The sequence below is a fragment of the Ectobacillus panaciterrae DSM 19096 genome (assembly GCF_000430785.1).
In the GTDB taxonomy this organism is placed as follows: domain Bacteria; phylum Bacillota; class Bacilli; order Bacillales; family Bacillaceae_G; genus Ectobacillus; species Ectobacillus panaciterrae.
Window position 1 is genome coordinate 57,672 of record NZ_AUMR01000013.1, and the last position, 53,635, is coordinate 111,306.

At 43.0% G+C, this 53,635-nt stretch carries 55 protein-coding genes, 2 pseudogenes and 1 other annotated feature; of the genes and pseudogenes, 43 read left to right on the forward strand and 14 right to left on the reverse strand.

Annotated elements, in window-relative coordinates; genetic code table 11:
* Positions 1 to 100: 100 nt before the first annotated feature.
* Genes H540_RS29040 through H540_RS0105275 form a run of 5 tightly spaced genes read left to right on the forward strand, consistent with a single transcriptional unit; the run spans position 101 to position 4,687 of the window.
* Positions 101 to 1,258, forward strand: coding sequence for an MFS transporter (locus H540_RS29040; protein WP_081415021.1), 1,158 nt, complete (start codon positions 101 to 103; stop codon positions 1,256 to 1,258).
* Between the two features lie 10 nt (positions 1,259 to 1,268).
* Complete coding sequence (gene fdhF, locus H540_RS0105260) at positions 1,269 to 3,392, forward strand: formate dehydrogenase subunit alpha (RefSeq protein WP_028399734.1); 2,124 nt, start codon at positions 1,269 to 1,271, stop codon at positions 3,390 to 3,392.
* Positions 3,393 to 3,406: 14 nt separating this feature from the next.
* Entirely contained in the window at positions 3,407 to 3,949 is a 543-nt protein-coding gene (locus tag H540_RS0105265; RefSeq protein WP_028399735.1) for a 4Fe-4S dicluster domain-containing protein, read from the forward strand.
* A gap of 26 nt (positions 3,950 to 3,975) precedes the next feature.
* Complete coding sequence (locus tag H540_RS0105270; RefSeq protein WP_028399736.1) at positions 3,976 to 4,500, forward strand: Rieske 2Fe-2S domain-containing protein; 525 nt, start codon at positions 3,976 to 3,978, stop codon at positions 4,498 to 4,500.
* Positions 4,493 to 4,687: a hypothetical protein gene (locus H540_RS0105275; RefSeq protein ID WP_028399737.1), complete on the forward strand. Its 195-nt coding sequence runs from the start codon at positions 4,493 to 4,495 to the stop codon at positions 4,685 to 4,687. The genes H540_RS0105270 and H540_RS0105275 overlap by 8 nt, the downstream gene beginning before the upstream one ends.
* Before the next feature lie 102 nt (positions 4,688 to 4,789).
* Here H540_RS0105275 and H540_RS0105280 read toward each other — a convergent pair whose 3' ends face one another.
* From H540_RS0105280 to H540_RS0105305, 5 genes are all read right to left on the reverse strand, one after another.
* The gene (locus tag H540_RS0105280) at positions 4,790 to 5,233 is read right to left on the reverse strand and encodes a PH domain-containing protein (RefSeq protein ID WP_028399738.1); all 444 of its coding nucleotides are present in this window, start codon (positions 5,231 to 5,233) and stop codon (positions 4,790 to 4,792) included.
* Between the two features lie 345 nt (positions 5,234 to 5,578).
* Positions 5,579 to 5,791, reverse strand: coding sequence for a hypothetical protein (locus H540_RS0105290; protein ID WP_028399740.1), 213 nt, complete (start codon positions 5,789 to 5,791; stop codon positions 5,579 to 5,581).
* Between the two features lie 131 nt (positions 5,792 to 5,922).
* The gene (locus H540_RS0105295) at positions 5,923 to 7,065 is read right to left on the reverse strand and encodes a glycosyltransferase family 4 protein (protein ID WP_028399741.1); all 1,143 of its coding nucleotides are present in this window, start codon (positions 7,063 to 7,065) and stop codon (positions 5,923 to 5,925) included.
* Between the two features lie 17 nt (positions 7,066 to 7,082).
* Positions 7,083 to 7,622, reverse strand: coding sequence for a phosphatase PAP2 family protein (locus tag H540_RS0105300; protein WP_028399742.1), 540 nt, complete (start codon positions 7,620 to 7,622; stop codon positions 7,083 to 7,085).
* A 142-nt stretch (positions 7,623 to 7,764) separates the two neighbouring features.
* A complete protein-coding gene (locus H540_RS0105305; RefSeq protein WP_028399743.1) occupies positions 7,765 to 8,283 on the reverse strand; it encodes a gamma carbonic anhydrase in 519 nt (172 codons plus the stop codon).
* Positions 8,284 to 8,353: 70 nt separating this feature from the next.
* Between H540_RS0105305 and H540_RS0105310 the strand changes: the two genes are divergently transcribed.
* Together H540_RS0105310 and H540_RS0105315 are read left to right on the forward strand one after the other, a co-directional pair.
* Positions 8,354 to 9,142, forward strand: a complete 789-nt coding sequence (locus tag H540_RS0105310; RefSeq protein WP_028399744.1) for an alpha/beta hydrolase — start codon at positions 8,354 to 8,356, stop codon at positions 9,140 to 9,142.
* 5 nt (positions 9,143 to 9,147) lie between these two features.
* Complete coding sequence (locus tag H540_RS0105315; protein ID WP_028399745.1) at positions 9,148 to 10,203, forward strand: tetraprenyl-beta-curcumene synthase family protein; 1,056 nt, start codon at positions 9,148 to 9,150, stop codon at positions 10,201 to 10,203.
* Positions 10,204 to 10,227: 24 nt separating this feature from the next.
* Here the strand turns inward: H540_RS0105315 and mnmM are convergent, their stop codons facing one another.
* Both mnmM and mnmL read right to left on the reverse strand, forming a co-directional pair.
* Positions 10,228 to 10,800, reverse strand: a complete 573-nt coding sequence (gene mnmM / locus H540_RS0105320) for a tRNA 5-(aminomethyl)-2-thiouridylate-methyltransferase MnmM (protein WP_028399746.1) — start codon at positions 10,798 to 10,800, stop codon at positions 10,228 to 10,230.
* Positions 10,797 to 11,750, reverse strand: a complete 954-nt coding sequence (gene mnmL / locus H540_RS0105325) for a tRNA modification radical SAM protein MnmL/YtqA (RefSeq protein WP_028399747.1) — start codon at positions 11,748 to 11,750, stop codon at positions 10,797 to 10,799. Before mnmL ends, mnmM begins: the two co-directional genes overlap by 4 nt.
* Before the next feature lie 143 nt (positions 11,751 to 11,893).
* Here mnmL and H540_RS0105330 point away from each other — a divergent pair, with 143 nt between their 5' ends.
* From H540_RS0105330 to leuS, 4 genes are all read left to right on the forward strand, one after another.
* A complete protein-coding gene (locus H540_RS0105330; RefSeq protein WP_028399748.1) occupies positions 11,894 to 12,157 on the forward strand; it encodes a DUF2524 family protein in 264 nt (87 codons plus the stop codon).
* 18 nt (positions 12,158 to 12,175) lie between these two features.
* Positions 12,176 to 12,328, forward strand: coding sequence for a hypothetical protein (locus H540_RS0105335; protein WP_028399749.1), 153 nt, complete (start codon positions 12,176 to 12,178; stop codon positions 12,326 to 12,328).
* 162 nt (positions 12,329 to 12,490) lie between these two features.
* Complete coding sequence (locus H540_RS0105340; RefSeq protein WP_028399750.1) at positions 12,491 to 13,681, forward strand: MDR family MFS transporter; 1,191 nt, start codon at positions 12,491 to 12,493, stop codon at positions 13,679 to 13,681.
* Positions 13,682 to 13,749: 68 nt separating this feature from the next.
* Positions 13,750 to 13,965: a binding site (T-box leader), on the forward strand.
* 61 nt (positions 13,966 to 14,026) lie between these two features.
* Positions 14,027 to 16,441 (forward strand): leucine--tRNA ligase, encoded by a 2,415-nt coding sequence (gene leuS, locus H540_RS0105345; protein ID WP_028399751.1) that lies wholly within the window; start codon positions 14,027 to 14,029, stop codon positions 16,439 to 16,441.
* Between the two features lie 417 nt (positions 16,442 to 16,858).
* Here the strand turns inward: leuS and H540_RS0105355 are convergent, their stop codons facing one another.
* Positions 16,859 to 17,500 carry a hypothetical protein gene (locus tag H540_RS0105355; protein ID WP_028399752.1) on the reverse strand — a complete coding sequence of 214 codons (642 nt, stop codon included), beginning with the start codon at positions 17,498 to 17,500 and terminating at the stop codon, positions 16,859 to 16,861.
* Positions 17,501 to 17,693: 193 nt separating this feature from the next.
* On the opposite strand from H540_RS0105355, the gene H540_RS0105360 reads away from it, so the two are divergent.
* From H540_RS0105360 to H540_RS0105380, 5 genes are all read left to right on the forward strand, one after another.
* Complete coding sequence (locus H540_RS0105360; RefSeq protein ID WP_028399753.1) at positions 17,694 to 18,002, forward strand: rhodanese-like domain-containing protein; 309 nt, start codon at positions 17,694 to 17,696, stop codon at positions 18,000 to 18,002.
* A gap of 76 nt (positions 18,003 to 18,078) precedes the next feature.
* Positions 18,079 to 18,288, forward strand: a complete 210-nt coding sequence (locus H540_RS0105365) for a hypothetical protein (RefSeq protein WP_028399754.1) — start codon at positions 18,079 to 18,081, stop codon at positions 18,286 to 18,288.
* A gap of 93 nt (positions 18,289 to 18,381) precedes the next feature.
* Positions 18,382 to 18,627 carry a hypothetical protein gene (locus tag H540_RS0105370; RefSeq protein WP_028399755.1) on the forward strand — a complete coding sequence of 82 codons (246 nt, stop codon included), beginning with the start codon at positions 18,382 to 18,384 and terminating at the stop codon, positions 18,625 to 18,627.
* Between the two features lie 274 nt (positions 18,628 to 18,901).
* Complete coding sequence (locus H540_RS0105375; protein WP_028399756.1) at positions 18,902 to 19,138, forward strand: DUF2553 family protein; 237 nt, start codon at positions 18,902 to 18,904, stop codon at positions 19,136 to 19,138.
* 1 nt (position 19,139) lies between these two features.
* Positions 19,140 to 19,322, forward strand: coding sequence for a sporulation protein Cse60 (locus H540_RS0105380; protein WP_028399757.1), 183 nt, complete (start codon positions 19,140 to 19,142; stop codon positions 19,320 to 19,322).
* A 28-nt stretch (positions 19,323 to 19,350) separates the two neighbouring features.
* Here the strand turns inward: H540_RS0105380 and H540_RS0105385 are convergent, their stop codons facing one another.
* Positions 19,351 to 20,610 carry a BaiN/RdsA family NAD(P)/FAD-dependent oxidoreductase gene (locus tag H540_RS0105385; RefSeq protein ID WP_028399758.1) on the reverse strand — a complete coding sequence of 420 codons (1,260 nt, stop codon included), beginning with the start codon at positions 20,608 to 20,610 and terminating at the stop codon, positions 19,351 to 19,353.
* Between the two features lie 251 nt (positions 20,611 to 20,861).
* On the opposite strand from H540_RS0105385, the gene H540_RS0105390 reads away from it, so the two are divergent.
* A complete protein-coding gene (locus H540_RS0105390; RefSeq protein ID WP_028399759.1) occupies positions 20,862 to 22,511 on the forward strand; it encodes a putative polysaccharide biosynthesis protein in 1,650 nt (549 codons plus the stop codon).
* 39 nt (positions 22,512 to 22,550) lie between these two features.
* Positions 22,551 to 23,258: a pseudouridine synthase gene (locus tag H540_RS0105395; protein WP_028399760.1), complete on the forward strand. Its 708-nt coding sequence runs from the start codon at positions 22,551 to 22,553 to the stop codon at positions 23,256 to 23,258.
* A gap of 66 nt (positions 23,259 to 23,324) precedes the next feature.
* Here the strand turns inward: H540_RS0105395 and H540_RS0105400 are convergent, their stop codons facing one another.
* Positions 23,325 to 23,546, reverse strand: a complete 222-nt coding sequence (locus H540_RS0105400; RefSeq protein WP_028399761.1) for a DeoR family transcriptional regulator — start codon at positions 23,544 to 23,546, stop codon at positions 23,325 to 23,327.
* 382 nt (positions 23,547 to 23,928) lie between these two features.
* On the opposite strand from H540_RS0105400, the gene pepV reads away from it, so the two are divergent.
* The 5 genes and pseudogenes from pepV to H540_RS0105425 all read left to right on the forward strand — a co-directional run bounded on the left by pepV (position 23,929) and on the right by H540_RS0105425 (position 29,644).
* On the forward strand, positions 23,929 to 25,326 hold the full coding sequence (pepV, locus tag H540_RS0105405) for a dipeptidase PepV (RefSeq protein WP_028399762.1): 1,398 nt from the start codon (positions 23,929 to 23,931) through the stop codon (positions 25,324 to 25,326).
* A gap of 151 nt (positions 25,327 to 25,477) precedes the next feature.
* A pseudogene (locus H540_RS32970) lies at positions 25,478 to 25,867 on the forward strand (hypothetical protein); the annotation flags it as partial.
* Positions 25,867 to 26,400 (forward strand): RNA 2',3'-cyclic phosphodiesterase, encoded by a 534-nt coding sequence (gene thpR / locus H540_RS0105415; RefSeq protein ID WP_028399764.1) that lies wholly within the window; start codon positions 25,867 to 25,869, stop codon positions 26,398 to 26,400. The pseudogene H540_RS32970 and the gene thpR, both read left to right, overlap by 1 nt.
* 91 nt (positions 26,401 to 26,491) lie before the next feature.
* Positions 26,492 to 28,639, forward strand: a complete 2,148-nt coding sequence (gene pulA / locus H540_RS0105420; RefSeq protein WP_028399765.1) for a type I pullulanase — start codon at positions 26,492 to 26,494, stop codon at positions 28,637 to 28,639.
* A 222-nt stretch (positions 28,640 to 28,861) separates the two neighbouring features.
* The gene (locus H540_RS0105425; protein WP_028399766.1) at positions 28,862 to 29,644 is read left to right on the forward strand and encodes a phosphotransferase family protein; all 783 of its coding nucleotides are present in this window, start codon (positions 28,862 to 28,864) and stop codon (positions 29,642 to 29,644) included.
* Between the two features lie 2 nt (positions 29,645 to 29,646).
* Here the strand turns inward: H540_RS0105425 and H540_RS0105430 are convergent, their stop codons facing one another.
* Positions 29,647 to 29,925 carry a YtzH-like family protein gene (locus tag H540_RS0105430; RefSeq protein ID WP_028399767.1) on the reverse strand — a complete coding sequence of 93 codons (279 nt, stop codon included), beginning with the start codon at positions 29,923 to 29,925 and terminating at the stop codon, positions 29,647 to 29,649.
* A gap of 126 nt (positions 29,926 to 30,051) precedes the next feature.
* Between H540_RS0105430 and trmB the strand changes: the two genes are divergently transcribed.
* Both trmB and H540_RS0105440 read left to right on the forward strand, forming a co-directional pair.
* Positions 30,052 to 30,705, forward strand: a complete 654-nt coding sequence (trmB, locus tag H540_RS0105435) for a tRNA (guanosine(46)-N7)-methyltransferase TrmB (protein ID WP_028399768.1) — start codon at positions 30,052 to 30,054, stop codon at positions 30,703 to 30,705.
* A 221-nt stretch (positions 30,706 to 30,926) separates the two neighbouring features.
* A complete protein-coding gene (locus tag H540_RS0105440; protein ID WP_028399769.1) occupies positions 30,927 to 31,784 on the forward strand; it encodes a YtnP family quorum-quenching lactonase in 858 nt (285 codons plus the stop codon).
* A 226-nt stretch (positions 31,785 to 32,010) separates the two neighbouring features.
* On the opposite strand, the gene H540_RS0105445 is transcribed toward H540_RS0105440, so the two are convergent.
* Positions 32,011 to 32,322, reverse strand: coding sequence for a PepSY domain-containing protein (locus H540_RS0105445; RefSeq protein WP_028399770.1), 312 nt, complete (start codon positions 32,320 to 32,322; stop codon positions 32,011 to 32,013).
* A 158-nt stretch (positions 32,323 to 32,480) separates the two neighbouring features.
* Here H540_RS0105445 and H540_RS0105450 point away from each other — a divergent pair, with 158 nt between their 5' ends.
* The 8 genes and pseudogenes from H540_RS0105450 to murC all read left to right on the forward strand — a co-directional run bounded on the left by H540_RS0105450 (position 32,481) and on the right by murC (position 41,928).
* Positions 32,481 to 33,554 (forward strand): M42 family metallopeptidase, encoded by a 1,074-nt coding sequence (locus tag H540_RS0105450; RefSeq protein WP_028399771.1) that lies wholly within the window; start codon positions 32,481 to 32,483, stop codon positions 33,552 to 33,554.
* 243 nt (positions 33,555 to 33,797) lie between these two features.
* Positions 33,798 to 34,301, forward strand: a complete 504-nt coding sequence (locus H540_RS0105455; RefSeq protein ID WP_028399772.1) for a DUF84 family protein — start codon at positions 33,798 to 33,800, stop codon at positions 34,299 to 34,301.
* Between the two features lie 66 nt (positions 34,302 to 34,367).
* On the forward strand, positions 34,368 to 34,682 hold the full coding sequence (locus tag H540_RS0105460; RefSeq protein ID WP_028399773.1) for a thioredoxin family protein: 315 nt from the start codon (positions 34,368 to 34,370) through the stop codon (positions 34,680 to 34,682).
* A 27-nt stretch (positions 34,683 to 34,709) separates the two neighbouring features.
* The gene (locus H540_RS0105465) at positions 34,710 to 35,516 is read left to right on the forward strand and encodes a DUF1444 domain-containing protein (protein WP_028399774.1); all 807 of its coding nucleotides are present in this window, start codon (positions 34,710 to 34,712) and stop codon (positions 35,514 to 35,516) included.
* A 5-nt stretch (positions 35,517 to 35,521) separates the two neighbouring features.
* Positions 35,522 to 36,136 carry a YtpR family tRNA-binding protein gene (ytpR, locus tag H540_RS0105470; RefSeq protein ID WP_028399775.1) on the forward strand — a complete coding sequence of 205 codons (615 nt, stop codon included), beginning with the start codon at positions 35,522 to 35,524 and terminating at the stop codon, positions 36,134 to 36,136.
* 1,598 nt (positions 36,137 to 37,734) lie between these two features.
* Positions 37,735 to 39,159 (forward strand): annotated as a pseudogene (locus H540_RS35470) (DNA translocase FtsK); the annotation flags it as partial.
* A gap of 120 nt (positions 39,160 to 39,279) precedes the next feature.
* Entirely contained in the window at positions 39,280 to 40,398 is a 1,119-nt protein-coding gene (locus H540_RS0105485; protein ID WP_028399778.1) for a nicotinate phosphoribosyltransferase, read from the forward strand.
* 225 nt (positions 40,399 to 40,623) lie between these two features.
* Positions 40,624 to 41,928 (forward strand): UDP-N-acetylmuramate--L-alanine ligase, encoded by a 1,305-nt coding sequence (gene murC / locus H540_RS0105490; RefSeq protein ID WP_028399779.1) that lies wholly within the window; start codon positions 40,624 to 40,626, stop codon positions 41,926 to 41,928.
* Positions 41,929 to 41,993: 65 nt separating this feature from the next.
* Here murC and H540_RS31800 read toward each other — a convergent pair whose 3' ends face one another.
* Positions 41,994 to 42,149, reverse strand: a complete 156-nt coding sequence (locus tag H540_RS31800) for a DUF1540 domain-containing protein (protein ID WP_081415024.1) — start codon at positions 42,147 to 42,149, stop codon at positions 41,994 to 41,996.
* Between the two features lie 151 nt (positions 42,150 to 42,300).
* Complete coding sequence (locus H540_RS0105500; RefSeq protein ID WP_028399780.1) at positions 42,301 to 43,416, reverse strand: aminopeptidase; 1,116 nt, start codon at positions 43,414 to 43,416, stop codon at positions 42,301 to 42,303.
* Between the two features lie 375 nt (positions 43,417 to 43,791).
* On the opposite strand from H540_RS0105500, the gene H540_RS0105505 reads away from it, so the two are divergent.
* The 10 genes from H540_RS0105505 to H540_RS31810 all read left to right on the forward strand — a co-directional run.
* Positions 43,792 to 44,265: a DUF948 domain-containing protein gene (locus H540_RS0105505; RefSeq protein ID WP_028399781.1), complete on the forward strand. Its 474-nt coding sequence runs from the start codon at positions 43,792 to 43,794 to the stop codon at positions 44,263 to 44,265.
* 1 nt (position 44,266) lies between these two features.
* Positions 44,267 to 44,590 (forward strand): bacillithiol system redox-active protein YtxJ, encoded by a 324-nt coding sequence (ytxJ, locus tag H540_RS0105510; RefSeq protein ID WP_034670409.1) that lies wholly within the window; start codon positions 44,267 to 44,269, stop codon positions 44,588 to 44,590.
* A gap of 415 nt (positions 44,591 to 45,005) precedes the next feature.
* A complete protein-coding gene (locus tag H540_RS0105515) occupies positions 45,006 to 46,082 on the forward strand; it encodes a bifunctional 3-deoxy-7-phosphoheptulonate synthase/chorismate mutase (protein ID WP_028399783.1) in 1,077 nt (358 codons plus the stop codon).
* Between the two features lie 310 nt (positions 46,083 to 46,392).
* Complete coding sequence (gene ccpA, locus H540_RS0105520; protein WP_028399784.1) at positions 46,393 to 47,394, forward strand: catabolite control protein A; 1,002 nt, start codon at positions 46,393 to 46,395, stop codon at positions 47,392 to 47,394.
* Between the two features lie 229 nt (positions 47,395 to 47,623).
* Positions 47,624 to 48,454: a MerR family transcriptional regulator gene (locus tag H540_RS0105525; RefSeq protein ID WP_028399785.1), complete on the forward strand. Its 831-nt coding sequence runs from the start codon at positions 47,624 to 47,626 to the stop codon at positions 48,452 to 48,454.
* Positions 48,455 to 48,547: 93 nt separating this feature from the next.
* A complete protein-coding gene (locus tag H540_RS0105530; protein ID WP_028399786.1) occupies positions 48,548 to 49,174 on the forward strand; it encodes a LysE family translocator in 627 nt (208 codons plus the stop codon).
* Positions 49,175 to 49,815: 641 nt separating this feature from the next.
* On the forward strand, positions 49,816 to 51,363 hold the full coding sequence (pruA, locus tag H540_RS0105540) for an L-glutamate gamma-semialdehyde dehydrogenase (protein ID WP_028399787.1): 1,548 nt from the start codon (positions 49,816 to 49,818) through the stop codon (positions 51,361 to 51,363).
* 338 nt (positions 51,364 to 51,701) lie between these two features.
* Complete coding sequence (locus H540_RS0105545) at positions 51,702 to 52,967, forward strand: Glu/Leu/Phe/Val family dehydrogenase (protein ID WP_028399788.1); 1,266 nt, start codon at positions 51,702 to 51,704, stop codon at positions 52,965 to 52,967.
* 113 nt (positions 52,968 to 53,080) lie between these two features.
* Entirely contained in the window at positions 53,081 to 53,236 is a 156-nt protein-coding gene (locus H540_RS33990) for a hypothetical protein (RefSeq protein WP_169729568.1), read from the forward strand.
* A gap of 127 nt (positions 53,237 to 53,363) precedes the next feature.
* Positions 53,364 to 53,635: acyl-CoA thioesterase (locus tag H540_RS31810; protein ID WP_281172462.1), on the forward strand; the 272-nt coding region annotated here is incomplete at its 3' end.

The window sequence follows — 53,635 nt, forward strand, 5'->3', positions numbered from 1 at the left end:
TCATAACATTGTCAAATGTATTTGTGATGTGCGTCACACTTAATTTTTGAACCTGATTTTATAATGAAGACAGTGAAGAGTTAGAGAAGGAGGGAACGTAATGGATATGATAGAGCGCAGGTTTTATTCAAAAGCGCGCTTTTATTCGTTTCTCATCACAATTGTTCTTGTATGTACTGTTTGGTATTCGACAGATCGGTTCGTCCATATTGATTTGGCTACACTCGGTTATCTGCTGTCATCTCTTGTATTTGCCGTTGGCATGACCATCCGCGTCTGCTTTTGGTTTGCCAGACCGGCAACGCATCAAGTGATGAAACGAAGCTTAGAAAATTTAAAGGATACGAAACGCACGAAGCGAAATATCGCTTCTATTTTGAAAACTTTTGTGAATAACATCTTGTTGCAGAAATTTATATTCAAACGCGGTGTATACCGTGGCCTGCAGCATTTTTTAATTGCTTGGGGATGTATTGGTTCTTTTGCTTTCACGTTCGGCTTAACGTTCGGATTGTTTCGGTTCAGCTTAATCGATTCCAACACGTACGGCGTTATTTTCATGAATCATCAGGTGGCGAGAATTCAGGCGCATGGCATTATCGCAGAGTTTATGTACAACTCTTTGAACATCTTTGCCATGATGCTTCTAATTGGGGCGACAATGGCGCTCATCAGACGGACGATTAACAAGGATGTTCGGGTAACGCAGCGTTTCGAGTTTGATATCTTACCGCTGCTTTTATTGCTCGGAGCGGCTGTAACAGGCCTCACCTTAACAGTTTCATATGTATTGCTAGGCGGATTTCTTCATCATTACTTAACCCTTGTTCATCAAGTTTCTGTTGTTATCTTTCTCGTATATTTCCCATTCGGCAAGCTGTTCCACGTGCCGATTCGTCCGCTGGCGACAGCGGTTCCGATGAATTATCAGGAAGTGGTGAAGGTGGATACGAGAGCATGTAAAGGCTGCAAGAATGCGTACAGCAACGATGCTCAAATTTCGGATGTAAAAGAAATACTTGCGGTGCAGCAATTCGATTTGCAGCTAGCGGACGGTTCCTACTTGGCTGATTATTGTCCATCATGCCGAAGACGCATGCGTGTTATGAAGCAATTGAATATGGAGGGGCCAAAGGGGAATCCATACGATCCAATTCAAACTATGAACGGCATTCATATTCCTGGATTCGGTCAAAAGCGCTCCGACGATTTTTATGAAGCAAAAAAAGAAGAGCAGTTAGTAACGACAAGAGGATGAGGTGAAAACGATGAGTCAGTTTATAACGAAAGAAGGAGTCAAAAATTTGCATAAGCCCGGTGAAAAGCTTGTTACTACACATTGTTGCTATTGCGGGATGCAGTGTGGGATGCACATCCGGGTAGAAGAAAAAACAGGCAGAATTGCAGGTGTGGAGCCACGTTACGATTGGCCTGTGACAAAAGGGAAGATGTGCCCGAAAGGTGTAACAGCATACCAAACAATTGAGCATCCCGACCGAATTTTAAAGCCTTTAATTAAAAGAAACGGACAATTTCATGAAGCTTCTTGGGATGAAGCATTAAGCTATATTGCGGAAAACTTTCAGCGTATTCAGCGTGATTATGGAAAGGATGCTGTTGGCGTATTCGGCGGTGTGTCCATGACGAATGAAAAATGCTATCTCGTAGGCAAATATGCGCGTGTGGGACTAGGAACGCGCTATATCGACTATAACGGACGTTTTTGTATGAGTTCAGCTGCAGGGGGCATGCTCAAAACGTTCGGTATTGACCGCGGTATGACACTTCCAGTTCCAGATCTTGAGCATACGGATTGTTTTTTCCTTGCAGGTTCGAATTCTGCGGAATGCCATCCGACAAGCACACAATGGTTCTGGAAGGCAAAGGATAAAGGCGCAAAGCTGATTGTAGCCGATCCTCGCGAGGTGCCGATTGCACGCGTAGCAGATGTGCACTTGGATTTGAAGCCCGGTACGGATTCAGCGCTCGCAGCAGGGATGATTCATCTTCTTATTAGAGAAGGATATGTAGATTATAAATATGTCGAAGAACGCTGCAATAATTTTGAAGAATTAAAAGCATCTGTTGAGTATTGTACACCGGAGTACACTTCCATGATAACGGGAATAGCTGTTGAAAAGCTCATCAAGGCAGCTCATATTTTCGGTCAGTCTCCTCGTTCCGTCGTGATGTTTGCGCGCGGCGTCGAACAGCAATCCAAAGGTGTCGAGAACGTACAGATGTATATTACGATGTCGCTGCTTCGCGGCATGGTCGGCAAATTCGCGTCCGGCTGCGGAACATTTACAGGACAAGGCAATGGTCAAGGCGGACGGGAGCACGGTCAAAAAGCGGATTTGCTGCCGGGATATCGAAAGTTAACCGATCCAGAGGCTGTTAAATACGTATCGAGCGTATGGGGTATTCAGCCTGAGGAAATGCCGAAGCCGGGTGTATCTGCATATGAAATGTTCGATTTAATGCATAACGGAACGATCCGTGCGATGCACGTTATGTGCAGCAACCCTGCGGTATCGGCTCCAAACACGAATCACGTTTGGAAAGCCTTTGAAAAACTTGATTTCATGGTCGTAAGCGACTTCTTCATGTCAGAAACAGCGGAATTTGCCGATGTTGTTCTTCCTGCCACTTCTTGGGCGGAAGATGACGGCACTACGACCAATTTAGAAGGCCGCGTCATCCGCATCCGCAAAGTACGCGACTCGCTCGGCGAAAGCAAGTCAGACTGGGAAATCATGCAGCTCATCGCAGAGCGCATGGGCAAAGGCAAGTTTTTCCCTTACAAGGATGCGCATGAAATTTTCGAGGAATTCCGCGTGGCATCTAAGGGGGGCCCAGCCGACTATTACGGCGTAACTTGGGAGCGTATCGATAAAGAGGATGGGGTATTCTGGCCATGTCCATCTGAAGATCATCCAGGCAGCCCAACAATGTTTAAAGAACGCTTCAACAACCCAGATGGCAAAGCGAACTTAGGTATATTCAATTGGAGGGAGCCAGGAGAAGTACCGACAGCGGAGTATCCGCACATACTTACAACAGGCCGTGTTGTGTTCCATTACCTTTCAGGAAACCAAACACGCCGCGTTGACTTCTTAATGGAACAATGCCCGCTGCCGTACGCAGAAATGCACCCTGAGCTGGCTGCTCAATATAATTTGCATAACGGTGATAAAGTGAAGCTCGTTACGCGCCGCGGTCATATGGAATTGGATGTTCGTCTTACAAAAACGATTCGAAATGACACGGTATTCGTACCATATCATTGGGGCAAGGAGTTGGCAGTAAATCAGTTAACAAATCCATGTCTTGACCCGATTTCCCGCATGCCGGAGTTTAAAGTGTGCGCTGTGAAGCTGGAAAAGGCATAAGGGGGATACAACCGATGAAAAAAGTGATGTATTTGGAATTTGAACGCTGCATCGGCTGCCGCTCCTGTCAGGCGGCATGCCGGGAGTGCGGCGATCATGAATATAAAGAACGAAATTATGTAGAATACATTGATTTCATGGAAAGCCGGCAAACGTTTCCGATGATGTGCATGCAATGTAAAGATCCGGCATGCGCCCGCGTGTGTCCGGCAAACGCCATTCAGATTACAAAAGAAGGCGTCGTTTTATCGGCTATGGAGGAAAAGTGTATCGGCTGTCGCAATTGTACGTTCGGCTGTCCGTTCGGCATTCCGAAATTCGATTTTGAAGCCAACAAAATGTACAAATGCGATATGTGTTATGACCGTACAAAAGAAGATATTCCTCCGATGTGCGCGTCTGTTTGTCCGAGCGAAGCGATTCGCTTCATTGATTTTGATGAAATGCAGGCGCTGCGCCGCAACCGCGCCCGCATGAATTTAATCGAAGGCAAAAAGCCTTCAGAGGGAAACAAGTGGAATTTCGTTCCTGAATTTTTCGGTGTATATACAGAGTAGTCCTAATCAGAAGGGAGGAAAACGAGATGAGTGAAAAGAAAAAGCGTCATCGTGAAGAAACGGATCATGATATGAGCAATTTAATAGATAATTTAAAGCGAGTGGACGATGTGAAATACAATCGCCGCGCATTCATTAAATCCATGACTGGCGCAACAGTAGCCATCGGAATTGCGACGCTCCCATTTCAAATCGCAGGTGCCATGAAAAAAGAAGATGATCCGACCCATGTGAAAATAATAGAGTTATCCTCCTTGCCGAAAGGAAAATCTGTCACCTTCAGTTATCCGACTGAAAGTGATACGGCTATTTTGGTTCATACTGTAAATGGCGAGCTCGTAGCTTACAACAATAAATGCACGCATTTGCAATGCCCTGTATTTTATGAAAAAGAGCGTGATATTCTTATGTGCCCTTGTCATCGTGGATTTTTCGATATCAAAACAGGTCATCCTGTAGAGGGGCCGCCGCAACGGGAGCTTCCGCTCATCGAACTGGAAGTAAAAAACGGTGTGGTATATGCGGTAGGAAGGAAGTATCGTCATGAGTAAGAAAGGATGGTTCTTCGTTATCTTAGCTGCTTTGATTGTAAATGTCGTTTCCTTGCAATTCACAATTGAAGCGTTCTATGGAAGAGAAGATCACGTTGTTACTAGACAAACTATAATCAGTATCATATGTGTGGTTATCACGCTAATCGCTTACTTTCAATGGAAAAGGCTTGAATATAAAAAATAAGAAGCAAAGGCACGGTTGCCTTTGCTTCTTTGGTTTATAAGAAAAACAGTAGAATAAGTGATGCAAAAAGCGTCTGGCTGCAAAACGATTTAAGGCCACAAATTATGCGCCGAAATGCATGTAGGCAATCTCCGCATCCGGACATTTTTGCTTCAATGCCATAATGAAAGCATTTTTATCCTCCGGCAGGGCAATTGTCACCTGCTTATGCGGATGCAGCATCACTTGAATGCGCAGAAATGTCCAAGCGAAGCCGCTTGCCGGGTCTTTTACGAACCGAATGGCAGTGATGCGTTCCAAATTGATTTGTGACTTAAAGGGACCGAAATGATTCACTAAATGCTCTTCTGTAATTTCGAGATACGAACGGTTCAAAGCCCAAAGCAGGATAGTGCCCGCCGTCACACATACGATTCCTAAGGCGATGCATGCTATCCTGATTAAGCTGCTTCCTCCTGTGCCCAGCACAAGAAGCAAGAGTCCGATTGGAGTCAACGCTATTGATGTACCCGTCAAAGCCGCATGCTTTTTTACCGAGAATTTCATATATACCCCCCTTGGATTGCCGTTATAGGTCAATTCATTTGCGGCCGGATTAACCGCTATATATTAGCCTACAAAATCTCATGTAACAAAAAAAGAGAAGACATCTTTCTTTTTCGTTACAGCTTGTTTACAGAAGAATTTCCTTTCATAAACAAAAAGAGATTCCCGGTATACAAAGCATCCCGTTTTATTTTGCTGTTTTCGGATAAGCAATAAGATGTATGTATCATTTTTCACAGTCGGACGGCCGCATATTCTCAAGTACATCGATGGTCATTCTATGTTGTATATCGCCGTACAAATTCTTAAAAATCATGAGTTCCGTCCGCACATAATGACGCCCGCTCAATAAGAGGTTGCCAAGGTTTCTTCTTTGTACTTCTTCTCATATACCATTTCCATCGCGGAAAGGTACAACTTCGTTTGTGCGATTTTGGTTTCCTGCTTCTCCTCGATTCGCTGTGCATTTGCGTGCTCCACAAAAAGCAAAGCTTCATATATCGGCCTGTGGGCTGCTTGCTCAAGCAGCAGCCACTCGGTTATTCGCCTTAGAGACATGATAAAACCTCCGTTCATTCGCTGTGTGAGGTGCGAATAGAGCGGAGGTTTTATCATAAATTAGGTAATACCCCACTTCAAGTGTGTGAAAGGCGTAGGCAAAAGGTAAGTGGGGGAGATTCATAAGCATATTAGGCTAATAATTCTTCATGAGGTGCTCGAATCACATCCTCATAATGACAAAGCAAATTCTCGAAAATTTGCTCCCAGCTTTGCGACAGAGCATATTCTCTTGCATAAAGTCTCATATGATTGCGTGTTTCGATATCATCGAGAAGCGATTCTACAGAAGCGACAAACTGATCCGCTTGTTTCGGTTCGCATAAGAAGCCTGTTTTCCCGTCAGCTATAATGTTTTTTACGCCGCCCGCATTAGCTCCGACGACCGGGGTGCCGCATGCAAGCGATTCAAGCACCACATTTCCGAACGTTTCGGTCGGAGAAGGAAACACCATGAGGTCAGAAGAAGAATACACTTGTGCAAGTTCTTCCCCTTTTAGATAGCCGGTGAATGTGACGTTTCCCTTGCACGCCTCCTTCAATTCTTCCGCCAGCGGGCCGTCTCCGACAAGCAGCCAGTGGACAGAGTCTTTCCGTTTGGCGTTTACTTGTTTTATGATATGTGTAAGAGTTTCTATATCCTTTTCCGGCGCAATGCGTCCGACGTAAGAGAGAATATGCTGCGCTTTAATGCTGTACTTTTCTCGTACAGCCTGCGCTTCATAATTTGGATGATACAGCGTGCAGTCTACGCCGCGGCTCCAAATGTGAAGGTCGCGAAAACCTTTCCTTTTAAGCTGCTTTAATGTTTCATAGGAAGGGACAAATGTTTTTTGCAGTGAGCTGTGAAACCATATTAAGTAATTCCACAACATCTTCGAGAAAAACTCCATCTTATAGTAGTGCAAGTACGAGTCGAAGTCAGTATGGTAAGAGCCGACGAGAGGAATGTTCAGTTTCTTGGCGTAGTACATTCCACAAAGCCCCATATTGAACGGTGTGGCTACGTGGATAATGTCAGGCTGAAATTGCAGCAGCTCCCGTTTTAAGAAAACGGGATTCGGAATGGCGAGACGGCATTCTGGATACAGCGCAAGCGGAATACTTTTCATCTTCTTGACGTTTGCCATCAAGCTGTCTTCTGCCGTATTTTGAGGTGCGAATACGTAGTGTTCTATATTGTGGTGCTCTAAGTATTGCGTAAAGCGTTCCAGCGTTTTCGCAACCCCGTTTACCTGCGGTGTGAAAGTGTCTGTAAAGATTGCAATTTTCATCCATAAGCCTCCCATCTTTATAAAAGCGGAATGAATTGATAATAGGAAACGATGCCCGTAAGCGTTCCGAGACACATGCCTGCAAGTACGTCGGACGGATAATGAAGACCGAGATAAATGCGGGAAGTACCGACGCTGAGTGCAATGGGAATGAGAAAGAAAGCGAGCGTAGGCGTGTATAGAATAAATGGAATTACAATAGAGAAAATTGCCGTTGTGTGTCCTGAAGGGAAAGAATGATCTTTAAGCGGATTAATAGGATATTTAGTACCGTGAACCATTAAATACGGCCGTTTTCTAGGATAGAGCTTCTTGCAAATTTGAACCGGAATATGACTGATAGTAAGAGAAAGGGCGCTTGCTATAGCAACATCGCGCAATGAGCCTTTGAACAGGAGTATCATAAGAAGGGCAGCGAGAATCGCGAAGGCGGCTCCTCCCAGATGCGTAATACTGCGGAAGTACGCATTTAATGCTTTTCGCTCAAAATGGCGGTTAATCCCTTTTAAAATGTAACACTCTATTTCGTATAAGGCGCTGATTGACTTTGACATCATTCAGCAGCACCTCCCTAATGGAAATATATTTGGAATTGTATTTATATTTTAATAAGAGTTTGTTGAGTCAGTGATAAGAAATTGTAAAGAGCAGTCTAAGGAAATGTAAAAAAACAGCAAGTAAAACAGGAAAAGCCCTGTTTTACTTGCTGCTTTGCAATCCTTTATAATATTGTCCTTTTTCTACATATTCGCGGCGGATACGCGCCATGTCCTGCAGGTCCTCTTCAGTCAATTCGCGGACTACCTTCGCAGGGCGCCCAAACGCCAATGTATTCGGCGGGATTTTTTTGCCTTGGGCCACAAGGCTGCCGGCGCCGATAAATGCGCCTTCTCCAATTTCGGCACCATCAAGAACGATGGAGCCCATCCCGATTAAAGCGTTCTTGCGAATCGTACAGCTATGTAAAATAACTTGATGGCCAACTGTAACGTCATCTTCTAGAATGAGCGGATATTTAGGACTTTGGTGGAGCGTGCATTGATCCTGCACATTAACACGATCGCCGATCATCGTCGGAGAAACATCGCCGCGAATGACTGTGTTGAACCAAATGCTCGATTGCTCGCCGATCGTTACGTCGCCAGTAACGGTAACATAATCGGCGATGAAGGCACTGTCCGCAATGCGGGGGGTTTTGTCTTTGAACGGATATAACATAAAGAAAACCGCCTTTCATTTAAATTATTCTTAGTGTAGCATATACAGGAAAATAATAGGGGGATTTATCATGCGGAAACGGGAAGCAGAAGAAGCGAAAGCGGCGATAGTTATCGTTCACGGGGCCATGGAGCATCACGGCCGCTATTTGCCGCTTGCGGATATGTGGACGTCAAAAGGTTATCATGTTGTGATGGGAGACTTGCCCGGCCACGGTACCACCTCAAGAAGACGAGGGCATATCAATCATTTTGATGAGTATATAGAAGAAGTAAAAGTGTGGATTAAAGAAGCACAAGCGTATAAATTGCCGCTTTTTCTGCTCGGACATAGCATGGGAGGGCTCATTGTTATTCGGACACTGCAGGAAACGGGAATGGAAGTGGACGGAGTGATCTTGAGTTCACCTTGCTTAGGTGTATTATCGCAGCCGCCTGTTTATTTAAGAGTTGCATCCAAAGTGCTCAACGTTGTAGCGCCGAAACTGTTGGTGGCTTCTAATTTAACAGTGGAAATGGCGACGCGCAACAAAGAAATTCGAGATGCAATGGAGAACGATTCGTTATATCTGCGAAAAGTGTCGGTAAGATGGTATAGTGAATTAGTGAAAGGAATAAAGAACGCTTATAAGCATCAAGATAAATTTCCGAATGTGCCACTTTTGCTGATGCAGGCATGTGAGGATAAAATTGTAGATAAGACAGTAGTGCGAAAGTGGTTCGATCAGCTAAACATTAACGATAAGGCTTACAAAGAATGGGAGAAATGTTATCATGAGCTGTTTAGTGAATACGAGCAAAATGAAGTGTTCGCGCTTGCGTATCATTTCGCGGAAGCACATTTAATGAAGCAGAGGTGATGGATGTGAAAGTACCAACGAACCCTGTTACGCTTATGGCAAAAGTGTATAAGGGGGTCATGCCGCTTGTGCATGAGGAGCTGGCATATTGGGCGGAGCAGGCGAAGCAAATCCCGAATGAAGAACTGCGTAAACAGGCGCTGGCAAGCATTGAGCATAAAACGTTCCATTGCGAAGGCGGCGGCATTCTCTCTCTTCTTGCCGGAGAACATAAGCGTGACAGCATTAAATTTGTTGTAGCTTATCAAACGATCAGCGACTATTTGGATAATCTGTGCGACCGCAGCACATCTTTAGACCCTTATGATTTTGAGGCGCTGCATGAATCCATGCTTCATGCGCTTACACCATCTGCTATGCCCGAGAATTACTACCGATATCGAGATGACCAAGACGACGGCGGATACCTGCATGCGCTTGTTGCGGCATGTCAGGATGTATTGAAAAAAGCGAAGCACTATCCAAAAATTGCACCATCCCTTCATGAGCTTGCTCGTTACTATTGCGACCTGCAAGTACATAAGCATGTAGAGCTTAATGAAAGGGAGAAAAGACTGCAAAGCTGGTTCAACTCGCACAAAGCAAAGCTTCCTGCTATGCGCTGGTTCGAGTTTTCAGCTTGTGCCGGTTCTACGCTGGGCATTTTCTGCCTTGTCGCATATTCTTTTCATAGCGAGCTAAGCGAACTGCACATTATGAAAATCAAAAAAGGCTACTTCCCTTACCTGCAAGGTCTGCACATTTTGCTGGACTATTTCATCGACCAAGAAGAAGACCGTCTCGGCGGCGATTTGAATTTCTGCAGCTATTACCAAAACAGCGAAGAAACGTTAGAGCGATTGAAGCATTTCGTGAAGGAAACGGACCGGAATGTAAAGGAACTGCCGCACGCAAAGTTCCACCGTTTAATCAGCAGGGGCTTGCTAGGCGTATATTTATCCGATAAAAAAGTCAACGAGCAAAAGGATATGCAGAAAATGGCGAAGCGTATTGTGAAATATGGAGGACTTACTTCCTACTTTTTCTATATGAACGGAAGGATGTACCGGAAGAAAGCATAAAAAAGCCTGGATTGCCCAGGCTTTTTATCTTTTTTCAACCGCGATAATAAACGGCGGATTATTTGTTTGATTGATGAACTCGTAACGCAATACGTGCGCATGCTTTTGATCGAGGCCTGTGACAAATTCAATAACTTCATCACGCTCGATTTGTCCTTCCGCATGCCCGTGATAAATGACGAGCACAATGATGCCTTCCGGTGCCATCACTTCAAGCAGCTGTTTGATGGCGGAGATGGTGGAATTCGGCTTTGTTACAATCTCTTTGTCTCCGCCCGGCAAGTAGCCTAAATTGAAGACGGCACCTGTCACTTTACCGTGCGCTTCTAGGGGCAGGCAGTTCAGCAACTCATCATGACTTGCATGAAACAAAGACGCGCGGCTTGCGAGCTTCTGCTCTTCCAGGCGAAGGTTTGTATTTTCGAGCGCTTGCTGTTGAATGTCAAAAGCGAATACTTTGCCGTGGTCTCTAACCAAGTCAGCCAAAAAACAAGTATCATGTCCGTTTCCCATCGTTGCGTCAACTGCATAATCTCCAGGTTGAACGGCCCTTTGAAGCAGCGTACGGGCAAACGGCAAAATGCGTTCCAGCTTCATGATTGTTTCACCGTTTTGGCAAATTTCCCTTGCCAGCTGCCGCGGCGCACAAATTCTGCGTCAATCGCATTCAGAACTTCCCACTTCTTTAAGCTCCACATCGGACCGATCATTAAATCAGGTGGACCGTCGCCTGTAACGCGATGCACAATTACGTCGGACGGAATGATTTCCAGCTGATCTACCACAAGGCTGACATAATCCTCGAGTGACAAAAACTCAAGCATTCCTTTTTCATATTGTTTTACCATCGGCGTTCCTTTCAACAGGTGAAGCAAATGAATTTTAATCCCTTGAATATCGAGCTTCGCAACCTCACGAGCCGTTTCCATCATCATGTCGTAGTTCTCAAGCGGGAGCCCGTCAATGATATGAGAGCAAACGCGAATGTTATGCTTGCGCAGCTTTTCCACGCCCTCCACATATGTTTGATAGTCGTGGGCGCGGTTGATGAGAAGAGCAGTGCGTTCATGAACAGTCTGCAGACCGAGTTCGATCCAGAGGTATGTGCGTTTATTTAGGTCTGCGAGGTATTCTACAACGTCGTCCGGCAAGCAGTCCGGGCGTGTCGCAATCGAAATGCCGACTACGCCTTCTTGCTCTAAAACGGGTTCGAAGGTTTTCTTCAGAACCTCAACAGGAGCATGCGTATTTGTGAAGGCCTGAAAATACGCCATGTACTTGCCGTCCTTCCACTTCTCGTGCATCTTTGTTTTGATTTTATGGAATTGCGTAATCACATCTTCAGCGCTGTTCCCCGCAAAATCACCAGAACCGGCAGCGCTGCAGAATGTACAGCCGCCGAACGCAACGGTGCCGTCTCGGTTCGGACAGTCAAATCCGGCGTCTAACGAAACTTTAAACACTTTTTCGCCGAATTGCTGGCGCAGGTGGTAGTTCCATGTATGGTAACGTTTATTGTCATTTGAATAAATAAATGGATTCTCCATCGTTTCTCTCCTTGTGTAAGCGTATCTATATGAAATATGGACGAATGTCAAATTTCAAAAAGCACATTACATTATAACATTTGCTCATAGAGTTTGCATTGTTGGGGACAATAAATGCGATAAGAACAATGAGGAGGATTCGCATGACAGATCGTTACTCGTTAGATCAATGCATTGATGATGCAGTGCAAGCGATGAAGTGCAGCCAAGAGCAATTGGAACTCGGAATGAGACAAGAACACTACAACGATATGGAATACTCGAATGCGCAATTGCAGCTCGAACAAGCTTCAATTGCTTTAGAAAAAATGATGCACAACGCGAACTCAGAGCAGCGCGAGCGCATCGATCGCACGCTTTCGCAGCTGCGTCATTTGCAGCATCAAATGACTACGACACCTCACTAAAAGAAGGGATGAACAAATATGGCAACGCGTTCTAAAATGAATAATCCAGAGCAAAAAACACAAAACGGGCATAACCAAGAATTTTCAAACGAATTTGATCCTGTAGTGCAGGCTAAACAGAAGAATGCGAAAAAGGGTCAACCGCAGAGATCGAAGCAGTCTAATCAGTGATTAAAAATGAGAAAACCCCTGTATTTCCATAGAGATTCAGGGGTTTATTTATGCGTTTTTTTCCAATCCTTTTCCGTTGCTAAGCACTTCGAAAAGGTCTAAAATCATAATGGTGTTTTTGTGCGATTTTATAGAAATATATAAAAGAATAGAGGGAGAAGGGTGCCGAGAAAAGTATGGTTACTAGTTATCGGAATGATTATCAACGTTACGGGCTCTTCTTTTTTGTGGCCTTTTAACACAATTTATATTCATAATCATCTAGGGAAGTCGCTTTCCGTAGCGGGGATGGCACTTATGATAAATTCGTTGGCAGGTATAATTGGAAATATCGCAGGCGGTATTATGTTCGACAAACTGGGCGGCTATAAGTCTATTTTAAGCGGTATTATCATTACGTTATTTTCTATCGTAGGGCTTGTATTTTTCCATGGATGGCCTTTATATGTTTTATGGCTTGCTTTAATTGGTCTAGGTTCCGGTGTGGTATTCCCATCTATGTATGCGATGATTGGTGCAGTTTGGCCAGAAGGCGGACGACGTGCCTTCAATGCTATGTATGTAGGGCAAAATGTAGGAGTCGCTCTGGGCTCGGCATTTGGAGGACTTGTGGCGTCTTATCGTATTGATTATATTTTTCTTGCAAATCTCGCTTTATACTTTGTTTTCTTTGTAATTGTGTTTATCGGATTCAAAAATATGCAGGTTACAATAAAGAAAAAAGCGGAAATGCAAAAAGAAAAGAAAGTATGGAAGTTGACGCCTTTCTTCAGAGCTTTACTGGTCATGTGCTGTGCATACGCTATTTGCTGGTTTGCTTATGTACAATGGCAAGGTACAATTGCATCGCATATGCAGGATTTGAAAATCAGCTTAAGATCCTACAGTCTACTGTGGACAGTGAATGGAGCTTTAATTGTATTAGCACAGCCTCTTATTTCTGCAATTATACGCAAACTGAACCGCTCTCTAAAACAGCAAATCATCATTGGTACGATCATCTTTATGGTTTCCTTTACGGTTGTAGCACAAGCTGAACAGTTTGAATTGTTTATGACGGGAATGGTTATTTTAACAATCGGAGAAATGTTCGTATGGCCTGCAGTTCCTACTATTGCGAATAACTTAGCGCCGCAAGGGAGAGAGGGTTTTTATCAAGGTGTGGTGAACAGTGCTGCCACTGGCGGAAGAATGTTTGGACCATGGGCCGGCGGTTTGATTGTAGATGCTTTTAATATAGAAGTATTGTTTATGGCGATATTGGCTATGCTGATGATATCTATCGTAGCTGCAAGCATCTACGACCGAAAACTCAAAGCGAAAGAAACAATCGAACAAAAAATTGCAGCATGAATTTTTCCAGGACAGTTTGACGTAACAAACAACATGTTTTAGAATAGACTGTAAGCAATTTATATGTATTAACAACAGTGACAAGGAGTAGTAGCAAACAGAACTGGCTCAGAGAGTTGACGCTTGGTGCAAGTCAATCCACGTTTCGTTGCGAACTCGCCTTGGAGTTGCGATCGTGAATTGACAGTAGCGATTGCCGTTTCGTCCACGTTACGGATTTTAAGCGAATGTGAAAGCATTAACTAGGGTGGTACCGCGGGAATCTACAACCTCTCGTCCCTTACACAGGGATGAGGGGTTTTTTTGCATTTTCCGTGACAGATATATAAGAATGGAGGGTATTTCGTGAGCTACAATCATAATGAAATCGAGAAAAAGTGGCAGGCGTATTGGGAAGAGCATAAGACATTCCGTACGACCGAAGATAAAGACAAACCGAAATTTTACGCATTAGACATGTTTCCTTATCCGTCCGGTGCGGGTCTTCACGTAGGACACCCGGAAGGATATACAGCGACTGATATTTTATCGCGTATGAAGCGCATGCAGGGCTATAACGTGCTTCATCCAATGGGTTGGGATGCGTTCGGTCTTCCTGCAGAGCAATACGCTTTAGATACAGGAAATGACCCAGCGGAGTTTACAGAGAAAAACATCAATACATTCCGCAGCCAAATTAAGGCTCTTGGCTTTTCTTACGACTGGGATCGCGAAGTGAATACGACTCATCCTGGTTATTACAAATGGACGCAATGGATTTTCTTGAAGCTGTACGAAAAAGGTTTGGCATATGTTGATGAGGTAGCAGTAAACTGGTGTCCGGCGCTTGGCACGGTATTGGCGAACGAAGAGGTAATCGACGGCAAGAGCGAGCGCGGGGGTCACCCGGTAGAGCGCCGTCCGATGAAGCAGTGGGTGTTGAAAATCACTGCATACGCAGACCGCTTACTGGAAGATTTAGAGGAGCTTGACTGGCCGGAAAGCTTGAAGGAAATGCAGCGCAACTGGATCGGACGTTCCGAGGGTGCGGAGGTTCACTTCAAAGTAGATGGTATAGATGAAACTTATACAGTGTTCACAACTCGTCCTGACACATTGTTCGGTGCAACTTATTCAGTGTTGGCTCCTGAGCATGCGCTTGTGGAAAAGATTACGACACCTGAGCAAAAGGCAGCGGTGGAAGCATACTTAGATCAAGTGAAGACAAAGAGCGATCTTGAGCGTACAGATTTGGCAAAGGATAAAACAGGCGTATTTACAGGCGCTTATGCGATTAACCCGGTAAATGGCGAAAAAATGCCGATCTGGATCGCGGATTATGTGCTTGCGAGCTACGGTACAGGAGCAATCATGGCAGTGCCGGCGCACGATGAGCGCGATTATGAGTTCGCGAAGAAATTCGAATTGCCGATTACAGAAGTAGTGGCAGGCGGCGATGTTTCCAAGGAAGCTTACACAGGAGACGGCAAGCATGTGAACTCTGCTTTCTTGAACGGTTTGAATAAAGAAGAAGCGATTGAGAAAATGATTGAATGGCTTGAATTAAGCAAAGCTGGGGAGAAAAAGGTCACATATCGTCTTCGCGACTGGCTATTCAGCCGTCAGCGTTATTGGGGCGAACCGATTCCAGTTATTCATTGGGAAGATGGAACAATGACAGCTGTTCCGGAAGAAGAGCTTCCATTAGTTCTGCCGAAGACTGATGATATCCGTCCATCTGGTACAGGCGAATCTCCGCTTGCAAATGTCGCGGATTGGGTAAGTGTAACGGACCTTGCGACTGGAAAAAAAGGCCGCCGCGAAACGAACACTATGCCGCAATGGGGCGGAAGCTGCTGGTACTATTTGCGTTATATCGATCCGCATAACAGCGAAAAGCTGGCTGACCCTGAGAAGTTAAAGCAGTGGCTTCCGGTTGATATTTACATCGGCGGCGCGGAGCATGCTGTTCTTCACTTGTTATATGCGCGCTTTTGGCATAAATTCTTGTACGACTTGGGCGTAGTGCCGACAAAAGAACCGTTCCAAAAATTGTTCAACCAAGGTATGATTTTAGGCGCCAACAACGAAAAAATGAGTAAATCCAAAGGCAACGTTGTAAATCCTGATGATATCGTGGCAAGCCACGGAGCAGATACGCTTCGCTTATATGAAATGTTTATGGGGCCGCTTGAAGCGTCTATCGCTTGGTCTGAAACAGGCCTTGACGGAGCGCGCCGCTTCTTGGACCGCGTATGGCGTTTATTCGTGCAAGAAAACGGCGAGCTAAGCGAAAAGATTACAAAAGAGCCAAACAAAGGGCTTGATAAGGTATACCATCAAACAGTGAAGAAGGTTACGGAGGACTATGAAGGAATCCGCTTCAACACGGCGATTTCACAAATGATGGTATTCATCAACGACGCGTACAAAGCAGAAACGCTTCCGCAGGAGTACGTAGAAGGCTTTGTGAAGCTATTGTCTCCAATTGCGCCGCACATCGCGGAAGAGCTTTGGAGCAAGCTTGGCCACAGCGAAACAGTGACATATGAAGCTTGGCCGGCTTATGATGAGTCGAAGCTCGTAGAAGACGAAATCGAAATCGTTGTGCAAATTAACGGCAAAGTGAAAGCAAAGCTTCTTGTGGCGAAAGATGCGACAAGAGAGCAAATGGAGCAATTGGCTCTTACAGATGAACAAGTAAAGGTGCAAATTGAAGGCAAAACGGTTCGCAAAGTAATTGCGGTACCGGGCAAGCTTGTTAATATTGTTGCTAACTAAGAAAAGCGGAGCCGACTGTTCAGATGTGGAGGCAGAGGTTCTTCCCCCTCAAAGGCGTTTTTTGCCTTTTTGTGGCGGAGGTTCTTAGGCGGGAGTGCCTAGCCGGCGGAGCTGGACAATGAAGCTGAATATATCTAAAAGCTTCTGCTTTCTTGCAACTAAAAAATGGCTCCCAATGAAGGGGGCCATTTTCTCATAGAAAGGCTTTAGTCTGCGCAAAATAGAAACGACTTCACAACAAGGAGGGTTTCGCATGAGCAAAGGCAAAGGCAGAAGCAACAACGGCGGTCAAAAGCAGCCGAACTTCGATGATTCGTCTAATTTCTCTGAAGGAAAACAGCGCCAAAGCAAGAAGCAAGGAAAAGAAAAGTAAGCTGTGCAATAGAACGATCTTGAATTCCACGGGATCGTTCTTTTTTATTTTAGCTGCTGCTCCAGCTGTTTTGCCTGTTCGAGAAGCTGCCTCTGCTTTTCAATGATCTGTTTTTCGAGTTCAATCAGCTGAGCCATGTTCTCTTCCTTCACGGATTGGCGCAGTTCTCTTTTTTGCCGATACAATTTGTGCAGCTCGTGATGTGTTTGACGTTTATTTTTCATTATCGGATTGGACTCATCCCGCTTAATTTTCAGCGGTTTTACAGATTTTCTCATTTCTTTATGCTTTGTCTTCATCTCATCTCGAAGCGATGCCAGCTGTTTTTTCAGATCGGCCGTTTTGGCTTCATCCTTTTGCTGCTTGGCTGCTTTCATTTCTTGGTGAAGAGCTTGTGCTTTTTCACGCAGCTTTTGCATGTCGGTATGCAGAGCTTCGAGTTTCGTCTTTTCCTCCTTTGTCAAATCGGATTTTTCAATCCAAAGCTTTCGATTCGTTTCTCTTTGCCGGTGCAGCTGTTGGTGCAGCTGTTTCTCTTGTGCTTCCAGCTGCTGCAATGTTTCGTTCTTGATAAGCGAGCTCTTCTGTTGCGCTGATACAGCTGGTTCGGCCGCCGATACTGATGAAATACCGCTGACGGCAAGGATTGTCATGCCGAGCGATGTGATAATGAATTTCCACTGCATAGTCCCACTCCTTACGTTAAAATGGCAAGAGGTTGCTTGCGTTCTTAGTCTGTCCATCTTCTGTGTCTTTTTTGTGGATTTAGTATGTTTTTCCAAAGAAATCCATCGGAAACGCGATGTTTTCTTTTTTGCTTTCTGCTTCGCGCGTTGCTAAAATAGTGTGAAGAGTGAATGTAGAGAGGGGAAATCGAGAATGTTTGAGCTTCAAACAATTACGCCGGAAGAGGTACAGGAAAGATTAGAAAATGGAGAAACATTATTTCTTGTAGATGTACGAGAAGACGAGGAGATTGAATATTACGGCAAGATTCCCGAGGCTGTTCATATTAAAATGGGAGATATCCCAAGCAAGCTGGAAGTTTTCGATAAAGAAAATGAATATATCTTTATCTGCAAGTCAGGTGTGCGCAGTGAGCATGTATGCCTATATTTAAATGAGAAAGGCTATAAAGCTGTGAATATGGTCGGCGGCATGACGTCTTATGCAGGCGAAGTGAAATAAACGTGAAACGATTTTCGTTTCACGTTTTTCCTTATGTGCATATAGTAGTAGGAGCGAAAAGGAAAGAAGGCGGATTATGGCTCCTATTAGTCGAAAAATAAAGATCGTTAACAACCGGGGACAAACCAACCTCGGCAACCGCCATAACTTATCTCCATTTTCCGTATCAAAAGAGCGAAACGGATCGGGCGGCGCAAATAAAGCGGTGATTTTAAATGGAAAAAGAACGGGTGAAGCAGCTATAGAACCAATGTCAACAGAAAGTGAAGCTTCGATCGATTTGTAGTTTTAAGCAGAGGGAGGAGTCAATAGTGAATCGAACCCTTCTCGTACATCACGCATATATATAAAGGATGACAAGAAGAAAGGTCTGAGAGCAATGTCGATTTGCATTAAAAAGTTCATTGTCGTAAATAATTTCGGCACGATCAGCTTTGCAGACAGCATCAGCGAAATGCCGATGAAAGCATCAAAATCCAATAACGGTGCGACAGGTCCTGTTGTTGCCGATTTTGTAAATGGAAGAAGAGTCTTCCAAACACAGGATACAGGTGCAAATGAAGCGAACACAGGGCAAACGATTGAGGAAGCAACGGCAGAGGATATAAGCGGAACAAATTTGTAAAGGAGTCAGCAAGAAGCTGGCTTTTTTTAGATGGAATTATACAAGAGAGAAGAAGCATACAATATTCCCTTTTGGTTATACATAGCACATGAACATGTCGAAATTATCATTCACTCATATATAGCTCCGCCGGCAATTCGCTGCCACCTAAGAACCTCCGCCTAAACGAGCCGGCTTCGCTTTTCTTATTTGTTAAATTTATTGGAGTAATCATAAATTTTTTTACGTCTAATAAAATAAATCAAATAAGACATTCATGAAGGGAGGGGCATGAATGGGCAGGACTTTAAAAATAGATATTACCGAAAAGGTAATCGCAAAGTTTAAGGAAGAGTATTTGGAGTTGTATTCAAATAAGTTTATTATAGGTAAATTCTACGTGCATGCAGCAGAAAAGAAGTACGAACTTGAAGAAGGATATGTACATGAAAATGGAAGGTTTTACCGTCTTATTGATACGCGAAGAGATATCGATCCATCAGTTTCCGGCTGTGATTTGGGATGGTGCTAATATGATACGCGTTAAGGTGTTTGATGAAACCCATGAAAAAGATTTAGAAGAATCTATCAATGGTTTTCTAAAAAAAATAGAAGACAATAGGGTGATTGATATAAAATATCAAGTGGCAGTTTCTAATAATGATGAAGAAAATCAAATTTATTGCTTTTCAGCGATGATTGTATATAGAGCCTAACAAGATGTTAGGCTCTCTTTTATTTTAATTATACGTTTTGTGCTGCAGTCGTACCTGCGATTCTTCCTGTAACAAGAGCGGCTGTGATGTTATAGCCTCCTGTATAACCGTGAATGTCCAGAATTTCTCCGCAGAAGTACAAGCCTTTCATAAGCTTTGAAGCCATTTCCTTCGGGTGAATTTCTTTTACGGATACGCCTCCTCCTGTCACGAATGCCTTCTCAAGCGGCTGCGTCCCGTTTACGGTGAAGGTGAAGCCCTTTAAGTCTTGGACAAATGCACGAATCTTATCATTTGCTGTTTGTCCGGCTGCCTGGCTCGCATCGATATCGTTTTTCTCAAGCAAGAACAGGAGATAACGTTCCGGGGCATAGCCTTTGAGCACGTTTTTCAGCCCTTTTTTCGGCTCATCCTTAATTTGTTTTACAATCTCTTGAAATAATGGCTCTTCTTTTTGAGCGGGCAGAGCGTCAATACGGACATGAACCGTATTTGTTTTAAACTTTTTCATCGTTTTGATTACATATTGGCTGCAGCGAAGCGCCGCCGGGCCTGAAATTCCAAAATGAGTGAACAGCATATCCATCATATGCGTTTTCACTATTTTTCCTTTTGGGTCTACAACACTTAAAGCCGCACCGCGCAGAGCTAAGCCTTGAAGAATGCGGTCACGGATAAACGGTTCGTTTGAAGTGATGGGAACCTCTGTCGGAAACAACTCTGTAATGGTATGCCCTGCTTTTTCAGCCCAAGCGTATCCATCTCCTGTCGAGCCAGTGTGAGGCACGGACTTGCCGCCTACTGCAATTACCACATGCTTTGTCGGCAGCACTTCCCCGTTTTGCAGAATAACAGCCGATGTTTGCCCATTTTCGTATTCTACCGTTTTTACCGGTGTATTTACTCTTATATGCACTCGCAGCTCCTGCAATCTGCGAAGCAGTGCATCTACAACGGATTGTGCTTTGTCCGAAACAGGGAACATGCGGCCGTGGTCTTCTTCTTTCAGCTGTACGCCCAACTTCTCAAAAAAGCGAATAATATCTTCATTATTAAAGACGGAAAAGGCACTATATAAGAAGCGGCCGTTCCCTGGAATATGCTTGACAATTTCATCAACCGGAAGGCGGTTTGTTACGTTGCAGCGGCCTCCGCCGGAAATCGCCAGCTTGCGGCCGAGCTTATCTCCTTTATCAAGAAGAAGAACTTTTGCGCCGCCTTCAGCTGCTCCGATGGCAGCCATCAATCCGGACGGGCCGCCCCCGATTACAATTACATCATAATTCATGTTATCACCCTTGCTTTTGTACTGTAGAAAAGAATAGCACGAATTAGAAAAAAAGAAAAACTGCCAATCATTTGCACACTTATATAATTAATAATCCATTTAAACAATCGAACGAACGTATCGTTTGTTTCAAGAAAATGGTTATATTACAAGCCGTCCATAAATGCGGCTTTTTTTGTATGAATTTATCCTTCACTGATGTTTTGTGATACAATACAAAGGTTAGATTCCAATTGTTTGGAGGCTTTTTTATGTCTGATTCTAAGTTTATACGCGGTACGCTCATTGTGACATTCGGGACCTTTCTGGTGAAGTTTCTCGGCATGATTTATGTTTTTCCGTTTCATGCGCTTGTCGGTACAAATGGCGGAACGTTGTACACATACGGTTATGTGCCGTATACCATTTTCTTGAGCATTGCGACGGCGGGAGTGCCTCTTGCGGTTTCCAAATTTGTTTCCAAGTATAATGCTTTAGGAGATTATGAGACGAGCAGACGCATGTTCCGTTCGGGCATGAAACTCATGATTTTTATGGGTATGCTTTCGTTTATCGTACTGTATGCGACAGCACCGTTATTTGCGGAAGCAATGCTTGGCAACAAGCAGCTTGAGAACAGTGTGGGAGAAGTAACGATGATTATCCGTCTTGTCAGCTTCGCGCTGCTTGTCGTACCGGCGGCCAGCTTGATTCGAGGCTTTTTCCAAGGTCACCAGTCCATGGGACCGACCACTGTCTCACAAATTATTGAACAGATTATTCGCGTTATCGTATTGTTAGCCGGAAGTTATATCGTAATTAAAGTATTGAAGGGTTCGGTTGCAACAGCAGTCGGCGTTTCTACGTTTGCTGCGTTTGTATCGGCGATCGGTGCCTTGGCAGTGCTGATTTGGTATTGGTTTAAGCGCAAACTCCATCTTGATGAGTTGCTTTCAAATCAAAAGATAAAGCCGGCAGATGTAAGTACGCCGCAGCTGTTCAAAGAACTGTTTGCGTATGCTTTACCATACGTTGTAGTTGGACTGACGATTCCTTTGTATCAGCAAATTGACACGCTTACGTTTAACAAAGCAATGGAAGCAGTTGGAAAGGGAGATATCGCAGAGCACGCACTCGGCATTTTTACGATGTGGACGCATAAGCTCATCATGATTCCGGTGTCGCTTGCGACTGCGTTCAGCTTAACTCTTGTACCCGCTATTACAAAATCGTTTACAGAAGATAAGCAAGGAGTATTGCATCGTCAAATCTCGCAAACGTTTCAGCTTAATGTCTTTTTAACGCTGCCGGCAGTTGTCGGGATTTCGGTGCTTGCATATCCGATTTATACAGCTTTTTATGAGCCGGATAAGCTGGGCGGACAGATTCTTATGTGGTATGCTCCTGTCGCGATGCTGTTTGCTTTATTTTCCGTAACAGGCGCAGTTCTGCAGGGGATCAACCAGCAAAAGCATGCGATTATCGGACTTGGCATTGGAGTTGTACTAAAGGTGATATGCAACCTTGTGCTTATTCGTTACTTTGAAACGATTGGAGCAGTACTTGGAACAGGTATCGGATTTGCGGTTTCTGTTTGGTACACGAATTTGCAGATTAAGAAGCATGCGAATTTCAGCTTTGCCCTCGTTTATAAGCGTGCATTCCAAGTTGTGATTCTTACCGCTGTTATGGCCATTGTCGTTAAGATTTTGCTTTGGGGATTAACTCCTGTATTGGCTTATACAGAGAATCGTTGGCAAGCAATCGCTGCAGTAGTGATTACTGCTTCCATCGGAGCGCTCGTGTACGGATTCCTCGCAATTCGTACTGGCGTAATGCAGCGCATGTTCGGCGAAGAGTTTTTGGGTAAACTAAAAGCGAAGTTTGGAAGGAAGTTAAAAATACGAACGAAAGGGGCTTAAGTATAGCCCCTTTCTCTATACATAAAGAAGGTGGAAAATATGAGAATCGATAAATTATTGGCGAATATGGGCTACGGCAGCCGAAAAGAAGTAAAGAAGCTTTTGAAGGACGGAGCCGTGAAAGTAGACGGTATGCCGGTAAAGGATGCGAAGTTCCACGTGAACGTAGCCGAGGAAGAAGTAACAGTTTACGGAGATGTAGTGGAATATAAGGAATTTGTATATTTAATGATGAACAAGCCGCCGGGTGTAATTTCAGCAACGGAAGATGATGTACATGAAACAGTAATTGACCTGCTTGAAGAGGAAGATGTTATTTTTGAACCATTTCCGGTTGGAAGGCTTGATAAAGATACGGAAGGATTTCTCCTGTTAACAAATGACGGTCAGCTTGCTCATCAGCTGCTGTCACCGAAAAAGCATGTGCCGAAAAAGTATTATGCAAAGGTAGAGGGACGCGTGACAGAAGCGGATGCAGAAGCGTTCAAAAAGGGTGTCATTCTGGATGATGGTTATGAAACAAAGCCTGGTGAACTGACGATTTTGCATGAGGGTGATATTTCGGAAATTGAGCTGGTGATTACAGAAGGCAAGTTTCATCAAGTGAAACGCATGTTTGAGGCTGTCGGCAAGAAGGTCATTTATTTAAAGAGAACAGAAATGGGACCGCTCAAGCTAGATGAGGAGCTGGAGCTTGGGCAATATCGCGAACTAACGGATGAAGAACTGGAATTGCTGAAGGGATGAATTACAGCAAAAATAAACCCCTTTCTTACGGAAGAAAGGGGTATGTATATAAAGATGTTATATTTGTTATGACGAAAGCCGTACTCTTTTTCCTGTTGTTGTCCATTTTCCGCGAGCCGGACTGCAAACCAATTCATTGAATTGCAGCACATTCAAGTCCCGCTGGATTGTTCTTGGCGTAATGCCGAATTCATCCACGAGGTCTTGTGTTGTAACAATGCCCTTTTCATTGATAAACATATAAATCGACTTAATCCGTGTTAGCATACGAGAGGTTGTCAATTTCAAAAAACCACTCCTCCAAGAGTTTTTTGTTGACCCAACAGGGAAAGAAGGCCTTTTCACTTTCATTGTACTCCACTCCAGAAAATTCATGCATTATTTTGCGGACTTTTAACAGAAAATTAACAAGTAGACAACAATTGTAAAAGTACATTTTCAAAAAAACGAGGACGATTATGATTTTTTTATCTCTTAGTTACTAGTTTATGTTTTTCTACGAAAAATGTCAAAATCCTGCATTATGTCGAAAAATTTTTCGGTAAAACACAAATTTTATTATTGGTACTGAAATTGAATGTTCGTAAATTTAAATTTGCTGATGCCGGTTGGCGGAAGTGAGAATGGTTTGTTATGATGGAAGGAGCGATATAGTAAAGCAGGTGAAACAATGAAAAATATAAATTGGATGCAAGAAGTAGAAAAACGAAAAGAAGCTTTAATTGCAGATACGCAGCAATTTTTGCGCATTAAAAGCATGTTAAAAGAAGAAGAGAAAAGTGACGGCGCGCCGTTTGGCGAAGGGATTGCAAAGGCATTAGCGTTTATGCTGGAAAAGGGAGAGCAAGACGGCTTTACGTCTAAAAATCTTGAGGGCTATGCTGGACATCTGGAAATGGGAAAAGGCGAAGAACTTCTCGGTATTTTATGCCACGTGGACGTAGTGCCTGAAGGAGCCGGCTGGACAAGCGATCCGTACAGTGCTGAAATCAGAAACGGCAATATTTATGCCCGCGGTGCCATTGATGATAAGGGGCCGACGATGGCTGCTTATTATGCGATGAAAATTGTAAAAGAGCTTGACCTTCCGCTTAACAAACGCGTTCGTATGATTTTAGGAACGGATGAAGAAAGCCAATGGCGCTGCGTAGACCATTATTTCGCGCATGAAGAAATGCCGACGATGGGCTTTGCGCCGGATGCCGACTTCCCGATCATCAATGCGGAGAAAGGGATTTGCAACCTGTATTTAACCCAAGAGGCAAAAGCAGCAGACGGAGAAACAATCCTCAAAGAGCTCACATCCGGAAGACGTTTGAATATGGTGCCGGATGTTGCGAAAGCCGTTGTCCAGTCAAAGGACGCGCAAGAAATTGCCAAACGGTTTGAGCGCTATGTGCAGGATCGCGAGGGAAAGGTTTCTGTTGAAGGAGAAATGGCCGTATTGGAGCTAAGAGGCATTTCAGCGCATGGCTCCACACCGGAAAAAGGCGAGAATGCCGGACTCTGCTTGGCGGCATTTCTGAAACATGAAAAGCTGGACGCAGCAGGTGCCGCATTTGTAGAATTCACGATACAATCCTTTGAGAATGATACTAGAGGAAAGAATTTAGGCATACAGTATAACGATGATATTACAGGAGATTTGACAGTCAATGTCGGTCTTTTATCCTATACAGAAGCAGAAGGCGGAAAGCTGGGCCTGAATATCCGTTATCCGGTCACGACGAATTTACAAGAAACGCTGGCTGCTCTTGAGCAAAGCGCAGGTGCACACGGCTTCTGCATGAAGGACATGTCAGATTCACGTCCGCACCATGTGGATAAGGATCATGTGTTGATTCGTACGCTGCAGCGTGTATACGAAGAGCAAACGGGTGAAGAGGCAACACTTCTTTCTATTGGAGGCGGCACGTATGCCCGCTCTCTGAAAGCCGGTGTGGCGTTCGGCCCTTTATTTCCTGGAAAAGAAGAACTTGCTCATCAAAAAGATGAGTATATTGAGATTGAAGATTTATTGAAAGCCACTGCCATTTACGCGCAAGCGATTTATGAGTTGGCAAAATAAATATTTCATCAGCAGGCATGTTTTCTTCTGCGATGAATGGAGTGAAGCAACATAAAGGAAACCGCTCTTCTTTGAGGAGCGGGCTTCTTTTTGCTTTTTGGAGGGGGAGAGCTAGAGGGAAGCAGCGTTACAGCGAGAGGAAAGAACAGCAGACGCAACGTTTCGCGCATTTTATTTTTCTGTTTTCTTTGGAATCGGGGCATTATTTCCGTTATTAGGGGTATATTTGAAAGAATATGTACATCTTTCTGGTGTTCAAATCGGAAATATTATGTCAATCGGATTATTTATTCCGGCTGCCCTTCAATACGTACGAGAATTGTCTCCTGCTTCTATGCAGTCTACAGCAGTAGCATTATATGCAACAGCAGGCGGGGGCTTTGGAACATGGTTTTGTACGTTCTTGGGCGGTATTCTAATGGATCGCTTCGGCGTGCAGAACGTATATCTTTTCTTTTCAGCCCTCACGTTCGGGGGAGTTATTTTGTTCATGCTTCAGCCGCGAAAGCGTGGAGAATTATTTCAGGAGGAGAGCACATAATGCAGACGAATTATTTTATTGCGGTTCCGCTGCCGGCTTTTGTAAAAGAAGCTTTAGCGGAATGGAGAGAGCATGCTGAGTCAGTACTGCCGTTCCAATCTTGGGTGCATCAAGATGATTATCATATTACGCTTGCGTTTTTGGGAAGCGCTGATGCAGTGCTTTCTTCTTTGCAAAAAGAGATGGAGCGGATGACTCATCCTGGTTTTTCGCTTTCATTAAAAGGGCTGCAAACATTCGGTGTACCGGAACGTCCCCGCATTTTATGGGCAGATGTAACGCACCCGTCTGAACTGTCGGCGCTGCAAAGCAATGTTCATGATATGTGCGAGGCACTAGGCTTCTCTTTAGAGAAGCGTCCTTATCGTCCTCATATTACGCTGGCTCGGCGCTGGCGCTCTGACCGCTCGTTCGATGAGCCGTCAGAGTTATGGAAACCTATTTCTTTTTCTGTTCAAAGCATCGTGCTATACAAAACGCATGTAGAACGGGTTCCAAAGTATGAGGAAATATATAAAGTGCCTCTGTTGTGATGTATTAATGAAACCGTTTTCTGAAACAATGAATATACTGCTATGAACAGCTCAAATAAGCGACTGCAGACTAGAGGATGGTGAACTAGCAATGCTTAAGGTCGACCGCGTATTTGAAGCGTATTTAGACGGAATGGACTGGATTACCATTTTGCTTCCTAAAGCATATGGCAGCTCTCGCCGTTTTCGTTTGAAGCATCGCGAAGAAGAATGGGAGCTTGAAGTCATAAATACGGTACAGCTCCCGCAGTTTACAAAATACGAATGCCGCATAAAAGGGTATCTGGAACTTGGACATACGTATATGGTCATTGATGAGCAGAACCGTGAGACTGATTTACAAATTGGTGCTGTTATTCGCACGAAGGAATTTGATGAAGCTTATTATTACGATGGTGATGATTTAGGTGCAGCGTACAAGCCGGAATCCAGCACGTGTAAAGTGTGGGCGCCGACCGCTTCCTTAGCAAAAGTGCGTATTTACGAGAAAAATGGCCGATATACAGATTTTCAGATGAATAGAGAGCGAAACGGCGTTTGGTGTACAGAAATTCCGGGGAACCGTGAAGGTGCATCGTATACGTTTCTTGTTTGCATTAATCTCGTTTGGCGGGAAGCGGCTGACCCGTACGCCAAAGCTATCTCTGCAAATGGAAAGTACAGCGTCATTGTTAATATGGAGAAAACGAGAGAGCGGGAACAATATACACTTCCGCCTTTTGAAAATTTTACAGATGCCATTATTTATGAGGCGCATATTCGTGACATGACGATTCATCCAGAAAGTGGAGCGGTATATAAGGGGAAATATTTAGGACTTACAGAGACTCGGACAAAGGGGCCGATTGGAACAGCTACAGGTTTGTCATATTTGCAGGAGCTTGGTATTACCCATTTAGAGCTGCTTCCATTCAATGATTTTGCGGGAGTGGATGAACTTGCTCCGCAAGATAGCTATAATTGGGGATACAATCCGCTCCATTACAATGTCCCGGAAGGCAGCTATGCAACAGATCCGGATAATCCCTACAGCAGAATTTTAGAATTGAAACGGATGATTCGCGCTCTTCATGAGTGCGGCATTCGTGTCATTATGGATGTTGTATATAACCATGTCTATATACGTGAAACATCGTCCTTTGAAAAACTTGTTCCCGGTTATTATTTTCGGCACGACGCAAATGGAATGCCGTCAAACGGTACGGGCGTCGGCAATGATGTGGCATCCGAGCGGAAAATGGTTCGGAAGTTTATTTTAGATTCCGTTCTTTATTGGCTGAATGAGTATAGCGTTGACGGATTCCGTTTTGATTTAATGGGGATATTAGATTATGAAACGATGAATACGATTCGCCGTGCAATTGACAGTGTAAAATCAAACGTGCTCATTCTCGGAGAGGGATGGGACTTGAATACGCCGCTGCCGCGCGATAAAAAAGCTGCGCTTTGCAATGCTGGAAAAATGCCTCGCATTGCCCAGTTCAATGATGCATTTCGCGATCGGATAAAGGGAAGCACCTTCAGCAGCCACGATCGCGGCTACGCATTTGGAAACAATACAGATTTAGAGTTTGTAAAGCGTCTCATAGCAGGAAGCATCTCTTTTCAATTACATGAAAACAGTGTATTTTTAGAGCCGAATCAAAGCATAAATTATGTAGAATCTCACGACAATTCCACAATGTGGGATAAATTATGGGCAAGCAATAAAGAGGATGCGGAAGAAGTTCGCAAGAAGCGTCATCGGCTGGCGACCGTTATGACATTGCTGTCTCAAGGCATTCCGTTTTTGCATGCCGGTCAAGAGTTTTTTCGTACAAAGCAGGGCGTGGAGAACAGCTATAATTCCCCGGATAATATTAATCAAATAGATTGGGCAAGAAAAGCGGCTAACGAGGAGCATGTTGCATATATAAAAGGAATCATATCCATTCGCAAAGCGCACGGCGCGTTTCGTCTGCCGTCTGCCAGCTTAATTCGAAAGCATGTAAAGTTTCTTCCGATGCCCGGCTCTGTCATTGCCTGTCATCTTCATCATGTGGAAGCATTTGGTCCTTGGAAGGACGTACTTGTTTTATTTAACAATAGCAATCAGCAGGAATACGTTCCGCTTCCAGATAAGGGGGAATGGAATATTCTGGCTAACCATCAAAGTGCTTCGCTGCATCCTGTTTCTTCTATTTTTATAGAAGTGCTGCCAGTTGCTCCAATTAGTGCGCATGTCTTGGTGAAAACGTGACGATTCCCTACTTGACTATCAGAATCGAATAAAGGTAGAATTGACAAAGGCAGCTATTTTGGTACTATCACCACAATAGCTCTCTTTTTTGTAATGGAAACAAACGTGGTATTATATCTATATAAAATCATGACAGGTGTATGGAAAGATGAACAGTAATGGCTTTGTGCCGAATAAGGAACTTAGCTTCTCGATAAAACAACAAAAGGAACTGTTAACAGAATGGAATGGTTGGAACATTTAATAGGAGAAGAGTGGAATATAATTCCGGCCGGCGGAGCGACAGGCGAAGCGTATTTTGCTGAGCAAGGAGAGCGCAGGCTATTTTTAAAGCGGAATTCATCTCCCTTTTTAGCGGTTTTGTCTGCTGAGGGGATTGTCCCAAAGCTGCTGTGGACGAAACGGGTCGCCAGCGGCGATGTCATTTCTGCGCAAGCATGGCTTAATGGGCGCAAGCTGGAGCCTGAGGATATGAAGTCGGAGCGAGTGGCTTTGCTTCTAAAGAAAATTCATACTTCGGATGCACTATTGCAAATGATTCAAAAGCTTGGAAAAAAACCGCTCAGCGCAAAAGAGCTTTTGGAGCAAATTGTCATGATGCTGGATCAAGCTGTGATACAGAAAGAGCCTGTACAAAGGGCGCTTCGTTATTTGGAGGAATCGTTGGATAGCGTAGCATACGATCGTCCGGCGGTTTGCCATTGCGATGTCAATCATCATAACTGGCTGTTGTCAGAGGACAATCAATTGTACTTAATTGATTGGGACGGAGCAGTCATTGCAGATCCTGCACTCGATATCGGCATGCTTCTCCACTGGTACATTCCAAGAGAGGAATGGGAAGAGTGGCTGCACAGCTACGGCATGGAACTTACAAATTCCTTGCTCCGTCGCATGAAATGGTATGTTATTGCGCAATCCATCGTATCGCTTCAATGGTATACGACGAAACAAAAGAAGTTTGAGATGGATTACTGGCTTAATTATTTAGAGAGCTTGCTATAATCTTACGAAAAACTGTCCATTCCTGAAATCCAATTTGAAATTTGTTCTTGATGATCGGAAATATGCTGATTCAAGTCTGGAGAATACTTGCCGGATTGACTGTAGTAATATACATCATTCAGCATTGTTTTTATTTGGGTATCTACGCTGTCATTTCCCATTAAAGACTTAATCAGGCGCTCCATTTGTTCGCATTCTGAAACGGTTCCGCAGCAATCGCTTTGATGGTTTATTAAGATATCCTTTAAAATACTCACTTGATGTTCGTGACTGAGAGGCATCTGTATCCACATCCTTTTTACTATATTCACTCTGTAGTTTCCGTGAGTTTTGTACATTTTATTCTTGAACCGAGTGCTGCACGAGGTACTTGGTTTTTTGTTGCCATAGAAAGGGAGGACTTACGAATGCGCCTAAGACATAAACCATATGCAATTGAAAAAATCGATAATCATCCTCATTATGTAGTCTCAAATCCGGAAGAGCATCGCGGCAAATGGCAAATGCTTTTTGGAAACGATCATCCGATTCATATTGAGGTAGGAACAGGTCGCGGCCGCTTCATTTATGAAATGGCTAAAGCAAACCCGGATGTAAACTACATTGGAATTGAAAAATTTTCAAGTGTTATCGTCGATGCGCTTGAGAAGCTTATTGAAGAAGAGGTTCCGAATTTGAAGCTGATTAACAAAGATGCGAAAGATTTAACTGTATTTTTCGCAGATGCTGAAATTGACCGCGTGTACTTGAATTTCTCTGATCCGTGGCCAAAAGCTCGCCATGAAAAACGCCGTTTAACATATAAGTCATTTTTGCAAAACTATGAGCAAGTGCTTATAAAAGGTGGAGAGGTTCATTTTAAAACAGATAACCAAGGGTTGTTTGAGTATTCTTTACTCAGCTTTTCTGCATATGGCACGCTTTTAAAATATATCAGCTTAGATCTTCATAACAGCGAGTTTGAAGGAAATATCATGACAGAATACGAAGAGAAATTTTCACAAAAGGGAAATCGTATCTACCGTGTAGAAGCGAAGTTCCAAAACGAGCCTGCACAATAATTGCGCAGGCTTTTTTTATCATAAATCAGGCGAGAATCCCCTGGCTTCAAGCGTGTGAATGGTGTAACGGTAAATGGGGGAGGTTCATATGTGATAAAATAAAGGTGAAACTTCATCAGCGGAGCGGTTTTCTCCGATGATGTTTAGTTGAATCAATCGGGCAAGCGCTAGGGGTTACGGTTAGAGGGATAAGAAGGTCATTAAAAAGGGGAGTGGAGAATATGGATACGTTACATATTGGGGAAATTACTGCAACATGGCTTCGGGGCGGCAACACGCATTTAGATGGCGGTGCGATGTTTGGCGTTGTGCCAAAGGCGCTTTGGTCGCGAAAATATGAGCATAACGATACGAATCAAATTCATCTGCGTACAGACCCGATTTTACTGCAAACAAAAAGCGGCAATATGCTTATTGATTCCGGTATCGGCAACGGCAAAATGAACGAAAAAATGAAGCGGAATCAAGGGGTAACAGAAGAATCCTCTATAGAAGCGTCTCTTGCGGAATTAGGCCTTACGCCAGCTGATATTCATTTTGTTTTAATGACGCATCTTCATTTCGATCATGCAAGCGGGCTTACGAAATGGACGGGAGATACATTAGTTCCAACATTTCCGAATGCAAAAATTTATGTTTCTAAAACAGAATGGGAAGAAATGCGTCAGCCGAATATTCGTTCCCGCAATACGTATTGGAAAGAAAATTGGGAACCGATTCAGCACCAGGTTCACACGTTTGCCAAAGAGCTATACGTAACGGAGCAAGTGCGAATGGTTCATACAGGGGGACATAGTGACGGCCATGCTATTATTATTGTGAAGGACAGAGAAGATACGCTGCTTCATATGGGCGATATCATGCCCACACATGCTCACCAAAACCCGTTATGGGTTATGGCATATGATGATTATCCGATGACATCCATTTATCAAAAGCAAGAATGGGTTGACTGGGGCATTAAGGAAAATGCATGGTTTACATTTTATCATGATTCTTATTATCGCGCCGTGAAATGGGACGAGACAGGAAATATGATAGAAAAGATAGAGCGGGAAAAAAACAAAAAGCTCCTGTGAAAAGGAGCTTTTTATTAAATGAAATTATAAAATTTTCCGACAATGCTTCCCATTACTTTCCGTCTTTTGAATATCATGGTCTCTATGGCATAAAAAAGAACAAAACTGCTTGCTTAGTCAAAAAATACAGGAGAGGGCCGTCAAGGCTTTGACCGTTACCATACTCAGCAGGCGCGCTATGCCCGTCTGAAAAAGAATTCAGCACGGGCATAGTGCTAAGTTTTTCTTAAGACTGGGTAACCTCTAAAATAGTGCCTGTTTTCGCATCTGCTAAAAATTCAAAGCGTTCTTGTACGCCGTCTGCAAGTGCAGTCACGCCTCCGCGATATACTTCATACGTTAGGTCGAATTTTTCCAGTACTTCTGGTACCATGTGAATCCAGGATCCTGTAATTTCACCCTTGTCTTCAAACAATTCTTTTGCCATTTTCAATGCTTTTTCAGCAGGAACATGACTGCCCTGCTGCAGTTTATTGGCGACTGCATATCCCGCAGCAAAGCCTAAGCCTGCACCAAGCAGTAAACTTTTCCAATTCATGATTCTTCCACCTCAATTGCGCAAAATTCCCTAACAACTCAAGTATAATCGAATTTAGGCGAAAAAAGAAGAAACTAGCAACATTTGCAAAATTTCGATACAATAAAAATATTATACATACTTTGGAAATTAATTTAAAAACAAAGGAGCGCTTTATCATGAATCAAGAAACAAAAGAGCTGTTTCGTACTTTAACGGAATTGCCTGGTGCATCAGGATTCGAGCATGAAGTACGCCGTTTTATGAAGCAAGAGATTTCTAAGTATAGCGATGAAATCATTCAAGATCGTCTTGGCAGCATTTTTGGCGTGAAAAAAGGAGACGAAAACGGCCCTCGAGTTATGGTCGCAGGCCATATGGATGAAGTAGGCTTCATGGTTACGCAGATTACCAAAAACGGAATGCTGCGTTTTCAGCCGTTAGGAGGCTGGTGGAATCAAGTATTGCTTGCGCAGCGTGTACAAGTTATTACAGAAAAGGGGCCGATTATCGGTGTAATTGGCTCTATTCCGCCTCATAATTTAAGCGATGAGCAGCGCGCAAGACCGATGGATATGAAGAATATGCTGATTGACATCGGCGCTGACACCCGTGACCATGCGCTTGAGCTTGGCGTAAAGCCAGGGCATCAAATTGTGCCGATTTGTCCGTTCACACCAATGGCAAATGAAAAGAAAATCATGGCAAAAGCATGGGACAATCGCTATGGGTGCGGTCTGGCTGTAGAACTTCTCAAAGAATTGAAGGATGAAACTGTGCCGAATATCCTGTACTCTGGCGCCACTGTGCAAGAGGAAGTCGGGCTTCGCGGGGCCCAAACGGCAGCAAATATGATTAATCCCGATATTTTTTACGCGCTTGATGCAAGTCCGGCAAACGATGCCGGCGGTGATAAAAACGAGTTCGGCCAGCTTGGCAAAGGGACATTGCTTCGCATTTTAGACCGCTCTATGGTCACGCACAGAGGAATGCGCGAATTTATTTTAGACATGGCAGAAACGCATAAGATTCCATATCAATACTTTGTATCACAAGGCGGAACAGATGCTGGTCGTGTTCATACAAGCAATTCCGGCGTACCATCTGCTGTTATCGGCATTTGCGCCCGCTATATTCATACGCATGCTTCTATCATGCATGTGGACGATTATGCAGCGGCAAAGGAATTATTGATCAAGCTTGTAAAAGCAACAGACCATACAACGCTTAAAACCATTAAAAACAACGCGTAACAAAAGAAAAGCGGAGCCGGCTCGTTCAGGCGCAGAACCAGAGGTTCTCGCCCCTCAAAAGCGCTTTTTGCTTTTGTGAGGGCGAGGTTCTCTGGTGGCAGCGCCTAGCCGGAGGAGCTAGACATCAAAGAAAAGCGGAGCCGGCTCGTTCAGGCGCAGGAGCTGGACATGCCTTCAGTTTTTATATTTAATACGGTAAAGAAAAGGCCTTTTGGGCCTTTTCTTTTTGAAGGGAGCATGCTGATGAAGGTTGCGATTGGATCATTAAATAAAACAAAGATCGGAGCTGTTCGAAATGTGCTGACAGATGAAGAGCTGCTGCCTGTAGCAGTGCCATCGGGCGTAGCAGCTCAGCCGTTTTCCGATGAGGAAACGATGAATGGCGCCGTGAATCGTGCAAGGAAAGCGCTAGAGGAAACAGAAGCCGACATCGCAATTGGTCTTGAGGGCGGTGTGGTGGAAACGGCTCATGGTCTTTTTTTATGCAACTGGGGAGCGCTTGCCGCGCGTTCCGGTGTAACGCTTCTTGCAGGAGGCGCACGTATCAAGCTGCCAGATGAGTTTTTAGAGTCGCTGAAGCAAGGGCAAGAGTTGAGCGAAGTGATGGACGCGTACACAAAGCGAAAGGATATCCGCAGCAATGAAGGCGCAATCGGCATTTTTACGAGCGGATATGTCAATCGTGAAGAAATGTTCACGCATGTGGCAAAGCTGTTAATGGGACAGTATAAATACTACGGAGCATAATTGTTGCACGCACTTTGTTTATAGGTTTTAATGATTGCAGACACGAATTTGGAGGAGGACGTTATGATGAAAAAGCTGGAAAGCATGGAGCAATTGCAAGCGGTAAAAACAGAAGGAAAGGTTATCTTCTTATTTTCAGCAGACTGGTGCCCGGATTGCCGTTTTATCGACCCGTTTATGCCGGAAGTAGAGGGGAAATATAAAGAGTTCACATTCTATTATGTAGACCGCGATAAATTTATTGACTTATGCATAGAAATGGACGTATTCGGAATTCCAAGCTTCGTTGCATTCGACCACGGGAAAGAAATCGGCCGTTTCGTAAACAAGGACAGAAAAACACAAGAGCAAATTGAGGCGTTTATTGAAGGATTACAATAAAACTCCGCCAAGAAAGGAGTGATTGCTATGAAAATGAACAGCAAAAAAATGAAGGACGAGCTCATGAAGCGTCTTGATCGTCCGGAATGGGCATTTCATCATGACCCTGAAAAGGATACGCTTCGTGTAGAAAATAAAGAAACAAAAAAAGGAATTACAGTTGCTTTGCCTGGCATTATAGCCAAATGGGAAATGAAGAAAGAGAAAGCGATTGAAGAGATTGTTTATTACGTAGAAGAGGCGCTGCTTGCTATGCATAAGGAAGAAGCAGAAACAACACGTATTTTTCCTGTTATTCGCTCTGCTTCATTTCCAGCAGAGCAGGAGGAAGGAAATCCGTTTGTGACTGCTTCGCATACAGCAGAAACGCGTATTTATTATGCATTGGATTCAGAGAAAACGTATCGTTTAATTGATACGAGATTATTAGGACAGCTGGGCTTGGAAGAGCAGCAAATGAAAGAGATGGCCCTTTTTAACGTTCGCTCTCTTTCACGAAAAATGAAAAAGGACGAAGTGGCGGGAAACATCTTCTATTTCTTTAATGCGAACGACGGCTACGATGCAAGCCGCATTCTTGATGATTCTCTTTTGGAAGAGATGAAGCAGCAAATTACAGGTGATATGGTAGTGGCGGTTCCTCATCAGGATGTGCTGATTGTTGCTGATATTCGCAATGAAATCGGTTATGATATTATTGCGCAAATGACAATGAAGTTTTTTGCGGAAGGCCGCGTGCCGATTACATCGCTTTCCTTCATGTATGAAAATAAAGAGCTGGAGCCGATTTTCATTCTAGGAAAAAATCGTGTAAAACAAGACCGAAAGAAGTAGGAAGGATGAAAGCAGTGAACGTTTTTTACAATCGAGAAGGCATTGGGGATACACTCATTATCTCCATGCAGGACATTAGCCTGGATAACCGTATATTTGAGCGAAAGGGAGATGCAGCTCGCGTGTTTGACAGCGAAAGCAATGAGACGGCGGGCTATAACATCTTTAACGTTTCTTCACATATAGAGATTGCAGAGACAGGCACTGTAACGTTAACAGAAGAGCTTGTTGCTCAAATAAATACTATATTGGAGAAGAATGGATTTATTGAAAAAGTACAAGCTGATTTCTCTCCAAAGTTTGTAGTAGGGTATGTAAAGTCAAAAGAGAAGCATCCGAATGCTGATAAGCTGAATATCTGTCAAGTGGATATAGGAGAAGAAACAGTGCAAATCGTTTGCGGTGCACCGAACGTAGATGCAGGACAAAAGGTTGTTGTCGCGAAAATCGGTGCAGTGATGCCGAGCGGACTTGTTATTAAACCTGCAGAGCTGCGTGGTGTACCGTCTTCCGGTATGATTTGCTCTGCACGTGAGCTGGAATTGCCGGACGCTCCGCAGGAAAAAGGAATTCTAGTATTGGAAGAAAGCAGCGAAACAGGAAAACCGTTCGTATTTTAAGAACAAAAGCCGTCAGTTCAGTCTGACGGCTTTTGTTCTGTGTTAAGAAAGATAAAAGCGGGGGCGTATCCAGCTCTGCCTGAACGAGCCGGTTCCGCTTTTCTTTGATGTCCAGCTCCACCGGCAAGGCGCTGCCACCAAAGAACCCCCGCCGCATAAAGGCAAAAAGCGCCTTTCTGGGCAGGGAACCTTTGGTTCTGCGCCTGAACGAGCCGGCTCCGCTTTTCGTTGGGATGCGGGAGCAATTTTTTCTACACTTTTTGCCGAATGCTGTTACAATAAAGGGTGTTACTATTGGGGAGAAAGAGTGGTAATGCATGTTAGATTGGATGAAAAAGCTGTTAAAGAAAGAGGAAAGTGATGCAGACGATTCCGTTATTCTTGAAGCGGAACAGTATCAAGCGCAAAAAAACAACAAAAAAGTAGTGTCTGATTCATATCCAAATGGCAAGTTTCGTTTTCCGGTTATACCTGATAACAGGCAAGTAAACCGCCCTGCCCCGATCCCGTTTAAAGAACGGCAGGCAGAACCGCCAAAAGAAAGTCAGCCGCAGCCTATGCCGGTTGCAAAAATGATAAAACCAGATCCTAAGCCGATGCAAGTACGTGAACCATCACAGGACACAGTCGTGTTCAAACCGGCTCAGCCGAAGCAAGAATCGCCATCACCGAAAGAAAAAAAAGAAAAACAAGTGAATCGGGGTCCGTTTCGTCTTACAGAGACGATTTCACCTGTTTTTGGCTACAGCCGTCCGAATGAAGATTTATGGAAAAAGGAGCCGGCGCCAGATCTTATTTTATCTTCAGAGAGCTTATCCGTAGTAGATGCTTGGTTAGTAAAGAACGGTTTTCTCGACGCTCCTCTTGAGGTAGAAGAACCAGAGCATATATATATAGAGGAAGAATTGTTCTATGAAGATGAAAATATCAAAGAAGAGCTTATAAGTGATGAAGACTCTGTTGTGTATGAAGAATTTGAGACGCCTGTTTTGAATGAGGAACTTTGCTCTGAAGATCGAGCGGAGACGAAGCAGGGAAGCATCGATTTTCCGAAGAGAGATTCGGTTGCAGAACCGGAGATTGTTATTGAAGGCGCAGCAAGAATAGAAGAGCCGTTCATAATTAGTGGTGTTATAGCAGAAGAGAATATTTCCATGCCAGAACATATATCAGTACAAGAAGATATGGCAGAAGATGTGATACAAGATATAACGATTGAAGAAATAGAAGAACAGGATTCTTCATATGGCGAAGAACTGACGGACGAACAAACTTCTTCTGGGGAAAATAAAGAAGAAGCGTTTGAAGAAGAGCCAGCATACGACGATTATGCTGCGTCAGTACAAATGCAAAATATACCTTCAGAGCCTGCGGACATACAGCATGTTCCGCCAGAGCAAACGGAGGAATATGCGGAACCTTTTATTGCTGCGGATGAACGAGAGCATAAAGAACAAGAAGCGCCGCGGCGCGAGAAGAAGCGTTTCGTTCCATACAATGTGGTTATGCTGAAGCGGGATAAGCTGAAGCTGGCAGGTCGTCAAGTCAAGAATGCGGAGCCGCCGCAAAAAGCAACGGAGCCTGCCGAGGAAGAAGAGCCGCCGCTATATGCATTTCCGTCCTTTGGACTTTTGAGTATACCAAATGCGCCGGCATCAAACGATGAAGAATGGCTGGAAGAACAAAAACAGCTTTTGGATACAACATTTGAAAACTTCCATGTTGGTGCGAAAGTGATTCATGTGACGCAAGGACCGGCTGTTACGAGATTTGAAGTGCAGCCGGAGCCTGGCGTGAAAGTGAATAAAATTACAAACTTGTCCGATGATATTAAGCTGAATTTAGCGGCGCGGGATATACGTATAGAAGCGCCGATTCCCGGCAAAAATGCGGTCGGGATTGAAGTGCCAAATCGAACGAGCAAGCCGGTATTTTTACGGGAGATTTTACGAAGTCCTGTGTTTACAAAAAGCGAATCCCCATTAACAGTAGCGCTTGGACTTGATATTTCCGGCATGCCGATTGTAACGGATATTCGCAAAATGCCGCATGGGCTGATTGCGGGTGCTACCGGTTCAGGAAAAAGTGTATGCATTAATGCGATTCTAACAAGCATTTTATACAAAGCTCTGCCGCATGAAGTAAAGCTTTTGCTCATCGACCCGAAAATGGTAGAGCTTGCGCCTTACAACGAAGTGCCGCATCTTGTATCTCCAGTAATTACCGATGTAAAAGCGGCCACTGCGGCATTAAAATGGGCAGTGGAGGAAATGGAGCGGCGCTACGAGCTTTTTGCCCATGCCGGAGCACGCGATTTGACACGCTATAACGATTTAGTAAAACAACATGCGGCAAACGGTCAGCAATTGCCGTACATCGTCATTGTAATTGATGAGCTCGCAGATCTTATGATGGTATCTCCCGCTGATGTCGAAGAAGCAATTTGCCGGATTGCACAAAAAGCGAGAGCCTGTGGCATACACTTGCTTGTTGCCACGCAGCGGCCGTCCGTTGATGTTATTACCGGATTGATTAAAGCAAATATTCCAACCCGTGTTGCGTTTACTGTGTCTTCACAGGTAGATTCTCGTACCATTATAGATATGAGCGGTGCTGAGAAGCTTTTGGGACGCGGGGATATGCTGTTCCTGGAAAATGGAACAGGAAAACCGGTTCGTGTGCAAGGTGTGTACGTATCGGATGAGGAGATTGAGCGTACCGTTGCTCACGTAAAGCGAGAGATGAAACCCGATTACCTATTCCAGCAGGAAGATTTGCTTGCGAAGGTAGAACAGCATGAAGCAGAGGACGAGCTGTTTTTGGAAGCATGTCAGTTTGTGCTTGATCAAGGGGGAGCATCTACATCCTCTTTACAAAGAAGGTTCCGCATAGGCTATAACCGTGCAGCTCGTCTTATGGAAGAGATGGAGATGCAGGGTATCATTTCGGAGGCGCGCGGGACGAAGCCGCGCGATGTTCTCATTACGGAAGATGAGTTAGCCGCTATGCAGGATAACGTGTAAAGTAATTTCCACGCGTCGATTCATGTTAGATCTCTTCTTAATAGAGACAAGGACGATTAGAGCAAAAGTATTTACCTCATACTAAAAAGAAAGATGAGAGCAGAGCAGGGAGCTTAGTATATGAAAGAGATAGAATTAAAGTTGCAGGGACAGATTAATCGACTTACAAATCATACGTTCAAGTTTGATGAGCGCGTTGGCGAAGGCTGGTTTTCCGCTGTATATTTCTTAAAAACGCGCGACATCGTTAAAGAATTTTGTTCGGGCGCCATCGTAACAATGCAGTTTTTTCAAAAGGAGCATGCGGTGCTGTGCGGAACAGACGAAGTTATTGCGTTGTTAGAGACTTTCGCAGATCACCCGGAAGAGCTGGAGGTTCATTCCTTAAAAGATGGAGACCAAATCAGCCCATTTGAAACAGTTCTTACAATCCGCGGAAGATACGAGGACTTCGGATACTTAGAAGGTGTGATTGACGGCATATTGGCACGCCGCACTTCCGTTGCTACAAACGTATACAATGTTGTGCAGGCAGCCCGAAGCGGCGGGAAGAATAAACCTATTATTTTCATGGGGGACCGTGATGATCATTTTACGCAGCAAGCAGGGGATGGATACGCAGCTCACATTGGCGGCACGAGCGCCCAAGCGACGCATGCAATGAATGAATGGTGGGGCAAGAGCGGGATGGGAACTATGCCCCATGCGCTTATTCAAATGTTTGACGGGGATGTCGTACAAGCAGCACATGCATATTACAAGAAATTTCCCGAAGACGACTTGGTTGTTCTGATTGATTACAACAATGATGTAATTACTGATGCGCTCAGAGTTGCACGAGAATTTGGCGCTGAATTAAAAGGCGTCCGTGTTGATACATCTCGTACTATGATTGATCAGTATTTCATCCGCCATCCCGAGGTGTTGGGCACATTCGACCCGCGCGGAGCAAATCCGTCCCTTATTTTTGCGCTTCGTAAAGCATTGGATGACGAAGGGTTCCATCATGTGAAAATCGTTGTGAGCGGCGGCTTTGATCAAAAGCGCATTCGAGAGTTCGAAGCCCAGAACGTTCCGGTTGACATGTACGGAGTCGGCGGCAGTTTATTGAAAATAAATATCGGCTTTACCGGTGATAATGTAGAATTAAATGGCAAGCCGGCGGCAAAGGCTGGACGAAAGTATCGTCCGAATCCGCGTTTAGAACGAGTGGAACTCAAGAGAATAGAAACTCAATAACAGAAAAACATGATAGAGAATATTCTCTGTCATGTTTTTCTGTCTCGTGTAGCAAACTGATTTTTGATATAATAGGTATGTTGTGACTCGATATAGAGTTATGTGGCGTTTATGAATATGTATATATGAAGAAAATATGGGGATATTCCCAAATCGAGAAAACCATCATATACTGTCTTACAGATAGGTCGTTGGATTAGTTACAGATGTTGGAGGTTCTTTAAAATGACAGTTTACCATTTTGTAGGGATTAAAGGTACAGGTATGAGTGCCCTTGCACAAATCCTACATGATATGAAGAATACCATTCAAGGCTCGGATGTAGAAAAATATTTCTTTACGCAAGCGGAGCTGGAAAAGAGAGATATCACGATTCTACCATTTGATCAAAACAACATTCAAGAAGGGCAAGTCATTATTGCCGGAAATGCGTTTCCTGACACGCACGAAGAAATTGTAGCAGCAAGAGAACTGAATTTGCCTGTATATCGCTATCATCATTTCTTAGGCGATTTGATGAGCCGTCATACGAGCATTGCAGTTTCTGGCGCACATGGAAAGACGTCTACAACCGGATTATTATCTCATGTAGTTCGAGGTGCTTACCCGACTTCTTATTTAATCGGGGATGGAACAGGAAACGGCGTAGAAGATAGCAAATACTTTGTGTTTGAGTCTTGCGAATATCGCAGACATTTCTTGTCTTATCATCCCGACTATGCAATCATGACAAACATCGATTTTGATCACCCTGATTATTTCAAGGATATTCATGATGTATTCAGTGCGTTTCAAGAGATGGCATTGCAGGTGAAAAAAGGGATTATCGCATGCGGCGATGATGAGCAGCTGCAAAAAATTCAAGCGAAAGTACCTGTTATCTTCTACGGTCTCGGTGAAGATAACGATTTCCAAGCACGCAACATACAGAAAGCCACAGACGGAACAACGTTTGACGTATTTGTTCGTAATACATTCTATGGCACATTCCGCATTACAGGATACGGCAATCACAGCGTATTGAACGCGTTAGCTGTAATCGCGCTTTGTCATTATGAAAATATTGATGTAGAGATTGTGAAAGAGCAGTTAACAACTTTTAAGGGCGTAAAACGCCGTTTTAGCCAAAAAACGCTTGGTAGCCAAATCATCATCGATGATTATGCTCACCACCCAACAGAAATCACAGCGACGATTGAAGCGGCGCGTCAGAAGTATCCAGAGCGCGAGATTGTAGCAGTTTTCCAGCCGCATACATTCACCCGTACAAAGAAGTTTTTAGATGAGTTTGCCGAAAGCTTACAAAAAGCAGACCAAGTATATTTATGTGATATTTTCGGCTCCGCTCGGGAAAATCAAGGCGAGCTTTCGATTCAAGATCTGCAGCAGCGCATTGACGGTGCAGAATTGATCAGTGTTATGACAACAGAAGTATTGAAAAGACATACAACCGGAGTATTGATTTTCATGGGTGCTGGAGATATTCAGAAGTTCGAAAAAGCATATGAGAAAGAAGTACAAGTAAAATAGCTGTTTTATGAGATAAAAGGGATGCGAGAACAATCGCATCCCTTTTATTGGCCTAAGGGAACACGTTAAATAGAAGGCTCGAATGTTTTGCAGTCTGTTTCTTGGGAGTTGTCCGCTTGTTTCCCTTTATGGCTCACCACATAGATTTGTGAAGCATCGCATCGATTTCCATCCGCCCAATATGCACAGTTGTTTACTTCGCATAAAACATCTTTTGCCATTATGAATTCCTCCTTTAGCATTTCTTGAAGTATGCATTTCATTCGGAAATGTCATACAAGCTTTAGTTTTCCCATGTAAAGCATTAGTCTATACGCAGAAAAAATGCATAAAAGAGAATATAAAAAAGAGCGGAGAGCCGCTCTTTTACTGTTATTTTAAGTTTTCAGGGTTTAATCCCTCAAGCTCTGGAATTACAAAAAGGCCGTCTTTGCGAATCAAAACATCGTCAAAATAAATTTCGCCGCCGCCGTAATCAGGGCGCTGGATGCATACTAAATCCCAGTGAATATTGGAGTTATTGCCATTGTATGCTTCATCATAAGCTTGTCCCGGCGTGAAGTGGAAGCTGCCGTCAATTTTCTCATCAAACAAGATATCTCCCATCGGATGGAGAATATATGGATTCACGCCAATTGCGAATTCGCCGATATAACGAGCGCCTTCGTCTGTATCAAAAATTTTGTTGATGCGCTCTGTATCGTTTGCAGTCGCTTCTGTGATCTTACCTTCCTTGAATGTAAGCTGTACGTTTTCAAATGTATAGCCATTGTAAGGAGATGGTGTGTTGTACGTGATTGTGCCGTTTATAGAATCCTTTACAGGAGCCGTAAACACTTCCCCGTCTGGAATGTTCATTTGACCTGCGCATTTGATGGCTGGAATATCTTTAATGGAGAAGGCTAAATCTGTGCCCGGTCCTGTAATGCGAACCTTATCTGTTTTGTTCATAAGCTCTACAAGGCTGTCCATCGCTTCGCTCATTTTTCCGTAATCCAGGTTGCATACGTCAAAATAGAAGTCTTCAAACGCTTCTGTGCTCATTTTAGCAAGCTGCGCCATAGAAGAATTCGGGTAGCGAAGCACAACCCAGCGTGTTTTTGGAACGCGAATGTCTCTATGTACCTTTTGTCCGACTGTTTGACCGTGAACTTTCATTTTATCGCTTGGCACATCAGCAAGCTCATTAATGTTATCACCGGAACGAAGACCAATGTAGGCATCCATATTTTTCATTACATTTGCTTCAAATTCCGCAACTTGAGAGAAGTGCTCTTCTGTTGCACCCATCATCAATGCGCGGTCCACTTGATGGTCTTTTAAGGAAACAAACGGATAACCGCCTGCTTTGTATGCTTCTTTTACAAGCGCTGTTACAAGTTCTCGCTGCAAGCCGAAATTCTCAATCAATACTTTTTCGCCTTTTTGAAGCTTTACAGAATAGTTAATTAAATTATGCGCTAATGTTTCAATGCGCGGATCTTTCATATATGTACCCTCCTTTTTCTCTACTTCTCTATTGTAACCAACTTCACCCCATTTGTTTACTATATATGAGTGAATGATAATTTCGACATGTCCATGTGCTATGTGCACCCAAAAGGAGTATGGTATACTTCTTCTCTCTGGTTTACTCTTGCATGAACCACTACAAAGGTTTGACCGCTTCTGCACGTCTTTTGATCTCTCCCTACTATCAAAAGACGTTTTTTTATTCACTTGTATATAGTTGCTATTCAAGTTATCGAAAAAATAAGACAATTAGCTGAATAATTACATTTTGATTACTTCTAAGTGAAGGATTAGAATAGAGGGAAATTTAATTGTATAATAATAACAAAATCATCTGAAGGAGTGAAGCGCATGAATATTCTTTTATATTTAAGTATAGCTCTTATTGCGGTAGCATTTGCTGCATTGGTTGTATATCTTTGCAACACGCTCGTTTCGTTGCGAAAAACATTAGAGAACTTGGCAAGTACAACAGCTTCTCTGGAAAAACAGCTTCAAGGCATTACAAATGAAACAGAACAACTCTTACATAAAACGAATGCTTTAGCAGAAGATATTCAACAGAAGTCTCAATCTTTAAACACAGTCGTTCAATCGGTGGAAGGAATCGGTACAACAATTAACTCTCTAAATACAAAGATTCGTACCATTACAACATCCGTTACAGCTCAAGCGGAGCAAAATGCGGATAAGGTTGCACAAGCGATGCAATGGGGCACAGCGGCCATGGAAGTATATGACCGTCTGCGCAAGAAGAGAAAACAAAAGGAAATCGTTGAAGAACGCAAAGAGGAAAGAATTCCAGTTCGAGTTCGAGGTGAATAATATGAACAAGTTAGAAACAGCAGAACAGCTTGAAAAGGCGCTGTCAGAGAATCCAGTCTGTATCTTATTTAAGCATAGCTTGACATGTCCAATTAGTCAGGGAGCATTTCAGGAATTTCAAGCGTACATGGCAGAACAAAAAGAAGTGCCTGCATTTTATTTATACGTACAAGATGCGAGACCGCTATCTAATGAAATTGCTGAGCGCTTCGGCATTCGCCATGAATCGCCGCAAGTATTATACGTGAAAAATGGAAGTGTTATATGGAATGAATCGCATTGGAATATTACACAGAAATCATTGCAAGAGCATATTAATTCATAAAAGCCAGGCTGCTCGCCTGGTTTTTTTAGCAAAAAATTATAAAATTTCGTGGTAATGCTTTTTATCATAAATTAGGCGAGAATACCTCCGCTTCAAGCGTGTGAATGGTGTGTAACGGTAAGTGGGGGAGGTTCATTTCTCCTTCTGTTTGCAGTATGCAACACAATGCTTAGGAAAAGACATAGAGGAGTTACTACATTCTGCAGGTGCTCTACACCCGTTTAAAAAGAATCTAACTTTTTTTATTTTTTCAAAAATAAAGTTGACGAAATGCAGAATTATGGTATTAAATAAGAAAAATACATTGTTTATATATTCGTAAAATGTAGTATGTGAAGTGACATTCGTTTATGTATTCGTTATAATGAAGTATCTTTATTGGGACAATTTATCATCTTTAAAGGGAGTGTTTAATTTGTCATCTAAAGACTTGGAAGCATTGCGAACGCAAATTGATGAAACGAATTTAAAGCTTTTAAAATTGTTGAATGAGCGCGGTCGGCTTGTTCAAGAGATTGGAAAGCTGAAGGAAGTGCAGGGCGTAAAACGATTTGATCCGGTGCGTGAGCGCAATATGCTGGATTTAATTGCCGAGCACAACGACGGACCATTTGAAACTTCCACGCTTCAGCACATTTTTAAAACAATCTTCAAAACGGCTCTGGAGCTTCAAGAAGACGATCATCGCAAAGCGCTTCTCGTTTCCCGTAAGAAGAAGCCGGAAGATACGATTGTTGATGTGAAAGACGAAAAAATCGGTGACGGCAACACGCATTTTATTATGGGGCCATGCGCTGTTGAAAGCTACGAGCAGGTAAAGCTTGTTGCGCAAGCAATGAAAGAGCGCGGCTTGAAGTTAATGCGCGGCGGTGCCTTCAAACCGAGAACGTCTCCGTATGATTTCCAAGGTCTTGGCGTAGAAGGTTTGAAAATTCTTCGTCAGGTGGCAGATGAGCTCGATATGGCTGTTATCAGTGAAATTTTAAATCCGAGCGATATTGAAATGGCGCTTGATTATGTAGACGTTATTCAAATCGGCGCACGCAACATGCAGAACTTTGAATTATTGAAGGCTGCAGGTTCTGTTAACAAGCCGGTATTATTGAAGCGCGGTTTATCTGCGACAATTGAAGAGTTCATGTATGCAGCCGAGTACATTATCGCACAAGGGAACGGTCAAATTATCTTATGCGAGCGCGGCATTCGCACATATGAAAAAGCGACGCGTAACACCCTGGATATTTCTGCAGTGCCTATTTTGAAGAAGGAAACACATTTGCCGGTTGTCGTGGATGTAACGCACTCCACTGGCCGCAGAGACTTGCTTTTGCCAACGGCGAAAGCAGCATTGGCAATCGGTGCTGATGCAGTTATGGCCGAGGTACATCCAGATCCGGCCGTTGCATTATCTGATTCCGCTCAGCAGATGAACATCCCGCAATTTCATGAATTTATGAACGAATTGCAATCGTTCAAAATAGTGAACTCCTGAAAATAAAGCCTATGCATAAGCAATGCATAGGCTTTTCGTTGCCGTATAAAATTTCGGAAGCATGTCTAGCTTCACCGGCTAGCTCCTCCTGTCAGAGGTTCTCTACCAATTGCTGGCAGCGCTTTTCTTAAGAACCAAGAATTTTTTTTATACATTTGAGGGAAAATATTGTCTGAATAAGTATTTGTATCGTATGATAAAAAGGACATGTAACTTTTTTCACATCTTCAGTTATGTGATGTCTTTTTCATAATTGTAAAACGTTACTACATAACATAGATTACAGAAAATAAAAGGAGCGTATGGCAAGATGAATGTAACAATATATGATGTGGCTCGCGAAGCAAACGTCTCTATGGCGACAGTTTCCCGCGTAGTGAACGGCAATCCCAACGTAAAACCAACAACAAGAAAAAAGGTATTGGAAGCCATTGAACGATTAGGATATCGTCCGAATGCGGTCGCGCGCGGTCTCGCAAGCAAGAAAACGACAACAGTCGGCGTAATCATTCCCGACATCTCCAGTATCTTCTATGCGGAGCTTGCACGCGGCATTGAAGATATTGCAACAATGTACAAGTACAATATTATCTTGAGCAACTCTGACCAAAATAAGGAAAAAGAGATGCATTTATTGAACACAATGCTTGGAAAACAAGTAGACGGCATTGTATTCATGAGTGAAAACATTACGGAAGAGCATGTGGAGGAGTTTGAAAAATCTCCGGTTCCGATTGTGCTCGCGGCATCCTTTGATGAAAAAAGTGCAACGCCGTCCGTTAACATCGATTACGAGCAAGCTGCATTCGATGCAGTGAAGTATTTATTGGATAAAGAACATACGCGCGTCGCGTTTGTATCCGGGCCTTTCGAGCACGCAGCAGCTGAAGTGAAGAAGATGAAAGGGTATAAGAGTGCCTTAGAGGAAGCTGGAATCGCATATGATGAAGAGCTTGCAGTAGAAGGAGAGTTCACTTATGATTCCGGTATGGAAGCCTTTGACAAGCTTTGGGAGCTCTCTGAAAAGCCAACGGCGATTTTTGTAGCCTCTGACGAAATGGCATTAGGCGTAATTCACGGGGCGCAGGATAAAGGGATTCATATTCCGAATGATGTAGAAGTGATCGGCTTTGACAACACGCGTTTGGCAACGATGGTGCGCCCGCAGTTAACAACAGTTGTCCAGCCTATGTATGATATCGGAGCAGTAGCGATGCGACTCTTAACAAAATATATGAACAAAGAGACAGTGGAAGATCATGCTGTCGTCTTGCCGCATCGCATTCAATTCCGCAAGTCTACGAAAGAGTAAGGCGTGCGTGCAATTGAATGAGAAAAATTAATAACGTTTAAATAAGCCGGTGTCCTATATGGGGCATCGGCTTGTTTGTTAGCAGCATTTCCTCTATTGATTCTTAATGGTAACTGGGATGATGAGCATTATGACGATTTAGAGCAGGGGTTGAATATATAGATCTGAACTGGTTTACACTTACAGTAAGATGTCGAGTGAATGATTAAGATAAACAAGGATGATTAAAATGAAGAATAGATTTTTAATTGGAGAGATGTCAAAATTACACAATACTTCGATTAAAACACTGAGGTATTACGATGAAATAGGATTATTCGAACCAATAGAAATTGATGAGAATAATGGATATAGATATTACTCAACTGAACAATTTGAACAATTAAACACAATAAATTATTTGAAGGCTTTAGGATTATCTTTAAAAGAGATTAAGGTACAACTCGAAAATAGGGACATTGAATATTTTTTAAAGTTATTGAAAAAACAAAAAGAAATAACTGAAAATAAAATTAAAGAATTAGAGCTAATAAGAAGTAGATTTGAAAATAGAATTAAAGAATTAGATCAAGCAAGAAGAATAAAGGAATTAGAGGTTGTAATAATAAAGCATCTTCAAGAAAGAAAAATAGTGAGCTTAAAAGAAAAAATTTGTTCAGAACCTGAATTAGAATTATCCTTAAGGAAATTAGAGAATATATCTAATAAGGATTCCTCTATATTTATAGGTGGAGTAGGGCTTACAGTTGCTATACATAATATTAAAAAGATGAAGTTTAATGAATATAATTCAATATTTATTTTATTAGAGGAAGACCTCGTTGATACTAAATTAGTAACAACATTGCAACAAAGTGAATATGCTTGTATTTATTATAGAGGAAATCATAATGATTCTCCTAAGTATTATAGAATCTTATTAGATTATATAGATAAAAATGGGCTTCAAATAATTGGGGATTCTATAGAAAGAACAATAATTGACCAATTTATTTCAAAAAATAAAGAAGACTATCTTACAGAGATACAAATACCAGTAGCAAAATTGACCCTCCAGTAACTGGAGGGTCTAAAATAAACATAGAGATTTATTCTCTGTGTTTATTTTTTTATGTTTAACCAATTGAAGTCATACTAAGAAAGGAATGTTGCAATGTTTACTTTAACTACACTATTGTTATTTATCGGCACATCAATCTTACTGATTCTTGTTCCCGGGCCAGATCTTATCTTCACTATCACACAAGGAATGGCAAATGGTAGAAAAGCTGGGATTTCCACTGCAATTGGACTAAGTCTAGGAAACACCGTACACACACTAGCGGCAGCTCTTGGTCTATCCATTATTATTAAAACCTCAGCAGTAGCATTTACCATTTTTAAAACATTCGGGGCTGTTTATTTGTTTTATCTAGCTTACAAAGCGATAAAACACAGAAAAGAATCAATAAATATGGACTCAGAAAAAGTTAACAATACGAAAGGTCTTTTTCTGCGCGGATTTTTAATGAATATTTTAAATCCTAAGGTAGCTGTTTTCTTCCTTACATTTTTACCGCAGTTTGTAAATTACGAGGGCGGAAATGCCCCCGTACAAATGTGCATTTTGGGTCTCATCTTTATTATTTTGACGGCAATTATATTTAGCTTGCTTGGATATTTTTCTGGTATTTTCCGTGATCGATTATTCAAAAAACCACGTTTTAGTGAATATATGAATGTAACAGCAGCAAGTATTTTTATTGGACTTGGAGTTAAACTTATTACAACAAAAAGATAACTGATTCTGTTCCTAAAGGTCTACCTTTATAAACAACGCTTTAATAGTACGCTCCGAAAAAAGCCTTCGAGTGTGGAGGCTTTTTTGGATTTTATAATTCACTCATATATAGAATTCTGTGACAAACTTGTATGTTTCTGGTGAAAAGATGATCACTAGAAACATAGAGCCATTCATTTTTTTCGAATTCGGAGATTAAGAAGCTAATCCAAACGGTTTATGTATGAATACTTTTTGATTTTGGGCAGACTTCACCTGCTGTAGGTGAAGTCTGCCCTTTTTCATCATATGAATGCCTTCTAGCTGCTTAAATATAGAAGTGGCTGTGCGAATATTGTGAGCATTGTATAGTTTGTTTCAATTTTTCCACCATGATTCGATCTCCTTTATGCAAGTCCCCTGACATTTAATTCAATATATCCTTTCTTTGCAAAATTTCTTTGCTATCAAAACGTAAAAAAAACAACTACAGCAAAATTTTTCGGCACCGACTGATTCTTGAATGCTATAAACTGCAAAAAAAATTGACGATAATCAATACTTAAGCTCCATATAACTGCAAAATCCCCCGAAAAATAAGTTGGCACGTAACTTGCATAATAAATTGATGAAGATTTAAAAAAACTAGGAGGTATACACATATGTCATTACCATACACTCATGAGCCATTTACGGATTTTACAAAGGAAGAAAATAAAAAAGCATTTCAAGAAGCGTTATGTTATGTCAACTCACAGCTTGGGAAAGAGTATCCGCTTGTTATCGGAGGAGAGCGCATTACGACTGATAAAAAGAGCGTATCGATAAACCCTGCTAATAAAGAAGAAATCATCGGTACGGTTGCAATGGCTGACGAAGAGTTAGCTGAGAAAGCTATGCAAGCAGCGTTGACGGCCTTTGAAACTTGGAAAAAATGGGACCCGCAACATCGCGCTAATATTTTATTCCGTGCAGCTGCTATTCTTCGTCGCCGTAAGCATGAATTTTCAAGCTATCTCGTTAAAGAATCAGGAAAACCATGGAAGGAAGCGGATGCGGATACAGCTGAAGCGATTGACTTTTTAGAGTATTATGCTCGCCAAATGGTGAGATTAAAGCCAGGTGTTCCAGTGAACAGCCGCCCGGGAGAAATCAATACATTTACTTATATCCCACTTGGAGTAGGCATTATTATTTCGCCATTTAACTTCCCGTTAGCTATCATGGCTGGAACGACGGTAGCAGCAATTGTTTCTGGAAACACTGTGATTCTTAAGCCTGCAGATTCGACACCGGTCATTGCGGCTAAGTTTGTAGAGGTAATGGAGGAAGCTGGACTTCCGGCGGGCGTTTTGAACTTCGTTCAGGGAGTCGGTGCTGAAATTGGTGAATATCTTGTCGATCATCCGAAAACTCGTTTTATCTCATTCACAGGTTCTCGTGCAGTAGGATGCCGCATCTATGAGCGTGCATCAAAAGTGAATCCGGGACAGATCTGGTTAAAGCGTGTCATTGCAGAAATGGGTGGTAAAGATACAGTTGTCGTTGATAAAGACGCAGATTTAGATTTAGCTGCCTCATCTATCGTTTACTCTGCATTTGGATTCTCTGGTCAGAAGTGTTCAGCTGGTTCCCGTGCGGTTGTACATCAAGATGTATACGACGAAGTGCTTGAAAAAGCGGTAGCGTTAACGAAAACATTGACGTTTGGTAATCCTGAAGATGTGAATACGTACATGGGTCCTGTCATTGATGAAAGAGCTTACAACAAGATTATGAGCTATATCGAAATTGGAAAACAAGAGGGTAAGCTGATGACAGGTGGAGAAGGGGACGACTCCAAAGGATATTTCATTCAACCTACTATTTTTGCGGATGTAGCTGAAAAGGCCCGCTTAATGCAAGAAGAAATTTTCGGCCCGGTTGTTGCTTTCTGTAAAGCACGTGACTTTGATCATATGATGGAGATTGCCAACAATACCGAGTACGGTCTTACGGGTGCATTAGTCTCTAATAATCGTGAACATATTGAACGCGCTCGTGAAGAATTCCATGTTGGAAATCTTTATTTCAATCGCGGATGTACAGGTGCCATTGTAGGATACCAGCCGTTTGGCGGATTTAATATGTCTGGAACAGACTCAAAAGCCGGCAGCCCTGACTATTTGCTTCTTCACATGCAAGCAAAAACAACATCTGAAACATTTTAATTCTTTAGTTATAGATTTTGATTTATTGAAAAACACAAAAGCCTGATCCTATATAAATGCAACTAAAAAAATCGACATAAAAACGTTTCTTTTAGGGGGAGAGAGCATCTGACTAAACGTAGAAGCGGTCAAACCCTTTTCGTGGCCCATGCAGGGGTAAAACCAGAGGGAGGGAGCGAGCGCAGTTTCCTTTTTGTTCTACGTGGCAAACGATAGATATGTCGGAATAACAAAGTAGACTTATATAGTAAGCAAAGAAAACAAGGGGTATTATTAAATGTTCTTATTCTACTATTTACGGGGGGAATATGGTGTCAACTGTGAATGTTTTAGATAAATTGTCCGAGGAACAGAAAGAAGAAAAAGAATCGCTGAATTTATTTCTTTCCACACAAACAGTTATAAAAGAGGCGTTAGATAAATTAGGGTATTCAAATAGTGTCTACGAATTATTAAAAGAGCCTATCCGAATGCTGAAAGTTCGCATACCTATCAAAATGGATGATGGTTCGGTCAAAGTGTTTACGGGTTTTCGTTCCCAGCATAACGATGCGGTAGGCCCTGCAAAAGGGGGCGTTCGCTTTCATCCTGAAGTGAGCGAAGAAGAGGTAAAAGCACTGTCCATTTGGATGAGTTTAAAATGCGGCATTGCAGATCTTCCTTACGGCGGAGGAAAGGGCGGTATTATTTGTGACCCAAGGGAAATGTCATTTGGGGAACTGGAGAGATTAAGCCGTGGATATGTTCGTGCCATCAGTCAAATTGTTGGCCCAGCAAAAGATATTCCAGCACCTGATGTGTATACGAATTCTCAAATTATGGCGTGGATGATGGATGAGTACAGCCGTCTTCGCGAATTCGACTCTCCTGGATTTATTACAGGCAAACCGCTTGTTTTAGGGGGCTCACAAGGTCGTGAAACAGCAACAGCACGCGGCGTGACGATTTGCGTTGAAGAAGCTGCCAAAGCAAAAGGCATCGACATCCAAGGTGCTCGTGTCATCGTACAAGGATTCGGAAATGCAGGAAGCTACCTCGCGAAATTCATGAAAGAGGCTGGAGCTTTAGTAGTCGGAATTTCTGACGCACACGGTGCTCTTTACGATCCAAATGGTTTGGATATTGATTACTTATTAGAAAGAAGAGACAGCTTCGGTACAGTAACAAACTTATTTAAGAATATCATTACCAACAAAGAGCTTTTGGAACAAGAATGCGACATTCTTGTTCCGGCGGCAATTTCAAACCAAATCACCGCTGACAATGCTCATCAAATCAAAGCATCGATTGTGGTAGAAGCAGCAAATGGACCAACAACGCTTGAAGCAACAAAAATTTTAACTGAAAGAGGAGTCCTCCTTGTGCCGGATATACTGGCAAGTGCAGGTGGTGTTACCGTTTCTTATTTTGAATGGGTTCAAAATAATCAGGGATATTATTGGTCAGAAGAAGAGGTTGCCCAAAAACTTCAAAAAGTAATGGTCGATTCCTTTAAAAATATTTATCAAACATCACAGGGACATCAAGTTGATATGCGTTTAGCGGCATATATGGTTGGCATAAGAAAAGCGGCTGAAGCTTCGCGCTTCCGGGGTTGGGTATAAAATTTAATTTCGATAAATCACAGCTGTATAAAAAGTGCTGGTACAAATGGTAAGGAGAACGGAAAAGGGATGAGGGTTCTACTATTACTCTTTTCATTCGGAGGGAATTTTTTATGTGGGTAATCACTGTCCATTCAGAGAACAACACTACAATGTTTGAATTTGAGAGAGAAGAAGAGGCAAGGGAAGTTTTTACGAGGCTTGAAGGCTGCAAAATCCTTTCTGAGGTGATTTACTTTAATGATTATGAGTTAGTCGAATCACGATAAGCAAGAAAAGTTTTCCTTAAAGAATTTAAATTTCGGATTCCTCTTGACGGGCACGTAGGATTAGAGCTATAATTCCCAGAATGATTAAAATATAACGTAGGTTTATATGTTTTAGGGAGATGTGTTTATGGAAGCAAAATATTGTAGAGAATCCCGAGTTATACGAACAAGTCGCGTATTCCCAAACGATGTAAATAATCATAATACATTATTTGGCGGTCGATTAATGAGCGATTTGGATCAAGTCGCGTCCATTTCCGCAGCACGCCATAGCCGAAGAGGATGTGTAACTGCTTCAACGGATTCAGTTGACTTTTTATATCCAGTTCGAACAACCGATTCAGTCTGTTTTGAATCGTATGTGACATGGACCGGTACATCATCCATGGAGGTTTTTGT

Excerpts from the sequence above, each read along its gene's own strand:
- H540_RS29040 (WP_081415021.1), top strand. The coding sequence starts at position 101 with ATGGATATGATAGAGCGCAGGTTTTATTCAAAAGCGCGCTTTTATTCG.
- fdhF (WP_028399734.1), top strand. The coding sequence starts at position 1,269 with ATGAGTCAGTTTATAACGAAAGAAGGAGTCAAAAATTTGCATAAGCCC.
- H540_RS0105265 (WP_028399735.1), top strand. The coding sequence starts at position 3,407 with ATGAAAAAAGTGATGTATTTGGAATTTGAACGCTGCATCGGCTGCCGC.
- H540_RS0105270 (WP_028399736.1), top strand. The coding sequence starts at position 3,976 with ATGAGTGAAAAGAAAAAGCGTCATCGTGAAGAAACGGATCATGATATG.
- H540_RS0105275 (WP_028399737.1), top strand. The coding sequence starts at position 4,493 with ATGAGTAAGAAAGGATGGTTCTTCGTTATCTTAGCTGCTTTGATTGTA.
- H540_RS0105280 (WP_028399738.1), bottom strand. The coding sequence starts at position 5,233 with ATGAAATTCTCGGTAAAAAAGCATGCGGCTTTGACGGGTACATCAATA.
- H540_RS0105290 (WP_028399740.1), bottom strand. The coding sequence starts at position 5,791 with ATGTCTCTAAGGCGAATAACCGAGTGGCTGCTGCTTGAGCAAGCAGCC.
- H540_RS0105295 (WP_028399741.1), bottom strand. The coding sequence starts at position 7,065 with ATGAAAATTGCAATCTTTACAGACACTTTCACACCGCAGGTAAACGGG.
- H540_RS0105300 (WP_028399742.1), bottom strand. The coding sequence starts at position 7,622 with ATGATGTCAAAGTCAATCAGCGCCTTATACGAAATAGAGTGTTACATT.
- H540_RS0105305 (WP_028399743.1), bottom strand. The coding sequence starts at position 8,283 with ATGTTATATCCGTTCAAAGACAAAACCCCCCGCATTGCGGACAGTGCC.
- H540_RS0105310 (WP_028399744.1), top strand. The coding sequence starts at position 8,354 with ATGCGGAAACGGGAAGCAGAAGAAGCGAAAGCGGCGATAGTTATCGTT.
- mnmM (WP_028399746.1), bottom strand. The coding sequence starts at position 10,800 with ATGAAGCTGGAACGCATTTTGCCGTTTGCCCGTACGCTGCTTCAAAGG.
- mnmL (WP_028399747.1), bottom strand. The coding sequence starts at position 11,750 with ATGGAGAATCCATTTATTTATTCAAATGACAATAAACGTTACCATACA.
- H540_RS0105330 (WP_028399748.1), top strand. The coding sequence starts at position 11,894 with ATGACAGATCGTTACTCGTTAGATCAATGCATTGATGATGCAGTGCAA.
- H540_RS0105335 (WP_028399749.1), top strand. The coding sequence starts at position 12,176 with ATGGCAACGCGTTCTAAAATGAATAATCCAGAGCAAAAAACACAAAAC.
- H540_RS0105355 (WP_028399752.1), bottom strand. The coding sequence starts at position 17,500 with ATGCAGTGGAAATTCATTATCACATCGCTCGGCATGACAATCCTTGCC.
- H540_RS0105360 (WP_028399753.1), top strand. The coding sequence starts at position 17,694 with ATGTTTGAGCTTCAAACAATTACGCCGGAAGAGGTACAGGAAAGATTA.
- H540_RS0105365 (WP_028399754.1), top strand. The coding sequence starts at position 18,079 with ATGGCTCCTATTAGTCGAAAAATAAAGATCGTTAACAACCGGGGACAA.
- H540_RS0105370 (WP_028399755.1), top strand. The coding sequence starts at position 18,382 with ATGTCGATTTGCATTAAAAAGTTCATTGTCGTAAATAATTTCGGCACG.
- H540_RS0105375 (WP_028399756.1), top strand. The coding sequence starts at position 18,902 with ATGGGCAGGACTTTAAAAATAGATATTACCGAAAAGGTAATCGCAAAG.
- H540_RS0105380 (WP_028399757.1), top strand. The coding sequence starts at position 19,140 with ATGATACGCGTTAAGGTGTTTGATGAAACCCATGAAAAAGATTTAGAA.
- H540_RS0105385 (WP_028399758.1), bottom strand. The coding sequence starts at position 20,610 with ATGAATTATGATGTAATTGTAATCGGGGGCGGCCCGTCCGGATTGATG.
- H540_RS0105390 (WP_028399759.1), top strand. The coding sequence starts at position 20,862 with ATGTCTGATTCTAAGTTTATACGCGGTACGCTCATTGTGACATTCGGG.
- H540_RS0105395 (WP_028399760.1), top strand. The coding sequence starts at position 22,551 with ATGAGAATCGATAAATTATTGGCGAATATGGGCTACGGCAGCCGAAAA.
- pepV (WP_028399762.1), top strand. The coding sequence starts at position 23,929 with ATGAAAAATATAAATTGGATGCAAGAAGTAGAAAAACGAAAAGAAGCT.
- thpR (WP_028399764.1), top strand. The coding sequence starts at position 25,867 with ATGCAGACGAATTATTTTATTGCGGTTCCGCTGCCGGCTTTTGTAAAA.
- pulA (WP_028399765.1), top strand. The coding sequence starts at position 26,492 with ATGCTTAAGGTCGACCGCGTATTTGAAGCGTATTTAGACGGAATGGAC.
- H540_RS0105425 (WP_028399766.1), top strand. The coding sequence starts at position 28,862 with ATGGAATGGTTGGAACATTTAATAGGAGAAGAGTGGAATATAATTCCG.
- H540_RS0105430 (WP_028399767.1), bottom strand. The coding sequence starts at position 29,925 with ATGCCTCTCAGTCACGAACATCAAGTGAGTATTTTAAAGGATATCTTA.
- trmB (WP_028399768.1), top strand. The coding sequence starts at position 30,052 with ATGCGCCTAAGACATAAACCATATGCAATTGAAAAAATCGATAATCAT.
- H540_RS0105440 (WP_028399769.1), top strand. The coding sequence starts at position 30,927 with ATGGATACGTTACATATTGGGGAAATTACTGCAACATGGCTTCGGGGC.
- H540_RS0105445 (WP_028399770.1), bottom strand. The coding sequence starts at position 32,322 with ATGAATTGGAAAAGTTTACTGCTTGGTGCAGGCTTAGGCTTTGCTGCG.
- H540_RS0105450 (WP_028399771.1), top strand. The coding sequence starts at position 32,481 with ATGAATCAAGAAACAAAAGAGCTGTTTCGTACTTTAACGGAATTGCCT.
- H540_RS0105455 (WP_028399772.1), top strand. The coding sequence starts at position 33,798 with ATGAAGGTTGCGATTGGATCATTAAATAAAACAAAGATCGGAGCTGTT.
- H540_RS0105460 (WP_028399773.1), top strand. The coding sequence starts at position 34,368 with ATGAAAAAGCTGGAAAGCATGGAGCAATTGCAAGCGGTAAAAACAGAA.
- H540_RS0105465 (WP_028399774.1), top strand. The coding sequence starts at position 34,710 with ATGAAAATGAACAGCAAAAAAATGAAGGACGAGCTCATGAAGCGTCTT.
- ytpR (WP_028399775.1), top strand. The coding sequence starts at position 35,522 with ATGAAAGCAGTGAACGTTTTTTACAATCGAGAAGGCATTGGGGATACA.
- H540_RS0105485 (WP_028399778.1), top strand. The coding sequence starts at position 39,280 with ATGAAAGAGATAGAATTAAAGTTGCAGGGACAGATTAATCGACTTACA.
- murC (WP_028399779.1), top strand. The coding sequence starts at position 40,624 with ATGACAGTTTACCATTTTGTAGGGATTAAAGGTACAGGTATGAGTGCC.
- H540_RS31800 (WP_081415024.1), bottom strand. The coding sequence starts at position 42,149 with ATGGCAAAAGATGTTTTATGCGAAGTAAACAACTGTGCATATTGGGCG.
- H540_RS0105500 (WP_028399780.1), bottom strand. The coding sequence starts at position 43,416 with ATGAAAGATCCGCGCATTGAAACATTAGCGCATAATTTAATTAACTAT.
- H540_RS0105505 (WP_028399781.1), top strand. The coding sequence starts at position 43,792 with ATGAATATTCTTTTATATTTAAGTATAGCTCTTATTGCGGTAGCATTT.
- ytxJ (WP_034670409.1), top strand. The coding sequence starts at position 44,267 with ATGAACAAGTTAGAAACAGCAGAACAGCTTGAAAAGGCGCTGTCAGAG.
- ccpA (WP_028399784.1), top strand. The coding sequence starts at position 46,393 with ATGAATGTAACAATATATGATGTGGCTCGCGAAGCAAACGTCTCTATG.
- H540_RS0105525 (WP_028399785.1), top strand. The coding sequence starts at position 47,624 with ATGAAGAATAGATTTTTAATTGGAGAGATGTCAAAATTACACAATACT.
- H540_RS0105530 (WP_028399786.1), top strand. The coding sequence starts at position 48,548 with ATGTTTACTTTAACTACACTATTGTTATTTATCGGCACATCAATCTTA.
- pruA (WP_028399787.1), top strand. The coding sequence starts at position 49,816 with ATGTCATTACCATACACTCATGAGCCATTTACGGATTTTACAAAGGAA.
- H540_RS33990 (WP_169729568.1), top strand. The coding sequence starts at position 53,081 with ATGTGGGTAATCACTGTCCATTCAGAGAACAACACTACAATGTTTGAA.